This window comes from Acrocarpospora corrugata, assembly GCF_009687845.1.
GTDB lineage: Bacteria > Actinomycetota > Actinomycetes > Streptosporangiales > Streptosporangiaceae > Acrocarpospora > Acrocarpospora corrugata.
In genome coordinates this window covers 1-53,641 of the sequence record NZ_BLAD01000083.1, presented here as the reverse complement: position 1 = coordinate 53,641, position 53,641 = coordinate 1, and the positions used below count along the sequence as shown (strand labels likewise).

The following is a 53,641-nucleotide window of genomic DNA, read 5'->3' as shown; positions in this document are numbered from 1 at the left end:
GGCCATCGCCGGTCGGTACGAGGAGGTGACCATCGAGATGGGCGACATCACCCAGGAAGGCATCTCCCTGTCCAGCGTGAACGCGACCCTGTACGGCGTGCGGGCCCCCCTCATGGACCTCATCCAGCAGCCGGAAACCGTCGACCTGCGCGCGGAGCGCGTCGTCGGCACGGTCGTCGTCTCGTACAAGACCCTGGACGCCCGAGCCCCGCGCGGCATCAGGGTCAAGGGCGGCGGCAACAACACCATCCAGGTCACCGGCGAGCTCACCGTGCTCGGCCAGAAGGTCCCCGTCACCGCCGACATGAAGGTCGAACTCGACAAGGGCACCCTCCGGATCACCCCGGCCAGCGTCAAGATCGCGGGTGGCGTGCCCGTCCCCAACCCGGAGCGCCTGATCTCCTTCACCGTGCCGATCAAGGAGCTCCCGCTCAACCTCAAGCTGACCAAGGTCACCCCCACCGAGGAGGGCCTGCTGGTCCAGGGCACGGCGAGCGATGTTCCCCTCCGGAGTTGAACCAGGCGACCGGCCGGTACGTCTTGATGATGTGAGTCCAGCCGGCACCGCAGACGAGGAGCTCGTGCGGGCTCTGTTCGACGACCACGCCGGGCCACTCTACGGCTACGTGGTGCGACTGACGGGCGATCCAGGCAGGGCGGAGGACATCGTGCAGGAGACGATCCTCCGCGCGTGGCGCAGGCCGGTGGCCGACCGCCCGATCCGGGCCTGGCTGTTCACGGTCGCCAGGAACCTGGTGGTGGACCAGCACCGGGCCCGCAAGTCCCGCCCGCCGGAGACGGGCGATGACGCGCTGGCCGTGCTCCCCGCCGACGATGAACTAGATAAAGCCGTCGAATCATGGGCGATTGCTGAGGCGCTCGCGTCGCTCCGTACCGAACATCGAGAGGTGTTGCTGGCCGTGTACTACGGAGGCCAGTCCGTGAAGGAGGCGTCGGAGTCCCTGGGCATCCCGCCCGGAACGGTGAAATCGCGCACGTACTACGCGCTGCGCGCGCTCAAGCTGGCGCTGGAGGAGCGGGGGCTGGCGCCATGACGGCCCCGATGAGCTGCGAGGAAGCCCGGTTGTCACTCGGTGTGTACGTGCTCGGCGCGCTCGACTCGGAGGAGACGGCGGCCGTGGAGGCGCACCTGGACACCTGTCCGGAGTGCGCCGAGGAGCTGGCCGAACTGTCCGGTCTGCCGACCATGCTGGGCCGGGTCAGCGTGGGTGACATCTCGCTGGCCGCGACCCCGCCCCGGGTGGTGCTGGACCGGCTGCTGACCGCGACGGTCAAGCGTCACAAGCGCTCCCGGCTGCTGCTGTCGCTGGCCGCCTCGATCGTGGTGGTCGCGGTGGGCGGCGCGGTGCTGTCGGCGACGCTGAACTCCAGCCCGGAGATGACCGCCGCCGGCGCGGCCCCCGCCAGTTCGCAGGGGCAGGAAGCGGCCGGCACGATGGCCGACGACAGCACCCAGAGAAAGGTGGTCCCGGACAGGCCCAGCGCGCCTGCGATGGCTTCGGTCGCGCCCGAGGTGCTGAGCCTGCCGGCCGGTGAACCGGTCCGCTACGCCGGCGCCGCCGGCAAGGTCAAGTTGTCACTCGGCCTGTTCGCTGAGCCCGGCGGCACTCGGGTGGACATCGAACTGTCCGGCATCCCGGTCGGCACGGCCTGCCGCCTGGTGGCCGTCAACCGCCGGGGGACCGTCTCCCCGGTCTCCAGCTGGACCGTCGAGGCGTCCGACTACAAAGCAGGGAAGGCCCATCTCCCGCCGGGTTCCTCGGAGTACACGATCGAGCAGATCGACCGGTTCGAGTTGATCACCCCGAGCGGGCGGAAGATCGTCGCCGTGCCCATCAGGGACGGTGTGCCGACTCCAGCGTCGTGAGAGCCGTGTCTCACGGCTGAGGAACCCCCGGGGAATTCTTCCCGGGGGTTCCTGGTTTCCGCGATGGATGACTGGTTTTGTGGTGCTCGCGGTGACGCTCGTCGGCGGCACGCTCTTAGGCGTGGTTCTGAGGCGGCGCGACGGCGTGCTGCGTTCGGCCAAGGCGAAAGAGAGTGCCGTGGACTTCGGTGAATCGCTGGGGGAGCGGGCGACGCTGGTGCAGTTCTCGACGGCGTTCTGCCAGCCGTGCCGGGCCACCCGGCGGGTGCTCGGCGAGGTGGCCGAACTGGTCCCAGGGGTCCGGCACATCGAGATCGACGCCGAGTCCCGGCTGGATCTTGTCCGCACCTTCGACATCCTCCGCACCCCGACCGTCCTCATCCTGAACAGTTCCGGAAATATCGTGAAACGTGCTTCCGGGCAGCCCAGGAAAGCCGACGTCATCGCCGCGCTGGGTCTGGCCGTTCCGCCGAACGTGGACGGAATGTCTCAACACCCGGACGGGAAGTGACAGATGGCGAGACGAAAGGTACTGTCGTGCACATGACTCCCACGACAGAGCTGCTCACGAAGCGGCGCGCGGTGGACTTCTGCCGCGTCGCCACCGCACTCTGTCGCTAGGCCTGAGGGTGATTCCCGCGGCGTCCCACACCACGCCGCAGAAGCGAAATCCCGTCAGGAGCATCCAACGATGCAAGTTGATCCCCGAGGCCTTCGCTTCGGCGCGGCCGTCACGACTCTGGTTCTCGCACTCGTCCTGATCACGGGCAGCCCCTGGTTGCTCGCGGCCCAGGCCGTGGTCTTCGTCCTCGGCGCATTCGTCGCCGCGCCGTACGTGCTGTTCTTCAAGCACGTGCTGCGGCCCAGGCTGGGACCGCCGAGTGAGCTGGAAGACGCGGCGCCGCCCCGATTCGCGCAGGGCCTGGGCATGGCCTTCGCCTTCGTCGGCCTGATCGGATTCGCGACCGGAGTCACCCCCTTGGCCTTGGGTGCGACAGCAGCGGCACTGCTGGCCGCCTTCCTCAACGCAGCTTTCGGTTTCTGCCTGGGCTGCGAAGTCTTTCTGATCATCCGCCGTCTACAACCTGGGAGAATCTCATGAGCCGCTCCGCCACCCTGGTGGACGCTGACTGGGTCGAAGCCAACCTGGACGCTCCGAACATCGTGCTCGTCGAGGTCGACGAAGACGCCAGCGCCTACGACAAGGGTCACATCCGTGGCGCGGTGAAGGTCGACTGGCGTAAGGACCTGCAGGACCCGGTCCGCCGTGACTTCGTCGACAAGGCGGGCTTCGAGGCCCTGCTGTCGTCCCGCGGCATCGGCAACGACGACACCGTGGTGCTCTACGGTGGCAACAACAACTGGTTCGCCGCGTACGCGTACTGGTACTTCAAGCTCTACGGCCACCAGGACGTCAAGCTCCTGGACGGCGGCCGCAAGAAGTGGGAGCTGGACTCCCGCGAGCTGACCAAGGACGTGCCCGAGCGGGCGGCGACCAGCTACACCGCCACCGAGCAGGACCTGAGCATCCGCGCCTTCCGCGACGAGGCCGTCGCCGCGATCGGCAAGCTCAACCTGGTCGACGTGCGCTCGCCCGACGAGTTCACCGGCAAGCTGCTGGCTCCCGCGCACCTTCCGCAGGAGCAGGCGCAGCGCGCCGGCCACATCCCGACCGCCCGCAACATCCCGTGGTCCAAGGCGGCCAACGACGACGGCACCTTCCGCTCCGACGACGAGCTCAAGGCGCTGTACAGCGGGCAGGGCGTCGATTTCGGCAAGGACACCATCGCCTACTGCCGCATCGGCGAGCGCTCCGCGCACAGCTGGTTCGTGCTGCACGAGCTGCTCGACCAGCCCAACGTCAAGAACTACGACGGCTCGTGGACCGAATACGGTTCGCTGGTCGGCGTCCCCGTCGAACTGGGAGAGGCTCTCTGATGACTGTTCAGGGTTGCGCCGCGCCGGAGCAGACCGTGGCTCTGCCGGCCGGCATCGATCTGGCCTCGCAGGCCGTGATCCAGGGCGTCGTCACCGGCGCCGGCACCGCGTACGCGCGGCTGCTTGACCACTCCGGTGAGTTCACCGGCGAAGTGGTCGTCTCCGACGAGGGCATCTTCCGCTTCTTCGCGGCCCCGGGTTCGTGGACCGTCCGCATCATCGCGGGCGGCGGGGTCAGCAAGGACATCGCGGTCGAGGCGAAGCTGGGCGAGGTCGCCCAGCTGGCCGTGGCCGTCTGATTTCTTCCGGGAAGCCCGGTCTCCGTCAGGAGGCCGGGCTTTTCGCGAGCTCGTTCAGGACGTCGATCAGCGCGTTCTCCGGCCCCGCCAGGTGGAACACCTGCCGGTCGACCGAATCCACGATCTCGGCCGCGCGTTCGGCCAGCCGGCGGCCCTCGTCGGTGATCGCGAGCACCCGCCGCCGCTCCTCGGTGGGGTCGATCTCCCTGGTCAGCAGGCCCTTGACCTCCAGGACGCGGATCACCTGGCTGGTCATCATGTCGTCCACGGTGGCGTGCTCGGCCAGTTCGCGCGGGGTCGGCATCCGCCCCCGGTGGTCGAACCACCACAGGTCCACCAGCAGCGCGAACTGCACATGCGACATCCCCACCACCTGGAGGGCCGCGTTGATCTCCCGCTGCCACCGCTGGGTGGCCCGCCACAGCAGAAAGCCGGGACTTCTCCCGGCTTCGCCCTCGATGCCCATGCCGCGCATCATCGCATCGGCGACAGCGCAGACGAGTGCACCCCGATGGCTGGTTGTCGAAATTTGACCAACCCGGTGGGGCTCTTCGCTACCATAACGCGGATGTCCGAAACGTCCGCACTTGCCGTCCGACCGCTGCCTTGGTACGCGGCTCCGTGGCACGCCCTTCGGATAGCCGCCGCCTGCGCCGTCCCGCTGATGCTCTGGTTCACCGTCGGCCGCCTGGTCCGGTGGGCCCTCCTGCTGCTGGCCGCCACCCTCTCGCATGGCTCCTGGTACCAGGTCCGGCTGGTCGGGGTGCTGTTCCTGTTCACTCTGGTCGTGATGGTCTCGCTGGCCACCACTGTGGGCATGCTGTACGCGGTGCGCGGCGCCCTGCTGGAGACCAGGGCCAGGCGCGCCGAGGGATCGGCCGACGAGAACACGCTGACCGCGCTCAACCGGACCGCGCTGGCGTTCGCCGGTCTCTACATCACCTGGGGTTTCGTCGCCCAGGACGCCCGGGACTTCGTGGACATCGACATGATGCGGAACCCCGATGACATCATGACCGCCGCCCTGGCGGGCCGGGAGAGCACCTCGATGCGGGGGCTCCTGGACCTGAACATCTGGGTCTCCGTCGGCACGATGGCCGTCGCGTTCCTGCTCAAGACCTACTTCGGCCGCCGCCACGAGGCCGGCGGCGGGCGCTTCTCCGGGGTCGCGACCACGTTCTCGGAACTCGCTTTCGCCTTCTACGGGCTGAACGCGCTCGCCTGGCTGGCCGACAGCCGGGGTGATTGGCTCGACGGCCGGACGGTCGTCGCCGGGTGGCGTGAGCTGAGCGAGGAGATCGCGAAGGTCGTGCCGGGGTGGGCGCGCCTGGGGGATGTCTGGCCGTTCGTCATCGACGGTCTGGCGATCCCGCTGACCTGGCTGACCGTCGGCATCCTGGTGTACGGCGCGTACGCGGAGGACACCCGCACCACGATCCGCGGCACCAGGCTGGAGTCCGCGGCCGACCGGCTGGACCAGGCGCACAGCCTGACCAGGACGACGCTGGCCAAACTCACCGGCGGATGGACCTCGCGCTGGATTCCGCTGCTCAACTCGCTCCGGCTGACCATCCGGGGCGGCGCGCCGTTGTTCGGGCTGTTCGCGCTCTGCTACGTCGGCCTGGAGATCGGCGGGGACTACCTGGAACGCGCGGGCTTCTACCTGGCCGGGGACGAGAAGCCGTTCTTCTGGATGGTCACCGAGGTGCCCATCACCTTCGTGGCCGATCTCGTGGTCACCGTGCTGTCGATGTGCCTGGTCGCGGCGACGTACGACATCGCGGCCACCAGGGCAAGATCATCGCAGGAATCGTAGAACGTTCTCCAGCGTCTCGGGGTTATCCACCGAACTCTTCACCAGGTCCTTGACCTCCTGGCCGGGAATGTCCCGATAGGTGCTGGGCCGCAGGTGCACCTCGACCTGGCCGGCCACCTGCGCCGGAACGATCCCGAGCATCTCGATCTGGTACGGCTGCCCGACCACGTTCTCGGCCACCGTCGCCGGCGTCTTGTTGCTGAGTTCCTCGGTGCGCCAGCTCCGCCCGTTCCGGTCCCGCAGGGTCACGTCGAGCGGACTGCCGTGCCGGGTCGCGCCCTCCGCGTCGACCGCGGTCCGGGTGAGCACGACCTTCAGCCACTGCCGGTCGGGGGCGGGCGTCGCGCCGGCCGGACCGTCGGTCGGCTCGACCGCCGCCGTCCAGGACACGTGCTGCCAGGTGCCGGGCTGCCCGGCCGGAACCACGTGCACACGATCGTCCGGCCGCCCCGACTTGTACGTCGAGTAGGTGAACCACCCGGGCCCGGCCAGCGCCGCGGCCACGGCGAACACCAGGACGAAGCCCCACAGGACCCGCCGCCGGGGCTTGGCGACGGCTTCAGCGGTCGGCGTCGGCGCAGGGGGCGTCGGCGGCTGCGGACGCGCGGACGGCGGGAGCGGCGCGGCGATGACCGGGAACGGCTGGGTCGAGTACCCCTCGTCGTCGGGGGACGGCGGCGGCGGTGGCGGCGGCCAGACCCTGCGGTCCGGGTAGACCGGCCTGGGCACGCGCAGCGGCGGCAGGTGCCCCGCCAGGGTGATGTCCGTCGGCTGATCCGGCGGCGGCACGAACCAGCCCCGGGCGTCGGCGTTCTGGTCCCGATCGTCGATGGGCGCGCCGCTCATGCCGCCACCAGCGGGTGGTATTCCTCGGCGCCCGAGACGACCGAACCGGTGAGCCGGAGATCGATCTCGACCTCCGGCGCGAACGAGTCCACCAGGAACCCCCCGCTGGGCGACGCCACGATGACGCTCGCTCCCGGCACGGCCCCCACTGGCACTTCGAAGATCAGATTTCCGGTCGACCAGAACCCGGGCTGCACCCATTTCTCGAACAGGGTGAGCGTTCGGTCCACCTTGTCGGTCGCGCGGTAGCGTTTTCCGTCCGCGGTGACCAGGACGGTGGTGGACGCGTCGAACCTGAGCGGTTCCTTGGGGGCGGTCGCGGTGACGGCGACGATCAGGAACACGTGGCTGGTCTGAACTTTGCTCACCTTGCCGCTGTAGTCGCGGGTGTCCACCGCCTTGGCGGCGACCACCGAGGTGGCCCTGACGCTGAACCGCCCGGTCGCGGTCGTCTCGCCGAGGGTCGCGTGGCTGGTCAGGTTGGAGCCGAGCTGCTCGTACGGCATCGCCAGCGCCTGCGCGTACACGGCGCAGGCGCACAGGGCCACCCCCAGGACGGCGGCCCCGGCGCGGCGGGCGAAACCACGGCGCGGCGGGGTGGGGGCGGGGGCGACCCGGGGCCGGGTCCGGGTGGCGGTGGCCATCAGGCGTCCTCCTTGCGCACCGGCAGGGAGACGCGGGCGGCCACTTCCGGCACGAACTTGCCGGCCGCGGAGCCGGGGCCTGGCACCAACTGCCAGTACCGGGTCCGTTCGCCGGAGCCGAGCGCCTCGAAGACGAACTTGCCGACCTCCACGGTCAGCGACGCGGGGACGACGGTGTCGGGCTCGATCTCGTACCGGACGACCACGGTGGCGGTGATGCCCGGATGGAGCTGGCCGCTCTCGATGCCGTAGCTGAGGACGAAGGCCTTCGGGCCGTACTCGGTCTTGATCTCCGGGCTGATCTTGAGCAGCGAACCGGCGAAAGACGTCAGCGGCGAGGGCGGTTTGCCGGGTTCCGGGAGTAATCCGACCGGCGAGGTCTCTTCACCGGTGTTCCTGACCTTGAGCACCAGATCCACGCTGCGTTTCGGCGGGCCGAAAGACTGCTCAGTCGTGGTTTCGATGGCTTTGATGAACTGGGTGCGATAGCGGCCCTGATCGACCACCGCGCCCTGGGCGGCCGTCGGCGGCGGGGGCTCCTTGGCCTCGGCTAAACCGCCCAGGCCGGCCGTCGCCCCCAGGCCGGACACCGAGATCAGCGCGGCGATCGGCACGAGTACCGGGCGCCGGCGACGGGTGCCGCCACGGGGGGAGGACGTCATGAGAAAGGATGGTAGTACGCCCACATCAGAACCATCCGCCGCATTCGTCCCTATCTTTGGTCGGAAAGCCGTCCGAATAGCGAGAACCCTGCCCTGATAGGCGATCCAGCTCCTACGCTGTGACGCAGGGCGGACATGGAGGGCTCGTGGGCGACGCGCACCCGGAGCATGCCCAGCTTCAGGCTGATCGCATCTACCTGGGCTGGCAGTACGCTCTGCTGCACCCAGATCCCGGTCCGCCGCCCAAACGACCGGCCCGCGAGGACCTGGAGCCGCCCGCGATCGACCCCGAGTGGGCGCGCAAGGAGAAGCTCCAGGAGGATCTGCTCAACCGCCCGGTCAAGCTGTTCCGCACCTTCATGACCGTGCTCGCCGTGGTGATCGCGCTGCTCGGGCTGGCCGGCCTGCTCGACTGGTCGTTCGTCGCCATCGGCCTGGTCGCCGCCGGGGGCGTGGCCGGGATCTGCTCGTACGCGATCAGGCAGGGCCGCCGCGCGGTCCAGACCCGGGTCAACGAACGCCGCTCGCGCGCCGAAAGGGAACGTGCCCGCAAGGACCGCGAGATCGCCGCCGCCCAGCAGGAGCACGCCGAGAAGTACCGCGAGTGGTCCGAGCGCAAGGCCCTGTTCGACCGGCAGCTCAGCTGGTACGCGGTGGCCGTCCCCGACGAGATCGACCGGGTCGACGTGGCCGGCGGCACCCTCCCCGGCTGGTCCGCCCTGATCACCCTGATCGGCGCCACCCGGCTGTACAGCGGCGGCCACCTGACCGTGCTGGACCTGTCCGAGGGCGCCATCGCCAAGGACCTGATCGAGCTGGCCAGACGCGGCGGCGACGACCCGCTGGTCTGGGTGCTCCCGACGGACCTGCCCAAGCTGGACCTCGGCGCGACGCTCAAGCCGGAGGCGTTCGCGGACGTGCTCGCGCACGTGGTCAGCGTCAGCGAGGAGACCAGCAGGGACATCGGCTTCGACAACGCCATCCTGGAACGCGTCCTGGAGGTGCTCGGCGAGACCGCCACGATCAGCCAGGTGACCGCCGCGCTGCGGGCCCTGGCCCAGGTCGGCGACCCCCGCGACGACCTGCGGTTCGGGCTGCTCACCGCGACCCAGCTCGAACGCATCGGCACCCTGTTCGGGCGCGGCGTGGCCGACCGGGTGGTGATCGAGCGCGCCTGGGCGCTGGAATCCCAGCTGCGCAAGCTGGAGACCCTCGGCACCGAGGCGGTCCGGCTGCCGCCGGCCCGGCTCCGGGTGGTCAGCATGGACCGGCAGGCGGGCGTGTTCGGCAACCGGGTGCTCGGCACGTACGTGGCGACCGCGCTCACCCACATCCTGCGGCAGTCGCCCGCCTCGGAGCGGCCCTGGTATCACACGATCATCGTGGCCGGGGCGGACAAGTTACGCGGCGACGTGCTGGACCGGCTGATGGACGCCTGCGAGACCTCGCAGACCGGGCTGGTGCTGACCTACCGCAGCCTCACCGCGACCGTCCGGGAGCGGCTCGGGCGCGGGCACGCGGCGGTGGCGTTCATGCGGCTGGGCAACGCCGAGGACGCCCGGGTGGCGAGCGAGCACGTCGGCACCGAGCACCGGCTGGAGCTGGCCCAGCTGACCGAGTCGGTCAGTTCGGCGGTCAACGGGGGCGGCGGGTTCTACACCTCGACCGTGGGCGCGAGCCGTACCGAGACGGAACACCGCGACAAGCCGGACCTGCGGGCCGGGATCACCGAATCCACTGAGTGGGGGCGTAACGCGGGAACGGTCACGGAAGGGGTCATGCACCGCTCCAGGGAGTTCCTGGTCGAACCGCACCAGCTGCAGCAGCTGCCGACCACCTCGGTGATCGTCACCCACGCCACCGCGGACGGGCGGGAGGTCCGGCTGGCCGACGCGAACCCGGCGATCCTCACCTTCCCCAAGACCACGCTCCAGGAGGTACGGGCGATCCGCCCGGCCGCCCCGCCCCCGGTGGTGGAGGCGCTCGACGAGGAGGCGCCGCCGCCCAACCTGGGACCACCGCCGCCCCGGCTGGACTGGCGCAAGCCGGGTCGCTGAGGCCGATCCTTCTGGCTCGTGAATAGACACGGTAAGAGGTTCGCCAACATGGATATGTGACCATGATCGGCAAAGGACCTTGAGAGCCTGTGAGAGAGGGGCCTCATGCAACCGTTCCCCCTGAGCGGGCCGTGGTATCGGATCCAGGCGATCACCGCGCCGTCGCGTACGTCGTCCGCCGAGTGGGACTTCGTCAACGTCCTGCCCGCGGTGCTCTCCGCCGCGCAGCGGGACCGCCCGTTCGTGATCGGCTGGCTGTCCCGGGGCTCCGGGGCGCCGCTGGAGCTGATCACCAACGCCGGGCCGCTGACGCCGCCCCGGCCGCCGCGCCGGGCCGCCGCCGCCGTCGAGGTCGTCGCCACCGGGCCGCAGCCACTGCTGTTCCCCGGCGGCGCGCGCGGCGTGGAGATCGGCGACGACTGGCTGGCCGACCTGGCCGACCTGGTCTGGACGCCGTGCCCCGGCCGCCAGGCGCCGCCGCTGGCCGGCCGCCGCGAGCCGGCGCCCGACGACATCAAGCAGCCGACCCTGTTCGAGTCCACCCTGACCACGCTGATGTCCCGCCCGTTCGCCTGGGTCGTCATCGCCGAGCCCACCGACCTGCTCGACGCCGAGGTCGCCCACCTGCGCACCCAGCTGAACGTGCTCCGCCAGTACGGCGACGCCTCCGAGCGCTCCCGCTACGACGCGGAACGGGCCGAACGCCGGATGCAGGAGCTGGACGCGTTCCGGGAGGCCGGGCTGTGGAACGTCCGGGTCCTGGCGGGCGCGGCCGGGCCGGAGGAGCTCCGGCAGATCGCGCCGGTGCTGGTGGGGTCGGTGGAGATGAGCCACCATCCGTACCGGCTGCGCAGCGCCATGGCCGGCCCGGCCCGGCCGAACGCCGCCGAACTCGTCTACGGCTTCGGCGAGGCCCTGGGCGTCAACTTCCAGGACCCCACCGACAGCGCCGCCGCCCCCTTCGCCGCCACGGCGGGCGCGCTGGCCGCGCTGGCCGGGCTGCCCCGCCGCGAGGTCCCCGGCGTCCGGGTGCTGGACACCGGCTTCTTCGACGTCACCAGCGAGGCCGACAGCACCACCGGCGAGATGATCGACCTGGGCGCGATCATGGACGGCCAGGAACGCGCCGTCGGCCGCTTCCGCGTCCCACTGGCCACCCTCAACCGCCACGCCTTCGTCACCGGCGCGACCGGCTCGGGCAAATCCCAGACGGTCCGGCACCTGCTCGAACAGCTCACCAAGGCCGGCATCCCGTGGCTGGCCATCGAACCGGCCAAATCCGAGTACTCCGCCATGGCCGGCCGGGTCGAGCAGTACGCCCCGCTGACCGTGATCAACCCCTCCGCGCCCGACAACGTGCCGTTCAGCGTCAACCCGCTGGCCCCCGAGCCCGGCTACCCCGTGCAGGCCCACATCGACATGGTCCGCGCCCTGTTCATGGCCGCCTTCGACGCCGAGGAGCCGTTCCCGCAGATCATGTCGCTGGCCCTGCAGCGCGTCTACGAGGCCAACGGCTGGGACGTCGTCACCGGCGGCGGCATCCCCGGCGCGGCCGTGCAGCCCGCCATCCCCACCCTCGAACAGCTCCAGCAGCACGCCCTGGAGGTGATCCAGGAGATCGGGTACGGCAACGAGGTCCAGGCCGACGTGGAGGGCTTCATCACCCTCCGGCTGCGCTCGCTCCGGGTCGGCTCCGCCGGGAGGTTCTTCGAGGGCGGCCACCCGGCCGACATCGGCGACCTGCTCCAGCGCAACGTGGTGCTGGCCATCGAGGACGTGGCCAACGACGAGGACAAGGCGTTCCTGATGGGCACGCTGATCATCCGGATCGTGGAGCACCTGCGGATGCGGGCCAGACAGGAGAAGACCAGCGGCCTCCAGCACGTCATCGTGATCGAGGAGGCCCACCGGCTGCTCCGCGACCGCGGCGCGCAGCGCGCCTCCACCCACGCCGTCGAACTGCTGGCCGGCATGCTCGCCGAGATCCGGGCGTACGGCGAGGGCATCATCGTGGCCGAGCAGATCCCCACCAAACTCGTCTCCGACGTGGTCAAGAACACCGCGCTGAAGGTCATGCACCGGCTGCCCGCCGAGGACGACCGGCAGCTGGTGGGCGCGGCCATGAACCTGAGCGAGGAGCAGTCCCGGCAGGTCGTGTCGCTCCAGCCCGGCTTCGCCGCCGTGTTCGCGGACGGCATGGACCGGCCGCTGCGGATCCAGGTGCCGCTGGGGGAGGACCGGGAGCACGTGCTGCTCGGGCCGACCCCGCCGATCTGCGGACGGCGGTCGGCGGCGTGCGGGCGCGAATGCCGGACCGGGAAGGCGTGCACCCTGTTCGAGGTGCGGGAGGCCGACCTGCTGGCCGAGGCGCCCGAGTGGGCGTGGCTGCGGATATGGACCGACACGGTGGTGCTGGCGTTCGTGACCAACCGGTCGCTGCCTGGGGTGCCGAGGATCCTCAACGACATCTGGTCGGAGCTGCCGCCGCGCCGCCGGGAGTGCCTGCTGGCGACCCTGGTGGAGCAGCGCGTGGCGCGGCGGGCGTGGTCGCTGCGTACCTGGTTCGACCCGACGCTGCTGACCGAGAAGGCCGCCGAGGTGGCCGCAGGGTTGCTGGGGGCGGGCGCCGAGACGCCGCCGATGGCTGCCGGGGAGCGGCCGGGGCCGGCCTGGGTGATCCCGCAGATCCGGTGGCTGCACGAGGTCGACCGGCTGTTCCCTTTCGGCCATCCGGCGCCCAATCTGCGCAGTCCCGCCCCGGCCATGGAGTACGCGCTGTTCGGGACGGACGCGTCCGGCCGGCCGTACGCGCACCAGGGCCTGAACGGCGGCCAGGAGACCGCCGGGCGGCCCGAACTGCTCGGCCACCGGGCCAAGGCGCTGCGGCACCACCCGCTCTCCATGGAGGTGGACCGCAACCGCGCGCTGGCCTGGCGGGTCGTGCTCGGCGACGACGAGCACGAGGGCATCCAGAAGGACGTCACCACGGTCGCCATCGGCGTCGAGCCGAGGGAGCGGATCAGGCACGTCGCGCAGACCATGGGGGCCGGCTGGCTGGAGACCGTGCTGTCCTGGCCGCGCCGATTCGTGCTCCCGTTCGACGGGGACACCCCCGCCGAGCTTTCCTTCATCGAGGCGCCCGTTTCCTGACCGCTCGGCGCGGCTAGGATCTCGTCATGAGCCAGCACGATGAGGAGAGGGCCCCGTGAGCCAGTTGCCGTTGCGGGCGCAGCTCGCGAGTGCCCTCGGGCGGACGGCCGCGACCCTGTCCCGGGCCACCGGGCGCGGCGACGGATCAGTGATCGGCGGCCGGGTCGGGCTGCTGCTGGAACCGGATTTGCTCAGGAAGCTGGCCGCCGACCGGCGGCTGGCCCTGGTCAGCGCCACCAACGGGAAGACGACCACGACCCGGCTGATCACGGCGGCGCTGCGCGAGCTGGGCGACGTGGCCAGCAACGCCTTCGGCGCGAACATGCCGGCCGGGCACGTGTCGGCGCTGTCGACCAACAAGGCCGCGCCGTACGCGGTGCTGGAGGTGGACGAGAAGTACCTGCCGGAGGTGCTCGACACCACCGAGGCCGGGGTCGTCGTGCTGATGAACCTGAGCCGGGACCAGATGGACCGGGCGGCCGAGATCTGGCTGCTGGCGCAGAAGTGGCGGCGGGCGCTGGACGGGAAACCGGCCCACGTGATCGCCAACTGCGATGATCCGCTGGTGACCTGGGGGGCGTCCACCGCCGCCCGGGTGACCTGGGTGGCGGGCGGGCAGCGCTGGCGGGAGGACTCCTGGTGCTGCCCCGAGTGCGGCGGGCCGCTGGACCGCAAGGCCGCCGACTGGGCCTGCCGGGAGTGCACCTTCCACCGGCCGGAACCCAACTGGGTGCTCGACGACGAGGACGTGATCGACCCGCGCGGGGACCGCTGGCGGCTCAACCTGAAGCTGCCAGGCCTGGCCAACCGGTCCAACGCGGCCATCGCGCTGGCCACCGCAGAGGCGTTCGGGCTGGCCCCGCACCTGGCGCTGCCGCGGCTGCGCGAGGTCACCTCGGTGGCCGGGCGGTACACGACGGTGGAGCGGGACGGGCGGTCGCTGCGGCTGCTGCTGGCCAAGAACCCGGCCGGGTGGCTGGAGGCGTTCGACGTGTCCAGCGCGGAGCGGCCGATCATCCTGTCGGTCAACGCGCAGGGGCCCGACGGACGGGACACCTCGTGGCTGTGGGACGTGGACTACCGCATCCTGAACGGGCGGCCGGTCCAGGTGACCGGCGAGCGGCGGCTGGACCTGGCGCTCCGGCTCGACGTGGCCGGGGTGCCGTTCACGCTCCGGGACTCCTTCGGGCAGGCGGTGGCTTCGCTGCCGCCGGGGGACATCGACGTCATCGCCAACTACACCGCCTTCCAGGCGATCCGGACGGAGTTCGGCCGTGCAGAGTAGCTTGCGAATTGTCTGGATTTATCCGGATTTGTTGAGCACTTATGGGGATCAGGGCAATGTGCTGGTGCTGGAGCAGCGGGCTCACAAGCGCGGCATTCCCGTGGAGACCGTGCACGTGCGCTCCTCCGATCCGGTGCCAGAGCAGGGCGACATCTACCTGATCGGCGGTGGTGAGGACCGGCCGCAGATCCTCGGGGCCGAACGCCTGCGCCGGGACGGCGGCCTGCAGCGCGCCATCGCGCGCGGCGCGGCCCTGCTGGCGGTCTGCGCCGGATACCAGATCATGGGCTCGGTCTTCGGCGGCGAGGAGGGCCAGCCGGTGCCCGGCATCGGCCTGCTCGACATCAGCTCCAGCCGGGGCGAACGCCGCTCGGTCGGCGAACTCGCCGCCGACGTCGACCCCGAACTGGGCGTGCCCACCCTGACCGGGTTCGAGAACCACATGGGCGTCACTCACCTCGGCCCCGGCGTGCGGCCGCTCTCCAAGACCATCGTCGGCACCGGCAACGGCGACGGCACCGAGGGCTGCCACACCGGCAAGATCGTCGGCACCTACCTGCACGGCCCCGCCCTGGCCCGCAACCCCGGCCTCGCCGACCTGCTGCTGCGCTGGGCCGTCGGCCCGCTCCCCGCCATCGAGGACGGCTGGTACGAGCGCCTCCGCCAGGAACGGCTCGCGGCCGTCCTGCCCTAGTAGACGAGCGCCTGCACGCCTTCGTGGAGGATCTCTTCCACGAAGGTGGGCGCGCCCGCGATCCGGACGCCCGGCAGCACGTCGTCCACGGTGATCCCGCGCCGGGCGGCGCACTGGGTGCACAGCGTCACCTGGCCGCCCGCCAGGACCGCCGTCAGCAGATCCTCCAGCGGGGCCGCCTCGTCCAGCTCGAACTCCTTGGCCCGCCCCGGCAGCGCGAACCACGCCGACTCCCCGGTCAGCCAGAGCGACACCGGAACCCCGCTGACCAGGGCCGCCGTCGCGACCGTGAACGCCTGGTTGCACCGCTCGGGCGCGTCGGCGCCCGCTGTTACCTTGATCACCAGTTGGCGTGCCATGGGAAGAGCCTACGCCGGGTACTACGCTTGACCGCCATGGACGTACATCCCGATCTCGAACCGATAGCCTTCCTGCTGGGCCGCTGGGAGGGCGCGGGCGTCATCGGCTATCCGACGATCGAGAGCGCCAACTTCGGCCAGGAAATCCTCTTCGGCCACAACGGCAAGCCGTTCCTGACGTACGCGAGCCGGAGCTGGCTGCTCGACGCCGACGGCAACAAGGTCCGGCCGCTCTCCCGGGAGACCGGTTTCTGGCGCATCCAGCCCGAACGGCAGCTTGAAGTCTGCCTGGCCCACCCGACCGGCATCGTCGAGATCTACGTCGGCGAGGTCGTCTTCCACAAGATCGAACTCCAGACGGACGTGGTCGCCAGGACCGCCACCGCCAAGGAGTACTCGGCGGGCCGCCGCCTGTACGGCCTGGTCAACGGCAGCCTCATGTACGCCTACGACATGGCCGCCGTCGGCCAGCCCCTCCAGTCCCACGCCTCCGCCGAACTCAAGAAGGCAGCCGAATTCACCGGCGAACCGTGAACCTAGGATTGTCCACATGAGCAACCCCTTCACGGACGAGGCCGTCGCGGCCATCAAACGCCACATGAACGACGACCACGCCGCCGACGCCCTCCTGATCGTCCGCGCCCTCGGCGGCCGCCCCGACGCGACCGCGGCCCACACCACGAACGTGGACGGCGAAGCGATCTACTTCGAGGTGGCCGGCGACGAGATCCGCGTTCCGTGGAGCACCACCCTGACCGAACGCGCCCAGGTCCGCACCGAGGTGGTCAAACTGTACGAACAGGCGTGCGCGGCACTCGGAGTACCCGCCCGGGGAGCGCACTGACCTGGGTCAGCTCAGGATGGGGTCGTTGCCGCGTTCCGTTCGGGCCAGCTCCTCGACGGGCGCCGCGCCGCTGGCCTTCAGACCGGTTGGCCCCGGCGTGGCCGAGACCCGCACCGCCATCGGCGTGACCATGTCCGTAACGGGTGCCAGTCCGAAGGTAATTCCGGGCAGCCCACGGTTCATCCGAGGGTGGGGACGTCGCCGCCTTCTGCTCGGGTGACGGTGACGCCGGGCAGGGTTTCGGTCCAGCGGGTCGCGATCTCGGTGATGGTCGCGGTGTCCGGGGGTGTGCGGCCGAGGCCGATCGCGTAGCGGGTTGAGCGTGGGCCGGTGTGGAACGGTCGGGGCCAGGCGTGTGCGTCCGGTGCTCCCGCGCGTTCCAGGAAGGCCAGGAGGGCGCGCATTCGGCCTCGGGCCTTGCCGACGTCGCCGTGGATTGTGACGATCGCCCAGGCCGCGTGGCGGCGGTGGAGGGGTGGCGGTTCGTCGATGTCGGTGGTTTCCCAGGCGCGGTAGAGCTCCTGGGTGAGTAGATCGCGTCCGCCGATGCTGACCTGGTCGCTGCAGGGGCGTACCGGGGCGGTTGCGGTCATGATCTGGATGGGCGCGTCGGAGCGGGCGACCTGGCCGAGGGCGATCGGTTCGTGCCAGTCCCAGGCGGCCCAGGTCGCGAAGAACTGCTGGAGCAACTCCCCTGGCGGGAGCTCGTCCGACTCGATCACCGTCCGGGCCGCGAGTATGGTCCACGCCAGCCCCGAGAGCCCGCCGAACGGAGCCGAGTCCAGTCCGCGCGTCCGTGCCCATCCCTTCACCTGCCGCGCAAGCGTGATAAATCCGGATTTGTTCTTGGCGACCGCCGCAAGAATTGCATCCGCATCGCTGACCGCGCTCAGAGCTGTCGCGGACGGTTCATCCAGCTCGGTACGACGAGCTACCGCGTCACCGGGCGGAATGGAACCGGTTCCCACAACCACCAGATCGATATCCAGACCCCCGGCCCGCATCCGCAGCCCCGGCACCCGCGCACCGATCACCCGCCGCGTCCCCGTCGCTTCCGGAAGCACTTCCGCCACACGCATTTCGACCTGCGAGAGATCAACCACCCCGGGCAACGCCACCACCAGATCAAGATCCGCTCCGGGCAACGCACAGCCAAGCCGCCGCGACCCGACCACATGAACCGCACCTTCACTCAGGCAGCCTTCTAGCCGCGTCACCACATCCTCGACCCGCCCGTTCAGGGAGTGACTACGCCCGGTCTGGGATGCGGACATGCTGCTGGAACGGCTCAGGTTGGCCTGCGAGGTGTCGCTGATATTCGGGGCGGCTCGCTCGGTGATCCAGTGGAGTTCGCCGGTGCCCAGGGTGATGGTCGCGCGGGGGCGCATTGGTTCGTTGGCGCGGCGGGAGAGTAGGACCAGTTCGCCGACGTGGGCGGACATCGGCGGGAGGCGGGTGTGGCATTCGGCGAGTAGGCGGTCGGGGTTGCGGGTTTTGCCCAGGGTTAGGTGGGGGGTGTAGGTCTCGTCGCGGGTTCGGCAGGCGGGGAAGGCGGCTTCGAGGGCGTGGCGGAGGGTTGTCCAGGGGTCGGGGGTGCCGGGGGCGAGCCAGACGGTGCTGTCGTTGCGGTGGTGGAAGGCGTGGACGCCGTGTAGTTGGGCGGTGAAGGGGGCGGTGGTGGAGGCTGCGGCGGTGAGGAGGGGAGCGGCTTCCTCGAAGGCGGATTCGGGGATGAAGCCTGACATCAGGGTGATGTGGGGTGGCCAGCGGTCGATTTGCGGGTCGTGTTTGGCGCGGATCTCCTGGATGGTGGGCCAGAGTTCGCTGGGTGGGATCCAGGCGATGGCCGTTCGGGCGGTTGAAGGGACTTCCAAGGCGTCCGTGCCGGGGAGGGTGTTGATGTCCACGGCGAGGCCGTAGTGGTCGGAGAGGAACAGGCCGTCGGGGGCTGCTGGGGAGTCGCCCAGGAGGATCGCGGTGGTCGGGCGTAGGGCGGGGCCGCGAAGCAGTACCCGATCGATTCGCGCTGGACGGCCGCCGAGGGACTGGATGGCGGCGAGCGGGTTTCTGGTGGGGTCGTAGGTCGGGGTGGCGTCCGCGGAGCCGTGGATCTCGCTCCACGCGTCGCGCATGCCGAGGGCCTTCTCGGGGTGGCCGTCGTCGTTGAAGTCACCGATCAGGATCACGTCGGCGTCCACGCTGAGCAGGCCTTCGACGATGGTGGCCAGCTCCGATTCGCGTTTGGCCGGGCCGTTCTGGGCGTGGTCGCTGGTCAGGTGGGTGGTCGCCAGCACGATGGGGTGGGTGGCCGAGTGCAGGGTGATCGCGGAAAGCGCTTTGTAGGGGCCATAGGCGTGCAGGCCCGCCTCGCGGATCGGTACCCGGCTGAGCACGAGCAGTTTGTTCCTGCCGATGTCGTCGGCGCAGAGCGTGTAGCCGTCGCGGACCCACGGGGTGCTCTGAATGAGGTCGAGCAGGTCGGCTTCCACCTCCTGAAGCGAGAGGACGTCGGCGTTGGCTCGCTCCAGCGCGTCCACCAGCAGCGGCCTGCGACGGGCGGTGTCGATCCGCTCGCTGAAATACCGATCCCAGAGGGCGTTCCACGTCAGAACCCGCAACGTGCCCGGCTGCCAGGCTGGCCCTCGTTCGGCCGGACTCCATCCCAGCAGCGGATCCCAGGCAAGCGGTGTCCCCGCCGTGAAGAACGGCGCATTCAACTTCCGCGGATCCTCAGCGCGACCGGCCTGCGAGATGTTGACCACATCCAGCCCGGTCGCCCGATCCCACACCGTCTCGCCGTCCGCCTCGACGAACATGATCCGATGCCACGGGATGTCGCCGCCGGGCACGAAAGCGGGCAGCGGCACGCGCTTCGGCTCGGCCCCGCGCACATTGACCCCGAGAACGAACTTGGCCGGATCGAAACGGGGATCCCAGCGGATCTGGTGATAGATCTCCTCGCTGGTGCGCATGGTCAGTCCTCCCCGTCGAGGGTTCCCGCTGTGTCGAGTACGGTTCCCTCTGATCCGATGTACCACGTGCGGTGTGCCTCGCCGGGGAAAGGTGGGTTGAAGCGGCGGAGCTGGCTGGTGAGGATCTCTGCCGGGACCGGGTGGGGGCGGTTGGTGTTCCGCTGGGTGACGATGTCGTCGGGGACGAGCATGAGCGCGTAGGTCGTTAGGGTGTTGCGGCGTTTGGCTACCTTCAGGAGCATTGAGCGTTGGCGTCGGTTGAGGGCGGTTGCGTCCCAGATGGTTGTTCCGCCGCCGGCGAGGGACGTGTCGAGTTTTTGTAGGGCGGCGCGGTAGATGTCGGGATTCGCGCCTTGGTCTGAGCGGGATCCTCGGGCTTCGCGTAGCTCGTCGAGCGAGATGATCGGTTGCCCGAGGGTCTGGGCGAAGGTGCTCTTTCCGCTGCCTGACGGGCCGACGGTGATGATCAATCGGGGGAAGTCGCCGGTTCGCCAGCGCCAGCCTCGTGCGATGCCCTCGTCGGCTGTGCTGATTCGCCCGAGTGCGTATGCCTCCCGCGTCTCGGCCCAGCATCGGTCCGCGACGTCGCCATGTCCGAGCTTCGCGCGCATTTCGGTGCGCATGGTCGCCCAAGGGTCCTCGGTGAGGAGTCCGGCTTCTTCGGTGTGCAGTTCTGACCAGGCGACCTGGTCACGGGCCTCCGGGGTGTTCGCCACGGTGGCGGCGACGGCGTGGAGGACGCCCAGGTCGGCTGCGATGGCCAGTCGGATCAGGCCGGATCGGCGGGATTCATCTGGGAATGGCTGATGCAGGTGGGGGTGCAGGCCGACCAGGTCGGCGACGCGTCGTGCCAGGGGCATGCCGAGCGGCGCCACCAGTCGGGGAGCCAGCCAGGCTCGGCGGGTGGCATGAAAGAGCGCCGCGAGCACTCCCGCCAGCCGGGCGTCCCCGGAACGGCCGAGTAGATCTAGGCGGGCGGATATGTCGGACAGGTCGATGGGTTCGGCCAGGCCGGTGGGTTCGGTGGGTTCGGTCAGGCCGGCGGGTTCGGTGGGGTCGTGCCGGTTGGTGGGTTCGGTGTGGTCGAGCCTGGTCGCGGCGAGTAGGGCCGGCGTGTTCGGAGGCGATCCCGCGCGGACGTCCCAGAGTGCGGCGGCCGGGCTCAGCCCGTTCTCGACGACGGGAGCCGTCATCCAATGCGTGGCTGTTTGCACGTGGTTGGGACGCACCCATTTGGCGACACGATCGGCGAACTCGTCCCGCGTGAAACCTTCAACCGTCCGTACGACATAACCTTCTTGCCGGGTCCGGTCCAGGCGGAGGGCTTGGATCGTGCGCTCGTCGAAGAGGCCGCGCCAGAGAACGCGCGGAACGGGAATGCCCAGCTTTCTGGTGAAATTTGCGGTCCGGTCCCAGTCCAGGCATTGGTCGCCGTTCCAGACTGAGAAGGCGTAGAACCAGCTGTCCAGATCTTGATAGGCGATCGAGTGGCGGGCGAACAGATTCTCTCCGCAGATGCGCCACCCTGGCGGGATTGATCGGGCTATCCGGCCGTGCAGGCCTTTGACCCACGTCCGGGACGGGTGATGCGCCGAATCCAGCGAGCGGGCGTGCAGGCCGTCCGGGTAGAGCGTGGTGTTCTCGCCGTCGAGTTTCTCGGTGACGACCACCTCCCGGCCGGCGAGACCGGTCAGGCCGCGGGCTCGGATGTCGTCCGAGTGGACTCCCGGAGACCAGGGCAGATGGGGAGTCCGGGGGTAGTGGATTCGCATGAACATTCCTGCGCGTACCGTAATTGCCTGGTTGCTTGGCGGAATGGGTGCGAGGCAGAGAAGAACCCCGGGCACACTCCGCGTCGCGGCTGGTTGCAACCTGTCGACGCGGGTCGGCTGGACCAATGGCGGAGGATCCTGTCCTCAGCCGCCGACTGCCCGGGGTCCCGGTGTCTGTCTGGATTTACGCTGGATGGCGTAATCCGGAGCTGGTCCGGTTCGCCAGTCCTAGCGGACAGCCACCTCGCTAGCCCAACTATGATCAACCATTGTTCGGACCACCTCCTCTCGGCGTGATTCGTACGCTATGCGAGCTCTCGCGAGTCGGGCAAGCGAATAAACTCGCCTCCATGACCGAGACGTGGCATGAAGAACTGCGGGCCAAGGGGTACCGGGTCACACCGCAGCGCCAGCTCGTTCTGGAGGCGGTGACCGCGCTCGGCCATGCCACCCCTGAGGACATCTGCAGCAAGGTCCAGCAGACCGCCCGCGGTGTGAACATCTCCACCGTGTACCGGACGCTGGAGCTGCTCGAAGAGCTCGGCCTGGTCACGCACACCCATCTGAGCCACGGCGCGCCGACCTACCATCTGGCGGCGGACGCCAACCATGTGCATCTGGTCTGCCGGGGCTGCGGCGAGATCGTCGAAGCCCCGCCGGGCCTGGTCCAGGGCATGGTGGACGGGCTGCGAGACGGCCTCGGCTTCGACACCGACGTCCATCACCTGACCATCTTCGGACGCTGCCGCAACTGCCGCTGACGCATCGGCTGCCCCGGGCCGCGCGGGTGGTCGGCCAGGCATAGCCTTGGGGTATGCGTAGTCCGTTGCTGAACACTCCCGGTGCCGTCCCCGCCCAGGCTCCCGACGATTCGGTGGCCGCCCACTACGGGGATCCGTACGCGGAACAACGCGCCCTCCTCCAGGGCACGGCACTGGTCGACCGCGGCAACCGTGACGTCCTGCGGGTCTCGGGTGTGGATCGGCTGAGCTGGCTGAACGACCTGAGCTCCCAGAAGGTCGACAAGCTCGCTCCCGGGGCCGCCACTCAGACGCTGGTGCTCGACCCGCAGGGCCGGGTGGAACACCACCTGACGCTGGTCGACGACGGCGACGCGACCTGGATCCACGTCGAGCCGGGCACGGGCGCTCAGCTGGCGATCTATCTGGACAAGATGCGCTTCATGCTGCGGGTCGACGTCGCCGACCTGAGCGCCGAATACGCGGTCGTCTCCACCGCGCCGGTGCCCGCTGAAGCGTCGCAGGCTCCCGCCGAGATCCTCCAGGCTCTCGCCAAAGCCACCCCCGGCGCGGTCGTGGTCGGCACCGACCTGCTCGTCCCGCGCCCCGCCCTCACCGTCGTGATCACCCACCCCGCCGGGCTCTGGGCCTACGACGCACTCCGCATCGAAGCCCACCGCCCCCGCCTGGGCTTCGACACCGACCACAAGACGATCCCGCACGAGGTCGGCTGGATCGAAGCCGCCGTACACCTCTCCAAGGGCTGCTACCGGGGCCAGGAAACCGTCGCCCGCGTCCACAACCTCGGCCACCCCCCGCGCCGCCTCGTCTTCCTCCACCTGGACGGCAGCGTCGACACGCTCCCCCCGCACGGCGCCCCGGTCACCCTCGGCGTGAGCACCCCCGCAGAAGGCGACCCCACGGCCTCGATCGAAGGCGCCACCGAAGGCGCGGCCACCCCCGGCCAGATCGGCTTCATCGGCTCCTCCGCCCGCCACCACGAACTGGGCCCGATCGCCCTCGCCGTGATCAAACGAACCGTCCCGATAGACATCCCCCTACTCGCCGGAAACGTCGCCGCCACCCAGGAAGTGATCGTCCCCCCGGACGCGGGCCGCAACGTGACCATCGACCCCGCACTCCGCCGCCGCCTCCGTTAGATCAGACGTCGATGACGAGGGTGATGGGGCCGTCGTTGACGAGGGAGACCTTCATATCGGCGCCGAATCTGCCGGTCTGTACGTGGGCGCCGAGGGTGCGAAGGGTGCTGATGACCGCCTCGACCAGGGGTTCGGCGACAGGGCCGGGGGCGGCGGCCTGCCAGGTGGGGCGGCGGCCCTTGGTGGTCTCGGCGTAGAGGGTGAACTGGCTGATGACCAGGAGGGGGGCGGCGGTGTCGGAGCAGGACTTCTCACCGTCGAGGATGCGGAGGTGCCAGAGTTTGGTGGCGAGTCTGGCGGCCTCTGCGGGGGTGTCGGTGTGGGTGACGCCGACCAGGACGAGGAGGCCGGGGGAGTCGATGGCGCCGATCGTGGTGCCGTCTACCGTCACCGAGGCTGAACTGACTCGTTGGACCACCGCGCGCATGGGGTGGATTCTGTCATGAGGGGGCAGGGTTCGTAGACTCGCCCTCATGTCCGAATTGATCGTCGAGGTGGTCCGATCCGGGTTCGTCGAATCGGCGCACCGGGCCCGGATGATCGCCGTGAACGGCGATGGCAAGCCGGTCCGGGTGCACGGCGAAGTGCAGACCCCGGCCTCCCCCCGTTCCTCTATGAAACCCCTGCAGGCGCTCGGCATGCTCACCGCCGGGCTGAACCTGGATCACGAACTTCTGGCGCTGGCCTGCGGCAGCCACGCCGGTGAGCCGTTCCACGTCGACGGCGCCCGCGCGATCCTGGCCGGCGCGGGCCTGGACGAGAGCGAGTTGCGCTGCCCTGCGGACTTCCCGGACGACCGGGCGGTCCAGGAGCGCGCCCGCGTCTACATGAACTGCTCCGGCAAGCACGCCGCCATGCTCGCCACCTGCGCGGCCAACGACTGGCCGCTGGACGACTACCGCGACCCGTCCCACCCACTCCAGAAGACGATCAGGGCCACCGTGGAGGAGTTCACCTCCGAGCGGGTGCCCGCGACCGGCGTGGACGGCTGCGGCGCGCCGCTGTTCTTCTGCTCGATGACCGGCCTGGTACGGGCGTTCCGCCGCCTCGTCCAAGCCACCCCCGGCAGCCTGGAACGCCGGATCGCGGACGCGATGCGCGCCCACCCCGAGTTCACCAGCGGCACCCACCGCCCCGAGGCCAAACTGATGCGCGTGATCCCGGGCCTGATGCTCAAGGCCGGCGCCGAGGCGTTCGACGCGTTCGCGCACGACGACGGCCGCGCCGCCGTCATCAAGATCGTCGACGGTAGCCAGCGCGCCCGCGTCCCGGTCACGATCGCCGCGCTGCGCGCGCTCGGCTTCGACGCCCCCGAACTGGACGAACTGGCCGTCCCGGTACTCGGCGGCGGGCAGCCGGTTGGCGAGATCCGGGTCAGAACGTCTTGAACTGACGGGACGCGGAGATCGCCCCGGAGGTGGTCATGGTAAAGGTGCGCATCGAGTCGGCGAACTTGGACAGGTCCCATTCGGCGGGGCCGTGGTACCAGTACAGGTTGTCGCCCTCGCCCTTGATCGAGGCCACCACCCGGGCCCACCGGTCCACACTGTCGAAGATCACCGCGTAGGGCAGGTAGCGGGAGAACAGTTCGGCCCGCTGCCCGGCCGGCACGTCGCCGATGTCGCCGGTGGCCAGGTACTCCCGGAAGCCCAGCGTGTGCGCCAGGGCCGCGGCCCCGCTCGCGGTCTTGGCCGGCATGTACTGCCCGCCCACGGTCAACGCCGCCCCCGCGATGATCACCGCAAGCCCCACCAGCCCGTACGTGCTGAACATCGCCAGCGCCACCGTCCCGGCCAGCCCGAGCACGGTCACCGCGACCCCGAGCACCGTCCAGCGGGACCGGACCGAATCGGGCCGCCGGATGAACCAGCCCTGCTTGACGACGTCACGGTAGAGGGCGTCCCGTACCCGCCCGAGGCCGGTGGTGAAGCCGCCGTGCAGCTGGGAGAGGAGGATCTCGTCGCGCAGGTCGAAGACCGAGTCGTACAGCGCCCGCTCGTACGGCAGCAGGCTCGCCACCGGCGCCTTCGGCAACTTAACCAGCAGCCAGTCCGGCGCGTCGTAGGTCTCCCGGGGCTGCTCGTCGATCCGCATGTACCCGCGCACCGCCAGATCCACGATCGTCGCGGTCACGTCGATCACGTCGGCCTGCTCGTCGATGAGCGTGCCGATCTGGCCGGGCCGCACCCCGTCCGGCGGCGCGAACCGCCCGTCCTGGAACGCCCCGCGCGCGCCGGACTCGGCCCCGATCACTCGCGCGTCCCGCCCCCGGGTCCAGTAGACCAGCCAGAGCCCGCCGAGCAGCAGCACCAGCAGCAGCGCCAGCGACCCGCCGGTGATCGCGTTCACCGTGAACGCCGCGCTCAGACTGAACCGGTGCTCCAGCGTGGGCGAGGCCCCGGTGGTCCCGGCCGGGTACCCGACCACGATGGTCAGCACCTGCCCGGCCGCGAGCCCCTGCTGCTCGAATTCGGCGTTCTGCCCGGTCTCGTCCATGGCGGCCGCCGTGCACCCGAGCGAGGCGCCCGGCTCCCCGGCGAAGCACGCAAGGTTCTGGATCTGCCCGGGACCGGTCACTTTGACGGTGACCAGGTCCTGCGGCCCTTCGGCGACGAACCACCGCAGTTCCTCGCCGCCGGCCAGGGGAGCCACCGCGCCGATCACGTCGTACTCCACCGAGCCGCTCGCGGCGACGGTCAGTTCCGCGCCGTCGAACGTGGCGCCCTTGACGTTGGCGATCCGGTACACGCGGTCGCTGGCGTCGTCGTGCCGGGTCCTGAGCAGGGGAGTCCTGGTCACCGGCCCGCCCTTGAGGACCACGTCCTCCTTGACGTGCAGCACGCCGTCCTTGCGCAGCTCCAGTGTGAGCGTGCCCTGGTCGGCGCGCGCGGGGGAGGCCACCACGAGGAGGGTTGCGACCGCGGCGACCATCGGCCCGAGCTGGCGTACGAGACTCACCATGAGCCGCCACGATAGCGGTCCGACTTGTCCTGTGCGCCCCGGAGTACGCTGGTGCGATGGCCCAGACCGCTCCGGCGAACACCCGTCTTTACCGGAACGGAAAACTCATCTCCGAGGGCTTTCCGATCGCCGACGTCTCCGATCACCTGGACGAGGAGGGGGCGGTCATCTGGTTCGACCTCTGCTCCCCGACCGAGGAGGAGCTGGCCACCATCAGCGAGGAGCTCGGCCTGCACGAACTCGCGGTCCGGAGCGTGCTCACCCCCAACCAGCGCCCCAAATTGGACATGTTCGATTCGCACATGTTCCTGAACGTCTACACGGCGCACTTCGACGGCGGCACCGGCGTGCTCGACCTGACCGAGGCGTCCGCCTTCATCACCGCCAACGCCCTGGTCACCGTCCGCACCTCGGATCGTTTCGACGTCCAGGAGCTGATCAACCGCTGGGACTCCTCGGAGGGCCTGGCCGAGCACGGCGTCGCCTTCCTGCTGCACGGCGTGCTCGACTACGTGGTGGACACCCACTTCGAGGTCGTCCAGGCGATGGACGAGCAGATCGAGGGCCTGGAGGACCGCCTGTTCGGCGAGCAGATCCCGGACCGCGTCGAGGAGCGCCGCACCTTCGAACTCCGCCAGAGCCTGGTCACCTTCCGCCGCGTGGTCACCCCGATGCGGGACATCGTCAACACCCTGTTCCGCCGCAACGACGTGATCAGGGACAGTTCCATCACCCCGTACTTCCAGGACGTGTACGACCACGTGCTGCGCGCGGCCGAATGGACGGACTCGCTGCGCGACCTGGTCGGCAACATCCGCGAAGCGCACATGACCATGCAGAGCAACCGGATGAACCTGATCATGAAGCGGGTGACCAGCTGGGCGGCCATCATCGCCGTCCCGACCGCGATCACCGGCTTCTACGGCCAGAACGTGCCCTACCCCGGATCCGAGCAGATGTGGGGTTTCTGGGCCTCCACCGGGGTCTGGTCGATCGCCGCCGTCGTCCTCTACTGGCAGTTCCGCAAACGTGACTGGCTGTAATCGATAGACTTCCGGCCTGCGCTTGGAGACCGGAGGTGGCATGCGCGCGCCGTTGCTGGTGTCGTGGTTGTCGATCTGCGGGCTGGTCACCGGATGCGCGAGCGCCGTCGGTGAGACCGCCATCCCGGCGCCGCCGCTCGTCCCGTTCCGGACCCCCGTGGTGATGTTCGTCGGCGACAGCTTCGTGGTCGGCTCAGGGCCGGTGGACACCTGGGACGCCTACCCGGCGGAGACGGCCCGCGCGCTCGGCTGGCAGCTGATCACCGCCGGTGGCCGGGGCGCAGGGTTCGTGGCGAAGGGCAAGGTCGACCGCACGTTCGGCCAGTCGTTCACGCGGGAGCTGTCCTGGCGCCCTGAACCCGACCTGGTCGTGCTGGCCGGCGGCCACAACGACCGCAAGCAGGCGTCTAAGGTGCGGGCCGCCGCGATCCGGCTGGTCCACCGGGTGAAGGCGCGCTGGCCCAAGGCCCGGGTGGTGCTGGTCGGCCCGATCTGGCTGAAGAAGCCGCCGAAGGCCGCCGTCAAGGTCAGGAACGCGGTCGCCAAGGCCGCCTGGCTGACCGGGGTGCCGTTCGCCGACCCGCTCACCCAGAAGTGGACCAAGGGCGACCTGCTGCCGGACGGAACGCACCCGACCCTGACCGGCCATCGCCGGTTGGCGCAGTGGCTGGTGGCCATCCTCCGGTCGCGCGGCATGGCGCCGGAGGGTCTGGGGCCGAGGCCGCTGCAGGGTCCTTACCAGGGGCCGTAGGGGCCCTGGTTGCTGCCGCCGCCGCGGTATTCGTTGACGGCCGGCTTCACGTCGGCCAGGTAGACGCCGGCCGCGATGACCGAGGCGATGGTGAAGATGTTGAGCATGGCGAAGCCGACGCCCAGGTAGCCGCTGGCCGAGGCCAGCGTGAAGATGGTGGCCAGGCCGGTGAAGACGAGCCAGAGGTTCTTGGACAGCTTGCCCGCCGCCTGGAACGCCTTGGCCGGCGTCTTGATCGCGTGGACCAGGGCCCACACGGACATGCCGAAGGCCGCGATGGCGAGGCCCCAGAAGATGTAGTCCAGCAGGCCGTAGAGCATCGTCACTCCAGCGTGGTCTAAGGATGGACGACCACCAGCCTAATGCGTGCGCGGGAGCCGTACAGAAGCAGAAAGCGGCCCGCGTCGAACGCGGGCCGCTTTCCGGTGGCTCAGGCCTTGGCCTTGGTGCGCGGGGTGACCGGCTTCCGGGCCGGGGCCCGGCGGGCGCCCGCGGACTCGGCGACCTCTTCCAGCTCGATCGCGGCGCCGCCGCTGACCTTGCGGACGACCTTCCGGCCGCGCTTGGCCAGGTCGTCGTAGACCTCGGTCAGCCGGGAGGTGACGGTCTCCGCATACTCCCTGGTCTTGCCGGGGAGCTCGCGGGCGTAGTTCTCGGCCCGGTCCTGGACGCGCTCCGCGTACTTCTTCGCGTCGCCCTGGCGGTCCTGCAGCTTGGCCAGCTGGTCCGGCAGTTCGCGCAGTTTCTCCATGGCGAAGTCGCCGGCGCCGGTGAGGGCGTAGAACGGCTTCGACTCGGTGATCTTCTTTACCTCGGTGGCGAGGGTCATGATGGGCGTTACCCTTCTGATGTGGCGTGACCGTTTTGCGAGTTGACCGCCCCCAGAGGCTCAGCCGGTGTCGTCGGCTGGGCCTCGTCGGTTGTTGCCGCTCGGTTCTCGCGCCGGAACGATTCGTAGATGTCGATCAGCACTTGACGCTGCCGTCCGCTGATGGTGACATCCGCCCGGATCGCGGTCAGGACATCGCTGTCCGGCTCGCGCTCCTCGATCAGACCGGCCTGTACGTAGAGCGCCTGAGCGGAGATCTGCAGACCTTTGGCGATCTGGTTGAGGATCTCCGCGCTGGGCTTGCGGACCCCGCGCTCCACCTGACTCAGGTAGGGAAACGAGACCCCCGCCTGAGCGGCGAGCTGGCGCAGCGAGATCTTCGCCTGCTGCCGTTGCTCGCGAATGTACGAACCGATCTTGGGCAGTTCCATGCCTCCAGTCTGCCAAAGCGTGTATGCAATTGCAAACGGGCTGGATAACAGCAGCTAACTCAGCCCGGCAGGAGCCAGAGCAGCGGGGCGGACGCGGTAAGGATCACCGACCCGGCCACGATAGCGAAACGCACATGCGCCGGAAGCTCGGCACGCGGCTTGACCAGGCGATTCACCCTCGCCATTACATTCTCCCCCGTGCTCGCGCCGAGGGCGCCGTGGGGGGTGGCGAAGGCGGCGGCCGTGCCGAACCGGAGCAGGGCGGTGGCCAGCCGCTTCGGCGAGCACTGGCGGCGGGCCCGGTCGTCGGCCGCCATCTCGATCAGCAGCGCCACCGAGGCGTGCGCGTCGTGCACGGTTCTGGTCCAGGGCAGCACCCAGCGCAGCGCCGCGAACGGCAGCAGCACCAGATCGTGCCGCTCCCGGACGTGCGCGGCCTCGTGCGCGAGCACGGCCGTCAGCTCGTCGGCGCTGAGCAGGCTCAGCGTGCCCGCGCTGATCACCACCTGGGAGCGAAGCCCCGGCACGCAGTACGCCGCCGCCCCCGGGTGGTCGACGACCCGGACTCCGGGTACCCCGGGCTCGTCCCGCGCGATCAGCGCCAGCAGCAGCCGATGCCGCCGCCGGGCCTGCAACGTCTGCGCGCCGGCGGCCACCAGCACGGCCGACAGCACGGCGAACAGGGCGAGCCCGCCCAGCAGCGCCGCGATCCGCAGGAAGTCGTGCGGCTCCCGCCAGTGGTGTCCCATGTACGCCAGGCCATGGACGATCCCACGCCCGAACGGTTCCAGCGCGAACGCCAGCAGCGCGCCCGTGCTGGCCAGCCCCCAGGTCACGCCGAGGGACTGCCACAGCAGGATGGCCGCGCGCGGGGCCCGCCAGGTCCACCGGGCCGCCGTCAGCCGCCAGGCGCCGAGGGCACAGACCGTGGCAAGCGCCGCGAGGGTCGCCGCCGCGATCATTACTCCTCCAGCTCGGTGAGCGCGCGGCGGAGGATCTCGGCCTCGGAGCCGGACACCGCCTGGGCGAAGCGTTGCAGGGCGGCGCTGCGGTCGCCGGTCATCTCCAGGGCTTCCAGCATGAGCTCGGCCACGTACGCGTCGCGGCTGGCGGCGGGTTCGTAGCGCCAGGCGCGGCCGTCGCGGGTGCGGGTGAGGAAGCCCTTGCGGGTGAGCCGGTCCAGGACGGTCATCACCGTGGTGGGGGCGAGGTCGCGGTCCGCGATCAACCGGCCCACTTCGCGCGCGGTCAACGGACCGTTCTCCGCCCAGAGGATGTCCATGATGCTGCGTTCAAGCTCGCCAAGACCCTTCACGACATCAGCCTACCTGGCGTAGTACTACGTCTTGTAGAGAGGTAGTACTTAGGACCAGCGTCGAGCTTAGGACACGGCTGACCAAGGGAGGGTAAGTTCGCCCAACCGCCATCGGGTTCGTCCGCCGAACGGGGGATGGGTGTGGACCGGCCAGGTTTGGGCGAGGAGTTCGGCGGTGCGGATCCAGCGCTGGCGGGCGCCGTAGGCGGTGAAGGGGGCGCAGGTGGCCCAGGCCCGGTCCCAGTCGGTGAGGAACCGATTTATCGGGTGGCCGGGGATATTTCGGTGGATGAGGGTTTTTGGGAGGCGTTCGGCGAGGTCGGAGGGGCGGTCGATGCCGCCGAACCGCGCCGCGAACGTAATGATTTTTGGGCTTTTATCGTCCAATGTTGCCCAGACGGCGCGGTGGCCGACCTCGGAGCAGGTGCCCTCGACCAGGATTCCCCGCGGATGCAGCCGTTGTCGCAACATTTCCCAGTATTGCCACGCCTCGGGCTCGCCGTACTGCCGGAGCACATTGAAGGCCCGGACCAGCACCGGCGGCCGGCCCACCGGCAGTTCGAACCCACCCCGCACGAAGCTCAGCCCCGGCCGCTCGTACGGCTTCGCCGCCGCCACCCGGGCCGGATCGATCTCGACGCCGACCACCTGGACGTCCCGGGCCACCCGCCGCAACCGAGTGAAAAGCTCATATGTCGTGATGTGGGAGGCGCCGTAGCCGAGGTCCACCACCAGCGGTTCCGGGACCGAGCGCAGCAACCCGCCGTACCCGGCCGCGATCCAGCGGTCCGCCCGGCGGAGCCGGTTGCGGCCGGTGGTGCCGCGGGTGATCTCCCCGACCGGCCGCCTCACACCCGATGGACCTTGTGCTGCGCCGCCTGCGCGCGCGGCCGGATGACCAGCCGGTCGATGTTCACGTGCGCGGGACGGGTCACCGCGAACGCGATCACATCCGCCACGTCCTCCGCGGTCAGCGGATCCGGCACGCCGTCGTACACTTTGGCCGCCGCGCTCTGGTCCCCCCGGAACCGGGCCAGCGAGAACTCCTCGGTCCGCACCATGCCGGGCGCGATCTCGACGATCCGCACCGGCTCGCCGCACAGTTCCAGCCGCAGCGTCTCGGTCATCGACGTCTGGGCGTGCTTGGCGGCGCAGTAGCCGCCGCCCCCCTCGTAGGAGACGAGCCCCGCCACCGACGTCAGCATCAGCAGCACCCCGTCCCCCGACTCGATGAGTTTGGGGAGCAACGCCCGGGTCATCCGCAGCGAGCCGAGCACGTTGACCTCGTACATCCGCTGCCAGTCCTCGACCCGCCCGGCCGAAACCGGCTCCAGACCGATCGCCCCGCCGGCGTTGTTGATCAGCACGTCACAGCGGTCCAGCGTGGCCACGAGCGCGTCCACCGACTCCGCCGACGTCACGTCGAGGGTGGCCGGCCGGATCGACGGAACCTCGGCCGCGAGCCGGTCCAGCCGGTCCCGCCGCCGGGCGGCCGCGACCACGTCGTATCCTTCGGCGGCGAGCCGCCGCGCGGTCGCCTCGCCGATCCCGCTGCTCGCCCCTGTCACCACTGCTGTCCGTGCCATGGGGGCCATCTTATGGGTGGGAATCTGACGGAGTTATTCGGAGTTATTACCCGCTTGGAGGTGGTTTGGGGTGACGCTCGGACGGCGACGACTGAACCGGGTTGCGACGATCAGCATGCACACGTCCCCGTTGGACCAGCCGGGCACCGGCGACGCGGGCGGCATGAACGTCTACATCGTGGAGGTGGCCAAGCGCTTGGCCGCGCTCGGGGTCGAGGTGGAGATCTTCACCCGGCAGACCGCGCGCGACCTGCCTCCGGTGGCGGAGATCGTTCCGGGCGTGTCGGTGCGGCATGTGACCGCGGGGCCGTACGAGGAACTGGACCGGGGTGATCTCCCCGGCCAGATGTGCGCGTTCCTGTCGGGCGTGCTGCGCACCGAGGCCATGTACGACCCCGGCCGGTACGACGTGATCCACTCCCACTACTGGCTCTCCGGCCAGGTCGGCTGGCTGGCCAAGGAGCGCTGGGGGCTGCCGCTGGTGCACACCATGCACACCATGGCCAAGGTCAAGAACCTGCTGCTGGCCGAGGGCGACCGGCCGGAACCCCAGGTCCGGGTGATGGGCGAGGAACAGGTCGTCGACATCGCCGACCGGTTAGTCGCCAACACCGCGGCCGAGGCGGAAGAGCTCATCTCCCTCTATTCCGCGCCGCCGGAGAAGGTCTCGGTGGTCAACCCCGGCGTCAACCTGACCGTCTTCCAGCCGGCCTCCAAGGGCGCGGCCCGGCACCGCCTCGGCCTGCCGCAGCACGCCGTCATCCTGCTCTTCGTCGGCCGCATCCAGCCGCTGAAGGCCCCCGACGTCCTGCTCAAAGCCGCGGCCAGGATGCTCGCCGACGACCCGTCGCTCCGCGACCGCCTGGTCATCGCCTGCGTCGGCGGCCCCAGCGGCAACGGCCTGGCCCGCCCCGCGCTGCTCGCCGACCTGGCCGCCGAACTCGGCATCTCCGACGTGGTACGGCTCGCGCCGCCCGCCCCCCAGCACGAGCTGGCCGACTGGTACCGCGCCGCCGACCTCACCGTCGTGCCCTCCCACAACGAATCCTTCGGCCTGGTCGCCCTGGAGTCCCAGGCGTGCGGCACGCCCGTCGTCGCCGCCTCGGTCGGCGGCCTCAGAACCGCCGTCAAGGACGGCGTCTCCGGCGTGCTCGTGAACGGCCACGACCCGCAGACCTGGGCGACCACCCTGGCAGAACTGATCAGGCAGCCCACCTGGCGGGACTACCTGGCCGTCAACGCGCCACGCCACGCGACCGGTTTCGGGTGGTCCGCCACCGCCGCGCGGCTGGTCGAGGTGTATACCGGAACCATGGCCAAGCTGCATCGCGTCCCCGTGGCGGTCAACCTTTGATCGCCGCCGTCGAGGAGGCGCTGAAGGCCGCGGACCTGTCCTACGAACAGCCGCGGCCCGGCGCCTTCCTCGTGAAACTGCCCGGCCAGCACAAGCTCGCCACCATGACCTGGCTGATCGTCGCCGACCAGGCCCTGCACGTGGAGGCGTTCTTCTGCCGCCGCCCCGACGAGAACCACGCCGACTTCTACCGCTGGCTGCTGTCCAAGAACGGCTCCATGTACGGCGTGCACTTCGCCCTCGACCCGATCGGCGACGTCTACCTGGTGGGCCGGATCCCGCTGTCGGCCATCTCGGACGAGGAGATCGACCGCATCCTCGGCTGCGTGCTCACCTACGCCGACGAGTGGTTCGACCGCGCGCTGGAACTGGGTTTCGCGTCCTCGATCCGGCGCGAGTGGGAGTGGCGTCTCAAGCGTGGCGAATCCACCGCGAACCTCGCCGCTTTCGCGCGTTTCGCCGACCCCGGCCGGGAGTCGGCGTAGGCGGATCCCGTTAGGATTGCGCCCATGGCGACTTTGGTGCTGCTGCGGCACGGCGAGAGCGAATGGAACATCAAGGGCCTGTTCACCGGGTGGGTGGACGTCACCCTCTCGGCGACCGGTGAGGCCGAGGCCAGCCGTGGCGGCCACCTGCTGATCGAGGCGGGCGTGCGCCCGGATGTGGTGCACACGTCCCTGCTGACCCGGGCGATCAGGACCGCCAATCTGGCCCTGGAATCGGCCGATCTGCTCTGGCTTCCCACGCGGCGTTCGTGGCGGCTGAACGAGCGGCACTACGGCGCGCTGCAGGGCAAGGACAAGGCGCAGACGCGGGCCGAGTTCGGCGACGAGCAGTTCATGCTGTGGCGCCGGTCCTATGACACGCCGCCGCCGCCGATCGCCGACGACGACGAGTTCTCCCAGGCGGGCGACGCCCGTTACGCGGAGCTTCCGCCGGAGTTGCTGCCCCGGACCGAGTGCCTGGAGGACGTCGTCGACCGGATGCTGCCGTACTGGTATGACCAGATCGTCCCCGACCTGGCCGCCGGCAAGACCGTGCTCGTGGTCGCCCACGGCAACTCGCTGCGCGCGCTGGTGAAGCACCTGGACGGGATCAGCGACCAGGACATCGCCGGCCTGAACATTCCCACCGGCATCCCGCTCCGGTATGAGCTGGACGCCGAGTACAAGCCGGTCAGCTCCGGCTACCTGGACCCGGATGCGGCCAAGGCCGCCATCGAAGCTGTGGCGAACCAGGGCAAATAGAACCAGGGCAAATAACCGACCTGCGCGCGGCCCCCCGGCCCCCCGAGGACCGGGGGGTCACGCGTGCTCGGGTCAGCTCTCCTGGCGGGAGCCGGTCACCAGGTAGACCACGTCGTGGGCGACCCGGACGGCGTGGTCGGCGTAGCGCTCGTAGTAGCGGCCGGCCAGGGTGATGTCGATGGCCGCCTCGACCCCGTACTTCCAGTCGGGGGAGAGCAGGATGCGGAACAGCCGGCGGTGCAGCTTGTCCATCGCGTCGTCGTCGGCCTCCAGCTCCTTGGAGAGCTCGACGTCGCGGGTGGCGATGCAGGTGCCGGTCTTGGTGATCAGGCGCTCCGCGATCTGGCCCATCTCCAGGATGATGTCGCGCAGCGAGGCCGGGATCGCCGACGTCGGGTGGCGGAGCCGGGCGATCTTGGCGATGTGCTCGGCCAGGTCGCCCATCCGCTCCAGGTCGGCCGCCATCCGGAGCGCGCTGATCACGGTGCGCAGGTCGATGGCGACGGGCTGCTGGGTGGCCATGACCTCGTAGATGGAGGTCTCCACCTCCGCGTACAGCCGGTTGACCTCTTCGTCCTGGGAGATGACACTCTCAGCCAGGTGCAGGTCCGAGTCGAGCAGCGCGGTGGTCGCCCGCGACATGGCCGACCGGACCAGGCGGGTCATCTCCACCAGCCGATCGGTGAGCGTGTTCAGTTCATCGTGATAGGCGTCGCGCATGCCGTCACCGTACGCGTGGCACGATGAACGAACCTAGACCGGCAGGTGAACTCTTCCGGAAAGGCAAAGGTCATGCCCTATCAGGCAGTCTGGCACACCGGGATTCCCACCTAGCATCTAAGTCGTGAACGAGTTGCTGGCGAGTTTCGCGGCGATGGGCGGCTTCCTGGTGGGCACCCTCGTCATGATGGCGATCCGGCGGCAGTCGGAGCCGGTGCGAGATCCGGTGCCCATCGACGACAGCCTGTCCCCCGGGGTGGCGTCGGTGCTGGCCGTGCTGCCGTCCTCGGCGGTGGTGCTCGACCGGGAGGACCGCGTGCTGCGGGCCAGTTCGGCCGCGAGGGCGTACGGGCTGGTGAAAGGCGACGCCATGATGGCCGCCGAACTGCTCGCCCTGGCCCGCAAGGTGCGGCGCGACGGTGAGATCAGGGAAGGCGAGCTCGAAGTGCCCGGCCGCAAGTTCGGCCAGGAGTCCACCACGTTCGCGGTCAGGGTCGCGCCGCTCGGCTCCAACGGCCAGGTGCTCGTCCTCGCCGAGGACCAGACAGAACGCTTCAGAGTCGAAGCCGTACGGCGAGATTTCGTGGCCAACGTCAGCCACGAGCTCAAGACGCCGGTCGGCGCGCTGAGCCTGCTGGCCGAGACGATCCAGGACGCGGCCGACGACCCCGAGGCGGTCACCAGGTTCGCCGGGCGCATGCAGCACGAGGCGGCCCGGCTCACCTACCTGGTGCAGGACCTGATCACGCTGTCCCGGATCCAGGGCGCGGAGGCCATCCCGACCCCCGGCCCGGTGCCGGTGGACGAGACCGTGCACGAGGCCATCGACCGGTGCAACACCAAGGCGGCCTCCAAGGACATCACCCTGGTGGCCGGCGGCACCGAGGGTTTAAACGTGTGGGGCGACGACGAGCTCCTGGTCACCGCACTGCGTAACCTGATCGACAACGCGGTGGCCTACAGCCCCGAGCACACCAGGGTCGTGGTGAGCGCCCGCCCCGCCGGTGAATCGGTCGAGGTCAGCGTCAGCGACCAGGGCATCGGGATCCCCGAAGGCGCGCAGGAGCGCATCTTCGAACGGTTCTTCCGGGTCGACGCGGCCCGGTCGAGAGCGACGGGCGGCACCGGTCTCGGGCTCGCCATCGTCAAACACGTCGCCGTCGCGCACGGCGGCGAAGTCACGGTGTGGAGCAAAGAGGGCTCCGGATCGACCTTCACCCTCCGTCTCCCCGCCTTCGGCGGCGTGGCGGTGGCGGTACCACGCACCACAACCCCCATGGAGGCGGCCACATGACCCGGGTACTCGTCGTGGAGGACGAGGAATCGTTCTCCGACGCCCTGTCCTACATGCTTCGCAAAGAGGGCTTCGAGGTGGCCGTGGCGGCCACCGGGCCTGAGGCGCTGGAGACCTTCGACCGAAACGGCGCCGACCTGGTGCTGCTCGACCTGATGCTGCCCGGCCTGCCGGGCACCGAAGTCTGCCGCTCCCTCCGGCAACGCTCCAAAGTCCCAGTGATCATGCTGACCGCCAAGGACAGCGAGATCGACAAGGTGGTCGGCCTGGAACTCGGCGCCGACGACTACGTCACCAAGCCGTTCTCCTCCCGCGAGCTGGTGGCCCGGATCCGGGCCGTCCTGCGCCGTCAGGGTGACGTCGAGGAGCTGGAGTCCGCCATCCTGGCCGCCGGCCCGGTCCGGATGGACGTGGACCGGCACATCGTCGCGGTCCGCGGCCAGCAGGTCCAGCTTCCCCTCAAGGAGTTCGAACTCCTGGAGGTCCTGCTCCGCAACGCCGGCCGCGTCCTCACCCGCGGCCAGCTCATCGACCGCGTCTGGGGCGCCGACTACGTGGGCGACACCAAGACCCTCGACGTCCACGTCAAACGCCTCCGCGCCAAGGTCGAATCCGACCCCGCCAACCCCCGCTGCATCCTCACGGTCCGCGGCCTCGGCTACAAATTCGACCCCGTCATCGAGGACTAGCCCAAAACCCAAGAAACCCCCTGGCCCGTTCACCGGCCAGGGGGTTTCTCGCTGACTGCACTTGGGCGGCCCCGACACTCTTGGCGCCGGGACGGTGAGAAGGGGAACGGTCGTAAACGGCGCCGGATAGCGGCGAGCAACCCGATTTGTTCAGTGACTTGTCGCCGCGGTCGGAGAAGCGGAGGCGACCGGGCTGGGGGCCGGGAGCGCGCCCTGGACCGGGGGCAGGGTCGCGTACTCGCGGCTGCGGGTGATCACCGGAACGTCCAGGGTGATGTCGCCCGCGGTCTGGAACTTCAGCGTCAGCTTGAGGCTCTCGCCGCCGCGCAGGGCGGTCTTGAGGCCCTCGACGGTGAGCTGCGGCGCCGGCTGACCGGTGTTCACCAGGGTGTGCGGGGGAACCGCGACGGGTGCGGCGACCTTCACCGAGGTGGCCTGGTCGGGCAGCGGGGTCACGCTGACCAGGCTGTCGGGCGCCGCGTTCTGGTTGGTGAGGATCAAGTACAGCGGAGCGGCCCCGCCGGCCGGGATCTGGCCACCGGAGTCGGGCCCGAGCACGAACGCCTGGCTGATCCGCATGCCCCGCTCGCCGTACGCGTTGTCGCTGATCAGGACCTGCGCTTCGGTCGGCGAGTACGGCAGGTTGGTGTTGGCCTGGTCGCCCGCGCCGCACGCGGCCAGCGCAGGGGCGGCGGCGAGGAGCGCGGCAACGACGATCACCCTGCGGCGGCTGGTGCTGGTCACGGCTTGAGGTCTCCTTGTTACCCGGTCAGATAGAGCTGGGGATCACCCTATCGATGGGAGGCGCCCCTCCCCGCACCGGGCCGGTTTCCCCTGATTTGGCAGGTCACCCGGTATGCCAGAGTTGCCCATTCACAGAGTCGACTGGTTGTCAAGTCCCAAAATGAGGCTTTGACCTGCAGTTATGGTGATTTCACTGTTCCGGGAGGCTGTTGACGCGTGGTACCCTGGAGTACAGCGGAAGGGGTACTTGTCACATGACTTTCCAGGTCGGCGACACGGTCGTCTACCCCCATCACGGGGCTGCTCGGATCGAAGCCATCACCACTCGGACCATAAAGGGTGAGGAAAAGACCTACCTGGTGCTCAAGGTCGACAAGGGCGACCTTACCGTCCAGGTGCCAGCGGAGAACGCCGAACTTGTCGGTGTGCGTGACGTCGTAGGCCAGGAAGGCCTTGAGCGCGTCTTCGACGTGCTTCGCATGCCGCACACCGAGGAGCCAACCAACTGGTCCCGCCGCTACAAGGCCAACCTTGAGAAGCTGGCGTCCGGCGACGTCAACAAGGTGGCCGAGGTCGTTCGCGACCTGTGGCGTCGTGACCGGGAACGCGGTCTCTCGGCGGGCGAGAAGCGGATGCTCGCCAAGGCTCGGCAGATTCTGGTCAGTGAGCTCGCTCTGGCGGAGAAGACCAACGAGGACAAGGCAGAAGCACTTCTCGACGAGGTGCTGAACTCCTGAACACGTTTTTTCCAAGGGTGGGCGTCGGAATCGACGTCCACCCTTTTGCTTCCGGCCGCGAGCTCCACTTGGCGGGCCTCTATTGGCCAGACCAAACCGGTCTGGCCGGCCACTCCGACGGTGACGCCGCCGCGCACGCCTGCTGCGACGCGTTACTGTCGGCCGCCGGCCTGGGCGACCTGGGCGGCCTGTTCGGCACCGCCGACCCGCGCTGGGCGGGCGCGTCCGGCGCGACCCTGCTGACCGAGACCGCCAGACGGGTCCGGGCCGCGGGCTTCGAAATCGGCAACGTGGCTGTTCAGGTCATCGGCAACCGGCCGAAGCTGGCGCCCCGCCGTACCGAGGCGGAGTTGGCGTTGAGCGCGGCCGTCGGCGCGCCGGTGAGCGTGAGCGCGACCACCACCGACGGCCTGGGCCTCACCGGGCGCGGCGAAGGCGTCGCGGCGATGGCCACCGCGCTGGTTCTTGACCCGTTCCAACCGCCTTCGAACATCTCGCCAACCTGATCGCCCGCCCGCGCGTCTCACATGCAGGCGGCGGCAACCTGTGACCAGGCGCGGTAACGGGTTGCCGCCTTCCGTATTTTGGCGACTGTCCGTATGTTCCGATTGCGGGTTGTGACGGCAAGTATGGGGTATTTCTCCCTCTAAGGGGGAATTGTTATGATCGGATCCATCATCAGTGCTTTGATCATCGGGGCGATCATCGGGGCGCTGGCCCGGTTGATCCTGCCGGGTCGGCAGCACATCAGCTGGGCTCTCACGATCATCGTCGGTATCGTCGCCGCGCTGATCGGGACACTGATCGCGCACTGGCTGGGGTTCGCCAACACGCGCGGAATCGACTGGTGGGAGCACATCCTGCAGCTGGTGCTCGCCATCATCGGCGTGGGCGCCGTCGCGGCCAGACGGCCAACCAGCGGATAGGACGAAATTTCTGGCGCTGAGGACTAATTCTCTGGGACCGGGTATTTGCCATCCCTTGAGGGTGCAAGTGACACCTTCAAGCGGAGGTCGATATGTCCATCGAGACCATTCTCGGCGCCATCGTCATCGGTGCGGTCATCGGCGCGCTCGGACGGCTGCTGCTGCCCGGACGTCAGCCGATCGGCTGGATCCTGACCGTCGTCGTCGGCATCATCGCGGCCCTCATCGGTACCGCGATCGCCCAGTCGCTCGGCGTCGCCACCACCAACGGCATTGACTGGATCGAGATCGTCATGCAGGTCGTGCTCGCGATCGTCGGGGTCGGGGCCGTCGCCGCGCTGCGTGGCCGAACGCGCGTATAGCCGGATCACGGCGAGTGCACGGTTCCCGTGACCTCGCCTAGCCCGACCCCGAGGGCGGATCTCGCGGAGATCATGACCGTGTCCCCGTCCTCCAGGAAGACCCGCTCAGCCCCTTTGGGGAGCTGCAGCGGGTTCTTCCCGTTCCAGGTCATTTCCAGGAGCGTGCCCGGATCGTCTGGCCCGGAGATCGGGCCGGAGGTCAGCAGGTCACCCGTGCGTAGCTGAGCGCCGCTCACCGTCGTGTGGGTGAGCAGCTGCGGGCCGGTCCAGTAGTGCAGGCCGTACGGCGGGCGGGAGACCACCTCGTCGTTCAGGGTCACTTCGAGGGACAGGTCCAGGCCCCAGGGCTCGGTGACGTGGAGGTAGCCGGGGGGTGCGGGGTGCTGCGGGGGCTGGGCCGTACGGGCATGGTCGAGGGCCTCCAGCGGCACCACCCACGGGGAGATCGTGGTCGCGAACGCGCGCCCCGTGAACGGGCCCAGCTGCTGGAACTCCCAGTTCAGCAGGTCCTGCGCCCGCCAGGTGTTCACCAGGACCACGCCGAAGACGTGCTCCCGGAACGCCCGAGTTCCGACCGGATGGTTGGCGGGCATTCCGACGACGTAACCGATCTCCGGCCCGATGTCCAACTTCCTGGACGGTCCCACGTCCGCCTCGCCGCGCTGGCCGCCCGGCCGCAGAATCGGCGTCCCCGAGACCACGACACTTCCCGCCCGGCCGTGATGCGCGACCGGCATCTGCCGCCAGTTCGACCTGATCGGGTCCATCGCCGGCGGCCGGAACATCCGCCCCATATTCGTGGTGTGGTCCAGTGAGCCCTGGAAACAGGCCAGGTCGGCCACTGCGAACGGCAGATGCAGTAGTACTTCGCTCATCGGCACCAGCGCGGGCAGCACGGCCGGCCGATGTCCCTCGTCGGTCAGCAACTCGATCAGCCGCTCCCGCGTCGACCGCCACACCTCCGGCCCCGCCGCCAGAAACCAGTTCAACGTCCCCGCGGCGAACCAGCGCGCCTCAGGCAGCGCGCCCGTCGCCCGCAACAGATCCAGATCGACCACGTGCTCGCCGATGGCGACTCCTACCCGAGGCAGCTCTCCGCGCCTCGAAAACACCCCATAGGGCAAATTCCACCCGGGAAACCCACTTCCCTCAGGAACCCAAACCCACGACGCGATCGGCATGCCTCCCCTGTTCCCCCGTTCGAGTCAGGAGGCGGCACACCCAAGGTCATTTTCTGGCAGAACTGCTGGACAGGGGTTCTTCAGCTGGGTGGGAGAGGGGTGCTTCGCATTCTGCCGGAGGGAGGGGCCGGGGGTTCCGCGCCGGAGGGGAGGCGGCGGGTGGTGGAGTTGAGTTCTTCGGGGTCGGCGGCGTCGATGCCGTGTTCCGGGTCGGGGGAGTCGCGGACTTGGCGGATCGGCTGGGTGTCGACGCCTGCTTCTTCGTTCTCGTCGGGTTCGGCCGGAGGGGAGAAGCGTGCGGCGATTTGGGCGGCGGCTTCGTCGTAGCGGCGGGAGAGGGCTTCGGCGGCCGCGTCGTCGGAGGCGACCAGGTCGGGTGCCGTCTGGGCGTTGACTTCCCGTGCTTCCAGGTACTCGGAAGCGGTGGTTTCTTCCGGGGTTGTGGGGGTGATCTCGTCGGCTGTTCCCGCCCAATAGGAGACGTCGGGGTCGTCCTGGGCTTGGGTCGATGTCTCGACGCTTTGGGTGGGCTGCGTTTGGCCCGGCTCTTCGGCGCTCGGAGTTTCTGGGGTCTCGGCTTCTTGGGGCTGGGTCGGCGCTTCGGAACCGTGGCTGGACGGCTGCCTGCTGGGGGTGGCGGCCGGGTTTGTCGGGCAGGTGTCGCTCTGGTCGGAGTAGTCGGCGAAGGCCGGGTCGTCCGGGGTGGCTTCGGGGTCGTCGTCGAGGTCGGGGGTGGCCGTCGCGGCGGGGGAGCCTGGGCGGGGGTGGACGAGGACGTCGCCGACGTTCGGGCGGATCAGGTCGCCCCAGCGGGTGGGGCGTTTGGGGCGAGTCGGTTGTTCTGGGGCGGGGTCTTTGGGTTGGGGATCTGCGGCGGAGTCGTCGGCCTGGGGAAGCGGGGCGGGGTCTTCGACCTGGGGAGAGGGGGTTTTGGTTCGGGGGAGTGGGGGTGCCAGCTCGGGTGGGGCGACGGTTTCCGTTACCGGGCTGACCGGGACCGGAGGTGTGTAGTCGGGTGGGGCCGCGGCTTCGGCGGATATATGGGGATCCGGGAGCGCATGCCGTACCGACGGAAGAATGACCGGGTAGGGGTTCGTGGAGACCCCGGCCGCGTCGATGGTCCGGCCCGAAACGGGGGCGGAATGGTCCTCGTCGAAGGGGACGAGTTCGTCGATGTCGTTGTCGCCGTTGAGGTCGGCGCGCCGGGCTTGGGTGTGTTTGACCAGGGCAAGCAGGAGCCACAGCCCGATCACCAGCATGATCCACGGCAGCAGCGCGACCGTGATCGCCGCCTGCCGGGGATCGAAACTGGCGCCGGTCGCGGTGGCCACGGTGGCCGCGCCCGCGCCCGCCAGGAGTAGAAGGAGGATGGCGCCGACCTGGATGCGTACCAGTAATCGGCCGGAGCGGAGCAGTGGCACGCTGATCAACGCGACGATCAGAAGCGCGTCGAAACCGGCCGGGTAGAGGTAGGCGAGACGCGGTTCTGCCCGGCCCTGGAGGGCGAGTTCGCGCAGGTCGTCGAAGGAGAGTGCGCAGGCGGCCCCGGCGAGGATGGCGAGCGCGAGACCGGCCAGGCCAATGGCCAGCCGGCGCAGCACCAGCGGAATTCCGGCCGGGCGGGAAGCCGGGGCCGTACGGATGGCTGATGGGCGGGAGGTCGAGCCTGCCGCCGCGGGGGGAGTCGCGTCCATGGCTTTTCGAGCCTACCGACTCACCCGCCGCCCATTGATTTATGACACGGGCGAAATGGCATGATCGACACATGGGGAATACATCATTGCCGGAACGGGTCCGCGACCTGTTCGACGGCGTCAACTTCGCCACCGTCTCCAGCGTGAACCAGGACGGGAGCCCGCAGACCTCGGTCGTGTGGGTACGCACCGACGGTGACGACATCCTGTTCTCAACTGTCAAAGGCCGCCGCAAGCACCGCAACCTGGAGCGTGACCCGCGCACCTCGATCTTGATCGTCGACCCGTCCGACCCTTATGTGTACGCCGAGATCCGCGGCCGGGTGGCGCTCGTCGACGACCCGAAGGGCGACCTGATCCAGGAGCTTTCCCAGAAGTACTACAAAAGGCCGTTTGTAGAGGCGAACCCGGACAATGAACGAGTGATAGCCCGCATCACCCCAGAGAAGGTGTATCTCCGGGGTTAGTCTGGGGTGTACGGCGGCCGAAATGGCGGGGTTCACGCTGCGGTAAGTCGGCCTGTGCTGGCGTGAGAGGCGTTAGCCTTGCCTTTGTGAGCCTGAACCTCTATGACACCAGCACGCGTACGGTCCGTGAATTCGTGCCGATCGAGCCCGGCCGGGTCTCGATCTACCTGTGTGGTGCGACCGTTCAAGCTCCGCCGCATATCGGGCATATCCGCTCGGGCGTCAACTTCGACGTGCTCCGCCGCTGGCTCACCCGCCAAGGCTACGACGTCACCTTCTGCCGCAACGTCACCGACCTGGACGACAAGATCATCCGAGTCTCCGCCGATGAGGGCGTGCCCTGGTTCGTCGTCGCCGAGCGTAACCAGCGCGCCTTCACCTGGGCCTACGATCAGCTCGGCTGCCTCCCGCCCACGGTCGAACCGCGCGCGATGGGCCACGTCCCCGAGATGATCGAACTGATGCACCGCCTGATCGACAAAGGTCATGCGTACGCGTCGGGTGGTGACGTCTATTTCGACGTGCGCTCCTACGCCGACCGCTACGGCAAGCTCTCCAACCAGAAACTGGAGAACATGCTCGCCGCGGGCGACACCGACATCGACTCCGCCAAACGCGACCCCCGCGACTTCGCCCTCTGGAAGGGCGAGAAGCCCGGCGAGCCGACCTGGCCGACCCCCTGGGGCCGCGGCCGCCCCGGCTGGCACCTCGAATGCTCCGCGATGGCCACCAAATACCTCGGCGGCACCTTCGACATCCACGGCGGCGGCGTCGACCTGATCTTCCCGCACCACGAGAACGAGATCGCCCAGTCCCAGGCGGCAGGCGACGGCTTCGCCCGCTACTGGATGCACAACGGCATGCTCCAACTCAGCGGCACCAAGATGAGCAAATCCCTCGGCAACTCGCTGCTCATCCCCGAAATGCTGCGCAAAGTCCGCCCCGTCGAACTGCGCTACTACCTGATCGCCGCCCACTACCGCTCCGCGATCGACTATTCAGAAGAAGCTCTCCAGGAATCGGCCGCCGGCTACCGCCGCCTCGAAGGCTTCGTCTCCCGCGCCGCCGAGGTCATCCACGACGTCGACGCCACCGCCCCCCTGCCGCAGGCCTTCGTCGACGCACTCAACGACGACCTGAACGTGTCCCAGGCCCTCGCGGTCATCCACGAGGTCGTCCGCGAAGGCAACGTCGCCCTCGCCCAGGGGAACAAGGAGCAGGTCGCCCGCCATCTGGCCGAAACCCAGACCATGCTGGACGTTCTCGGGTTGGACCCGCGCTCCACGCAGTGGCGCAACACCGGCGACTCCGGCCTGCGCGAGGTCGTCGACGCACTCATCGCCGTCGCCCTCGAACAACGCCAGGCCGCCCGCGCCCGCAAGGACTACGCCGCCGCGGACGCCATCCGCGAGCAGCTGGCCGCCGCAGGCGTCGTCGTCGAGGACACACCGCAGGGTCCTCGCTGGGAGCTCGCCCGCTGACTTTTGGGGAGAGGGCCTCGTACAGACGGATAGGCTTGGTGTCATGGGTGCAGGGGGACGGGCTTCGGGTAAGCCCGCGAAGAAGCAGGGTGCGACCAGAGGCACCGGCGGCAAGGTCCGGCGATCTCTCGAAGGCAGGGGTGCCACCCCGCCCGCCGAGGCACGCCACTGGTACAAGGACAAGGCGCGCGCCGAACGGCTCGCCCGCGAGGAGCGCGGCGGGGCGACCACACGCCGTCCTGCGGTGCGCCCTCGCAAGAGCGAGGACGCCCCCGAGTACATCGGTGGCCGCAACCCCGTCGTCGAGGCCCTCCGCGCCGGCGTCCCCGCCTCAGCTCTGTACGTCGGACAGCGCCTGGACAACGACGATCGCGTCAAAGAGGCCATCAAAATCGCGGCCGACAAGGGCATCGCCCTCCTCGAAGCCTCCCGCGAGAAACTCGACCGCCTCTGCGACGGCGCGATCCACCAGGGCTTGGCGCTCCAGGTCCCGGCGTACGAGTATCACCACCCGAACGACCTGATCGGCTACGCCCAGGACGCCGCCGAGACCCCCCTCATCGTCGCCCTGGACAGCGTCACCGACCCCCGCAACCTCGGCGCCATCGCCCGCTCCGCCACCGCCTTCGGCGCCCACGGCCTCCTCATCCCGTCCCGCCGCTCCGCAGGCGTCAGCGCAGGCGCCTGGAAGACCTCCGCGGGCACCCTCGCCACCCTCCCCGTGGCCCGCGCCAGCAACCTCACCCAAACCCTCCAGGGCTACCGCGAATCCGGCCTGTTCATCATCGGCCTGGACGGCACCTCCACCCAGGACATCTCCACCACCTCCCTCGCCACCGACCCCCTCGTCATCGTGGTCGGCTCCGAAGGCAAGGGCCTCTCCCGCCTGGTCCGCGAATCCTGCGACCAAACCGTCCGCATCCCCATGAGCACCGCCACCGAATCCCTCAACGCCGGCGTCGCCGCAGGCATCGCCCTTTACGAGATCTCCCGCCTCCGCCGGCAGTGACGCCCCATGTCGCGGCCCGGTAGACTTGCTGGGCTTGACACGCCGCCTTAGCTCAATCGGCAGAGCATCTGTCTTGTAAACAGAAGGTCTGGGGTTCGATTCCCCAAGGCGGCTCCCAGCTCAAAGGCCCCTTACCATGATCAGAAGGGGCCTTTCGCCGTTCGTACAGCAGCGAAATACAGCAACGTCCTCAGTCGTCACCGTCGATGCACTGACTCAGCCGGTCGAGGGCCTCGGCTCGAAGGCAGGCCGCCAGGCGCCGTACCGCCCGATGGTGCTCTGGAGGGATCAGCCGTTCTCAGAAGGCGCCAGGGCGATCCTGTCGGGAGTTGCGTTCTTCCGCCCTCAGGTACCGCGCCTCGTCCTCTATCAGTAGTTTGATCAATCCACTCATAGTGCGCGGATTGATCCCGGCCTCCATTCCGGCACTTTCCATCGCACGTATGTCGCGCTGTTCCAGCCAGCATTCGAGGGTCGGCGCATCGACGTGAAGCAGGCGCGCCGCCTCGTGGAGGGCGGGTCGTATCTCATGTTCCGCCATGTCCCACCTTCGTTGTGAATACCGCGTTAGGGGGTCGCGCTCACGACGCTACTCGCTGGCAGTCTGGATTGGGCTCGGCGAGCAGATGGGCGGACAGCGGCATCCGGTGTGGCCAGACCGCGGGACTGAGCAGGAGTAAGGGGAGGATGCTCGGTGCCGGCGGCCGCCTCCTGCCCCGAATCGACGGCGACGCCCTCTCTTCGTCCTATTTGTCCGGGCAATGTCCCGATCTTGCTAACACCCTTGTACCAGGCGCTCACGCCGCTTTGATCGCAACCTTTGTGTGCGTTGCGGTGATGGCTGGCGTAGGTGAGGATCGCAACCAGGACGGAGCCGTAGGAGAGTGAGTAGCCGACCGGCCACAGCGTTGCCGATTGCGGCATGCCCTGATCTCCACCGGTGTTCGTATCGGTTCCCTCTGTGCCAAGCTCAACTGGGACATATGGTGATGGAGTTCCCAGTGCGGCATGAGTAGGGCGAGACTTGGTGTATCAGACTGTGACGATGACGAAGCCGGCGACAATCTCCGCGACGACCCGGTCGAACCGCACCGGCTCGACCTCGTCCAGGCCGTGCTCGCTATGCGCCAGCACCAGTAGCCCGTCGATCAACCGCTCGGTCCGCCGGTTGGCCTCCAGCAATTCCGCTCGGAAACGGTCGATCCGCTCAGGGGTGAGGTCGGCCAGGCCGATCTGGATGGCCGCCCGCTGAATGGCGAGCGGCGTCCGTAGCTCATGCGAGACGTTCGCGACGAACCTGCTCTGTGCGGTCACCGCGCGTTCAAGCCGGTCCAGCATGGCGTCGAAGGTGTCGGCCAGCTCTTTCAACTCGTCCTTCGGGCCCTTGAGCGCGATCCGTTCGTCCAGGTTCGTCACTGACAATCGCCGGGCGGCCGACGTGATCCGCCCCAACGGCCGCAGCGTACGCCCGGCCAGCCACCACCCGGCCCAGATCGAAACCGCCACCAGCACCACCCCCACGACCAGCGTGATGATCGAAAGGTCGGGGCGCTGATGGACGTCTGCCGCACGATGACGGGCGTGCCGTCAGGGACCCCACGGACGATGGTCGTTTCGATCTTCGTTTGCCCCACAACGGCGTACGTGATGAAGACGCTGACGGCGACCAGCACGGCGATGGTCGTGGCGATGAACAGGACGCTGTAGAGCGCGGCGAGCCGGAACCTGAGCGTCATGGCAGGCGGTATCCGCTGCCTGCGACTGTCTCGATGACCGGAGGGTCACCGAGTTTGGCGCACAGCTTGCTCATGGTGACCCGGACGACCCCACTGAACGGGTCGGTGTGCTCGTCCCAGGCCCGTTCCAGCAGTTCCTCCGCGCTCACGATCGCGCCGTCCGCCCGCATCAGGACCTCCAGTACGGCGAACTCCTTGCGCGACAGCGCCAGATAGCGGCCGTCCCGGAACGCCTGCATGCGCGGTGTGTCGAGGACGATGTCCCCTCGGGTCAGCAGTGGCGGGACGGGCGCCTGGCTGCGGCGTCCGAGGGCCTGGACACGTGCCACGAGTTCCGCGTAGTCGAATGGCTTGGGCAAGTAGTCGTCGGCACCGAGGCCGAGCCCGGCGACCCGATCGCGAACGACGCCGCCGCCGTCAGCATCAGGATCCTCGTACGGGCGCCCGCCTGCGCGAGGTCACGGCAGATGGCATCGCCAGGCCTTCCCGGTAGATCGCGGTCGAGCACGAGCACGTCGTAGTCGTTGACGCTGAGCCGTTCGGTCGCGGTTGTGCCGTCGTACGCGATGTCGACCGCCATCGCGTACCTGCGCAGTCCGTCGGCGACCAGGTCCGCGAGAGCCTTCTCGTCTTCCGCCACCAGCACCCGCATGACCCAAGTCATACCCGGTCTGGAGTTTCCCTGGCGTTAACGGACGCGGAGACGGCCGCGAAACGTCTCCGCCGCGATCGTGTCCCACATGAAGAAGCTCTTGTTCCCCCTGGCGTTCCTGGTCGCGGGATGCGGCGTCATTCCGGGCCTCGGCGCCGAAGACAACAATCACGACCAGCTGGTCAAGTACGCCCAGTGCTTGCGCCAGCAAGGAATCAATGCCGCCGACCCGCCCCCGGGCGAGGACTCCTTCAACCTCAACGCCCGTGGCGTGCCCAAGGACAAGCTCGAAGCCGCACTGCAGACCTGTAAGCAATACCGCCCACAGGAGCGCCCGCCCAGCGCGGAGGACCTCGAAAGGATGCGCAAGACGGCCGCCTGCCTGCGCAGGAACGGCATTGACGCGTCCGATCCGACAGCCGCCGATCCGGGGATCAGGGTCGGCTCACCCCCGCCCGGCAAGGACCTCGACGCGATCACGGCCGCCTGCCAGAAAGAGGTGGACCAGTGAGATGGCTGGTCGCAACGGCCCTCGTGGTGACCGCCTGCAGTCCGCCGCAGGCGGCCGCTCCGTCGTTTCCCACGGCACCCGTCGTCCGTACGGACCTGGTCAGCAGGACCAATGTGGACGGCACGCTCGGCTACGCCGCCGGCAGAACCCTGGTCGGCGGTTTGGGGACTGTGACGTGGCTGCCCGCGGATGGCCGGATCATCAGGCCCGGCCAGCGGGTCTACGCGGCCGACGGCCACCCCGTTCCACTCATTTACGGACGGATCCCGCTGTGGCGAACGCTGTCGGTTGGAGTGCGGGGTCCGGATGTGCGGGTGGTCGAGCGGAATCTTGCCACCTTGGGCTATTCGCTGGTCGTGGATGACCGGTTCACCTGGGCGACGGCGAAGGCCGTCAAGGCTTGGCAGCGCCACCTCGGCCGGCCCCAGACCGGCATGCTCGCCCCGTCCGAGGCTGTCGTAGAGCCCGGCCCGATCAGGGTCGCCTCCCGTACCGGACGGCTCGGCGGACCCGCATCGGGGCCGCTGCTCACCGTCACCGGCACGACCCGCCAAGTCTTCGTCGACATTCCCGTCGACCAGCAGCAACTCGCGGTCAAAGGCGGAAAGGTCACCATCACGCTCCCCGGCGGAAAGACCACGACCGGGCACGTCACCACCATCGGCACCGTCGCGAAGGCGGCCTCCACCGGCCAGACCGGGCAGGGCACCGAGACGGCCACCATCGCCGTCACGATCACCCTCGACCACCCGAAGGCCCCGGGACGTCTTGTCGCGGCACCTGTCACCGTCGGGTTCGCCAGCACCGTTCACAAGGGCGTGCTCGCCGTACCCATCGAGGCCCTGCTCGGGCAGGCGGACGGCACGTTCGCGGTCCAGGTGGCGGGAAAGGCTGTCCCGGTCGAGCTCGGACTGTTCGCGGGAGGGCTGGTCGAGGTCACCGGGGCGGCCGAGGGCACGCGGGTTGAGGTGCCCAAACCGTGAGCGTGATCGAGCTGGAGCGGGTGTCCAAGTCGTACCCGGGCGGGTTGCAGGCCCTGCGCGACGTCACGCTGACGATCGGCCCAGGGGAGCTGGTGGCCGTCTGCGGGCCGTCCGGGTCGGGCAAGTCGACCATGCTGCACCTCATGGGGACGCTCGACCGGCCGAGCGAGGGCCGCGTCAGGCTGCTGGGCCATGACATGGCCACGCTGTCCGACCGGCGGCTTTCGGCGGTACGAGCGCACTGGATCGGGTTCGTCTTCCAGCAGTTCTTCCTCACCCCCCACCTCACGGCTGTGGACAACGTGGCCACCCGCCTGCTCTACCTGGGCGTCCCCGCCCGTCGCCGGGCCATGGCCGCGCGTGAGGCGCTCGAACGCGTCGGGCTCGGCAATCGGCTCACCCATGCCCCGCACGAGTTGTCGGGCGGCGAACGCCAGCGGGTGGCCATCGCCCGAGCCCTGGTCGCACGACCGGCGGTGTTGCTCGCCGACGAGCCCACCGGCAACCTCGACACGGCCTCCGGCGCGGGCATCTTCGACATCCTGTGGAAACTGCACGAGGAGGGCACCACCGTCGTGGTCATCACCCACAACACCGACCTCGCCGAGGCCGTCCCACGCCGCGTGGACCTCTTGGACGGGAGGCTCCAGTGATTCCCGTACCGGCCCGGCTGAGCGCATGGGACCTGGCCGGCGTCGGGCTGGCCGGGCTGCGGGCACGCCGGGGCAGGGCCGTGCTGTCGGCCCTCGGGGTGGCCCTGGGGATCGCGTCGATGATCGCCATACTGGGAATCAGCACGGTCAGCAGCGCCGGACTGCAGGAGCAACTCGCCCGTGTCGGGACGAACGTGCTGACCGTGGCACCAGGCCATTCAATCCTCGGCGGTAAGGCCTCGCTGCCGCTCGAATCGGTCGCCCGCGTCTCCCACGTGCCCGGTGTCGTCGGCGCCACCGCCATCGCGTACGTGAACGGGGCGACCGCCCGCCGTACCAACTTGATCGACTCGGCGGTCACCAACGGTGTCGGAGTCGCCGCCGCGAGGCTCGACCTCCTCGCGACGCTGAAGGGCACCGTCAGGTCGGGCACGTTCCTCAACGCCGCCACCGCCCGCTACCCGGCCGTCGTCCTCGGTACGTATGCCGCCGACCGGTTCGGCATCGACCGGCCCGGACGGCAGATCTTCGTCGCGGGCCGGTGGATGACGGTCATCGGCATACTCAACCCGCTTCCGCTCGCCCCCGACATCGACGCCGCCGCGCTCGTCGGCTGGCCGTACGCGGAAAAGGAACTCGGTTTCGACGGCCACCCCACCATCGTGTACGAACGGTCGACCGACGACCGCGTCACCACGATCGCGAAGGTACTCGCCGCGACCGTCAACCCCGAACATCCCGACCAAGTTCAGGTCAGCCGCCCGTCCGACGCTCTCACCGCGGAACTGGCCGCGCGCGCCGCGTTCAACGGCCTCTTCCTCGGGCTCGGCGCGGTCGCCCTCCTCGTCGGCGGCATCGGCATAGCCAACGTCATGGTCATCTCGGTACTGGAACGCCGCCAGGAGATCGGCCTGCGCCGCTCCCTCGGGGCGACGCGAGGGCAGATCCGTCTGCAGTTCGTGGTCGAAGCGGTGGTCCTGTCCCTGTGCGGGGGCGTCGCGGGGACCATCGTCGGCCTGGCCGCGAGTCTGCTCTTCGCTTTCGCCCAAGGCTGGCCTCTCGCGCTCCCCGCCCAGGTCATCACGCTCGGTGTCACTGCGGCCGTACTGGTCGGAATCGTCTCCGGCCTCTACCCGGCCCGCCGCGCCGCCGCCCTCACTCCGACCGAAGCTTTGGCGACGGGATGAGCGAACCTATTTCATCCTGGGTAGCGGTTGGCTTCGATGGCCCGATCGCGGTGGCGCGGCGCGGGCAATGGCGCAGCTTCGCCAGGACCTTCCATGTTTCAGGGCCGAGACGGCGCGATCAGGCGATAAGCAGACGCACGCCAAGCTCTGCCGCGTCGAGATCGACGAAGTCGCGGTTGCTTTCGGCCCACCGGCCGGATGCGAGGTCATCACGGAGGCTGCGCACTGCCCGCTGCTCGGCGACCGGCCCGACTCTGGCCCAGATCGACATTCCGCTGCGGATATCCTCATCCAGGTACGCCTCGGGCCGGCGCCAGTAGGCCTCGTAGAAACCGTCCGCGCAGTCCCACGGAATGAGCACCGGTTCCACCCGGGCTCCGATCGAGCGGGCCAGCTCAGTCAGCGACGGCCGGCCGACGAGAAGGCCAGCGCGCTCGGGCAGATAGTCGCGATCCAGCCAGAACAGATCGAGGGCACTGAAGTCCTTCGTGAACACCACCACGCGGCGAGCGACCCGCCGCATCTCGCGCAGACCCGCGATCGGGTCCTGCCAGTGATCGATGGTGGCGAAAGCCATCGCGGCGTCGAAGGACTGGTCCTCGAACGGAAGGTTCTCCGCGAAGGCGGCCACGCACGGCGCCGCGCCTGCGGGGCGCTGCGCCCGCATGACCGCCGACGGTTCCACCGCGGTGACGTCGCGGTCGGAGGGCTCGTAAGAGCCGGTGCCCGCCCCGACATTGAGCACGGTCCGCGCATCGCCGAGCGCGGCCCAGACCTGGGTCGCGATCCGCGGCTCGGTGCGCCGCGTGACGGTGTAGGTGGCTCCGATGGCGTCGTACAGCTGTGCGCGGGACATCAGGCTGCCTCCATCTCCGGGTGGCAGATCATCGTCGCGACCTACCGGGTCGATGTATCGGATCGATATATCGCCAAGATATGGCGATGGGCGCGCGCTGTGCAAGGCCAGGCGGAAGCAGCTTGCCGGAGCACTGCGGCGAGTGCGGGCGCGTACAACAGAGACGACAGGGCCTGCGCGTGCAGGCCCTGCCCTCATGCATGAATCACCCCCAAAGCGTGGCTGGCCCGACTGACGCCATGTTCGGCAGCGACTCCTACCGCCTTGCCCAGACCAAAGCCCGCGCCGAACACCAAACCGGTTGACCGCCCTGTCACGCGCAACGCGGCGCCACCATACTGTTGTCAGTTGCTCGCACGGACGGAGGCACCATGCTGAGGAAGCTGAGGAAGGCGGCCCTGCATCAACCCCTGGAGCGTCTCCTGACCGCTCGTGCTCGGCAGGCGCTGGACCTGGCTGAGCGGGAAGCACGGGCTCAGAGGCATGACCGCGTTACCGCCGATCACCTGTTGACGGGTCTGGCCCGCCTGGAGGAGAGCGTGGCCGTCAGAACACTCGACAGCCTCGGCGTCGACCTCGGCGGCACCCGCACCCGAGCGATGAGCGCAGACCTCGTCCGCCTCACGGAGGTGGCCCGCCGTGAGGCCGCCGGGCTCGGGCACCGGTATATCGGCACCGAGCATCTCCTGCTCGGCCTCCTCCATGAGGATGGAACAGAGGCCCTGGGCGTCGGCCTGCAACAAGCCCGCGATCAGATCATCAAGGTCCTCCACGGCGACGTCCTCTGAACTCGCTCCCCCCGGCAGGTCAAGGTGGCTCCCGAAGCCACCAACATTTGAGCCCCTTGATCAACGTCTGGCTCTCAATCCAACGAACACCCGGCTCTCGTTTACACCTTCGTAGCCACTGCTTCAATGAACGCGTGGTTCAGCAAGGAGCGCGTCATCGACGGCGAGAAGTTCTGGTTCCGCCTCTTCGACGAGTGACTCCGGGCCCCGGGTCCCGATTTTCGCCCGGGCCTTTTTCCATGAAAAGGGACGAAATGGCCATCGACTATTACCGTTCACTTCTGGAAGAGGAGAAATGGCCCGCCTCGGCCATGTGCTGGACGATCAT

At 69.2% G+C, this 53,641-nt stretch carries 61 protein-coding genes, 1 tRNA gene and 1 pseudogene; 38 read left to right on the top strand and 25 right to left on the bottom strand.

Annotated features, from left to right (window positions below):
- The 8 genes from Acor_RS32800 to Acor_RS32770 form a co-directional block, all read left to right on the top strand.
- Window positions 1–517 (top strand): LmeA family phospholipid-binding protein (locus Acor_RS32800; protein ID WP_170317186.1); only part of this gene is annotated, 517 nt, incomplete at its 5' end.
- The gene (locus Acor_RS32795) at window positions 498–1,055 is read left to right on the top strand and encodes a sigma-70 family RNA polymerase sigma factor (RefSeq protein WP_155340658.1); all 558 of its coding nucleotides are present in this window, start codon (window positions 498–500) and stop codon (window positions 1,053–1,055) included. The genes Acor_RS32800 and Acor_RS32795, both read left to right, overlap by 20 nt.
- Window positions 1,052–1,888: an anti-sigma factor gene (locus tag Acor_RS32790; RefSeq protein WP_155340657.1), complete on the top strand. Its 837-nt coding sequence runs from the start codon at window positions 1,052–1,054 to the stop codon at window positions 1,886–1,888. Before Acor_RS32795 ends, Acor_RS32790 begins: the two co-directional genes overlap by 4 nt.
- A 67-nt stretch (window positions 1,889–1,955) precedes the next feature.
- Window positions 1,956–2,399 carry a TlpA family protein disulfide reductase gene (locus Acor_RS32785; protein WP_155340656.1) on the top strand — a complete coding sequence of 148 codons (444 nt, stop codon included), beginning with the start codon at window positions 1,956–1,958 and terminating at the stop codon, window positions 2,397–2,399.
- 32 nt (window positions 2,400–2,431) lie between these two features.
- On the top strand, window positions 2,432–2,509 hold the full coding sequence (locus Acor_RS46455; protein ID WP_373869571.1) for a putative leader peptide: 78 nt from the start codon (window positions 2,432–2,434) through the stop codon (window positions 2,507–2,509).
- Window positions 2,510–2,579: 70 nt separating this feature from the next.
- Window positions 2,580–2,990 (top strand): DUF4395 domain-containing protein, encoded by a 411-nt coding sequence (locus Acor_RS32780; protein WP_155340655.1) that lies wholly within the window; start codon window positions 2,580–2,582, stop codon window positions 2,988–2,990.
- Window positions 2,987–3,826 (top strand): sulfurtransferase, encoded by an 840-nt coding sequence (locus tag Acor_RS32775; RefSeq protein WP_155340654.1) that lies wholly within the window; start codon window positions 2,987–2,989, stop codon window positions 3,824–3,826. Before Acor_RS32780 ends, Acor_RS32775 begins: the two co-directional genes overlap by 4 nt.
- Window positions 3,826–4,125, top strand: a complete 300-nt coding sequence (locus tag Acor_RS32770) for a DUF1416 domain-containing protein (protein WP_155340653.1) — start codon at window positions 3,826–3,828, stop codon at window positions 4,123–4,125. The genes Acor_RS32775 and Acor_RS32770 overlap by 1 nt, the downstream gene beginning before the upstream one ends.
- Before the next feature lie 25 nt (window positions 4,126–4,150).
- Here Acor_RS32770 and Acor_RS32765 read toward each other — a convergent pair whose 3' ends face one another.
- Window positions 4,151–4,591, bottom strand: a complete 441-nt coding sequence (locus Acor_RS32765) for a MarR family winged helix-turn-helix transcriptional regulator (protein ID WP_155340652.1) — start codon at window positions 4,589–4,591, stop codon at window positions 4,151–4,153.
- A 102-nt stretch (window positions 4,592–4,693) separates the two neighbouring features.
- On the opposite strand from Acor_RS32765, the gene Acor_RS32760 reads away from it, so the two are divergent.
- Window positions 4,694–5,941, top strand: coding sequence for a hypothetical protein (locus tag Acor_RS32760; RefSeq protein WP_155340651.1), 1,248 nt, complete (start codon window positions 4,694–4,696; stop codon window positions 5,939–5,941).
- Here the strand turns inward: Acor_RS32760 and Acor_RS45660 are convergent.
- Genes Acor_RS45660 through Acor_RS32745 form a run of 3 tightly spaced genes read right to left on the bottom strand, consistent with a single transcriptional unit; the run spans window position 5,924 to window position 8,093 of the window.
- Window positions 5,924–6,787, bottom strand: a complete 864-nt coding sequence (locus Acor_RS45660; RefSeq protein ID WP_155340650.1) for a hypothetical protein — start codon at window positions 6,785–6,787, stop codon at window positions 5,924–5,926. The two genes, Acor_RS32760 and Acor_RS45660, sit on opposite strands and share 18 nt — an antisense overlap.
- Complete coding sequence (locus Acor_RS32750; protein ID WP_155340649.1) at window positions 6,784–7,431, bottom strand: DUF4352 domain-containing protein; 648 nt, start codon at window positions 7,429–7,431, stop codon at window positions 6,784–6,786. The genes Acor_RS45660 and Acor_RS32750 overlap by 4 nt, the downstream gene beginning before the upstream one ends.
- Window positions 7,431–8,093: a hypothetical protein gene (locus Acor_RS32745; RefSeq protein ID WP_155340648.1), complete on the bottom strand. Its 663-nt coding sequence runs from the start codon at window positions 8,091–8,093 to the stop codon at window positions 7,431–7,433. Before Acor_RS32745 ends, Acor_RS32750 begins: the two co-directional genes overlap by 1 nt.
- Window positions 8,094–8,239: 146 nt before the next feature.
- On the opposite strand from Acor_RS32745, the gene Acor_RS32740 reads away from it, so the two are divergent.
- The 4 genes from Acor_RS32740 to Acor_RS32725 all read left to right on the top strand — a co-directional run bounded on the left by Acor_RS32740 (window position 8,240) and on the right by Acor_RS32725 (window position 15,279).
- Window positions 8,240–10,150 (top strand): hypothetical protein, encoded by a 1,911-nt coding sequence (locus Acor_RS32740; protein WP_155340647.1) that lies wholly within the window; start codon window positions 8,240–8,242, stop codon window positions 10,148–10,150.
- Window positions 10,151–10,255: 105 nt separating this feature from the next.
- Window positions 10,256–13,300 carry an ATP-binding protein gene (locus Acor_RS32735; protein ID WP_155340646.1) on the top strand — a complete coding sequence of 1,015 codons (3,045 nt, stop codon included), beginning with the start codon at window positions 10,256–10,258 and terminating at the stop codon, window positions 13,298–13,300.
- A 55-nt stretch (window positions 13,301–13,355) separates the two neighbouring features.
- Window positions 13,356–14,585 (top strand): MurT ligase domain-containing protein, encoded by a 1,230-nt coding sequence (locus Acor_RS32730; RefSeq protein WP_155340645.1) that lies wholly within the window; start codon window positions 13,356–13,358, stop codon window positions 14,583–14,585.
- On the top strand, window positions 14,575–15,279 hold the full coding sequence (locus Acor_RS32725) for a type 1 glutamine amidotransferase (RefSeq protein WP_155340644.1): 705 nt from the start codon (window positions 14,575–14,577) through the stop codon (window positions 15,277–15,279). Before Acor_RS32730 ends, Acor_RS32725 begins: the two co-directional genes overlap by 11 nt.
- On the opposite strand, the gene Acor_RS32720 is transcribed toward Acor_RS32725, so the two are convergent.
- Window positions 15,276–15,638 carry a DsrE family protein gene (locus Acor_RS32720; RefSeq protein ID WP_155340643.1) on the bottom strand — a complete coding sequence of 121 codons (363 nt, stop codon included), beginning with the start codon at window positions 15,636–15,638 and terminating at the stop codon, window positions 15,276–15,278. The two genes, Acor_RS32725 and Acor_RS32720, sit on opposite strands and share 4 nt — an antisense overlap.
- A 36-nt stretch (window positions 15,639–15,674) precedes the next feature.
- On the opposite strand from Acor_RS32720, the gene Acor_RS32715 reads away from it, so the two are divergent.
- On the top strand, window positions 15,675–16,172 hold the full coding sequence (locus Acor_RS32715) for a heme-binding beta-barrel domain-containing protein (protein WP_155340642.1): 498 nt from the start codon (window positions 15,675–15,677) through the stop codon (window positions 16,170–16,172).
- Window positions 16,173–16,188: 16 nt separating this feature from the next.
- Window positions 16,189–16,482 carry a DUF2470 domain-containing protein gene (locus Acor_RS32710; RefSeq protein WP_155340641.1) on the top strand — a complete coding sequence of 98 codons (294 nt, stop codon included), beginning with the start codon at window positions 16,189–16,191 and terminating at the stop codon, window positions 16,480–16,482.
- Between the two features lie 6 nt (window positions 16,483–16,488).
- Here Acor_RS32710 and Acor_RS32705 read toward each other — a convergent pair whose 3' ends face one another.
- From Acor_RS32705 to Acor_RS32695, 3 genes are read right to left on the bottom strand one after another with little or no spacing between them, the layout of a single operon-like run.
- The gene (locus tag Acor_RS32705) at window positions 16,489–16,665 is read right to left on the bottom strand and encodes a hypothetical protein (protein WP_155340640.1); all 177 of its coding nucleotides are present in this window, start codon (window positions 16,663–16,665) and stop codon (window positions 16,489–16,491) included.
- Window positions 16,662–19,454 (bottom strand): poly(A) polymerase, encoded by a 2,793-nt coding sequence (locus Acor_RS32700; protein ID WP_155340639.1) that lies wholly within the window; start codon window positions 19,452–19,454, stop codon window positions 16,662–16,664. Before Acor_RS32700 ends, Acor_RS32705 begins: the two co-directional genes overlap by 4 nt.
- Before the next feature lie 2 nt (window positions 19,455–19,456).
- Complete coding sequence (locus tag Acor_RS32695; protein WP_155340638.1) at window positions 19,457–21,226, bottom strand: RNA ligase family protein; 1,770 nt, start codon at window positions 21,224–21,226, stop codon at window positions 19,457–19,459.
- Window positions 21,227–21,576: 350 nt separating this feature from the next.
- Between Acor_RS32695 and Acor_RS32690 the strand changes: the two genes are divergently transcribed.
- Both Acor_RS32690 and ygfZ read left to right on the top strand, forming a co-directional pair.
- Window positions 21,577–21,987 (top strand): Fur family transcriptional regulator, encoded by a 411-nt coding sequence (locus tag Acor_RS32690; RefSeq protein WP_155340637.1) that lies wholly within the window; start codon window positions 21,577–21,579, stop codon window positions 21,985–21,987.
- 53 nt (window positions 21,988–22,040) lie between these two features.
- Window positions 22,041–23,126 (top strand): CAF17-like 4Fe-4S cluster assembly/insertion protein YgfZ, encoded by a 1,086-nt coding sequence (gene ygfZ, locus Acor_RS32685; protein WP_155340636.1) that lies wholly within the window; start codon window positions 22,041–22,043, stop codon window positions 23,124–23,126.
- A gap of 1 nt (window position 23,127) precedes the next feature.
- On the opposite strand, the gene dtd is transcribed toward ygfZ, so the two are convergent.
- Window positions 23,128–23,553, bottom strand: a complete 426-nt coding sequence (gene dtd, locus Acor_RS32680) for a D-aminoacyl-tRNA deacylase (protein WP_155340635.1) — start codon at window positions 23,551–23,553, stop codon at window positions 23,128–23,130.
- Between the two features lie 46 nt (window positions 23,554–23,599).
- On the opposite strand from dtd, the gene Acor_RS32675 reads away from it, so the two are divergent.
- A complete protein-coding gene (locus Acor_RS32675; RefSeq protein ID WP_155340634.1) occupies window positions 23,600–24,514 on the top strand; it encodes an asparaginase in 915 nt (304 codons plus the stop codon).
- On the opposite strand, the gene Acor_RS32670 is transcribed toward Acor_RS32675, so the two are convergent.
- On the bottom strand, window positions 24,501–26,087 hold the full coding sequence (locus Acor_RS32670; protein ID WP_246239458.1) for a DUF2207 domain-containing protein: 1,587 nt from the start codon (window positions 26,085–26,087) through the stop codon (window positions 24,501–24,503). The genes Acor_RS32675 and Acor_RS32670 overlap by 14 nt on opposite strands.
- 56 nt (window positions 26,088–26,143) lie before the next feature.
- Here Acor_RS32670 and Acor_RS32665 point away from each other — a divergent pair, with 56 nt between their 5' ends.
- Together Acor_RS32665 and Acor_RS32660 are read left to right on the top strand one after the other, a co-directional pair.
- Complete coding sequence (locus tag Acor_RS32665; RefSeq protein WP_155340633.1) at window positions 26,144–27,130, top strand: magnesium transporter CorA family protein; 987 nt, start codon at window positions 26,144–26,146, stop codon at window positions 27,128–27,130.
- A 40-nt stretch (window positions 27,131–27,170) separates the two neighbouring features.
- Window positions 27,171–27,881, top strand: coding sequence for an SGNH/GDSL hydrolase family protein (locus Acor_RS32660; RefSeq protein WP_155340632.1), 711 nt, complete (start codon window positions 27,171–27,173; stop codon window positions 27,879–27,881).
- Here Acor_RS32660 and Acor_RS32655 read toward each other — a convergent pair.
- The 7 genes from Acor_RS32655 to Acor_RS32625 all read right to left on the bottom strand — a co-directional run bounded on the left by Acor_RS32655 (window position 27,866) and on the right by Acor_RS32625 (window position 32,042).
- Window positions 27,866–28,201: a DUF2516 family protein gene (locus tag Acor_RS32655; RefSeq protein WP_155340674.1), complete on the bottom strand. Its 336-nt coding sequence runs from the start codon at window positions 28,199–28,201 to the stop codon at window positions 27,866–27,868. The two genes, Acor_RS32660 and Acor_RS32655, sit on opposite strands and share 16 nt — an antisense overlap.
- A 110-nt stretch (window positions 28,202–28,311) precedes the next feature.
- On the bottom strand, window positions 28,312–28,710 hold the full coding sequence (locus tag Acor_RS32650) for a hypothetical protein (RefSeq protein WP_155340631.1): 399 nt from the start codon (window positions 28,708–28,710) through the stop codon (window positions 28,312–28,314).
- Window positions 28,711–28,718: 8 nt separating this feature from the next.
- Window positions 28,719–29,141, bottom strand: coding sequence for a helix-turn-helix domain-containing protein (locus Acor_RS32645; RefSeq protein ID WP_155340630.1), 423 nt, complete (start codon window positions 29,139–29,141; stop codon window positions 28,719–28,721).
- 59 nt (window positions 29,142–29,200) lie between these two features.
- Entirely contained in the window at window positions 29,201–30,103 is a 903-nt protein-coding gene (locus Acor_RS32640) for a M56 family metallopeptidase (protein ID WP_155340629.1), read from the bottom strand.
- Entirely contained in the window at window positions 30,103–30,456 is a 354-nt protein-coding gene (locus tag Acor_RS32635; RefSeq protein ID WP_155340628.1) for a BlaI/MecI/CopY family transcriptional regulator, read from the bottom strand. The genes Acor_RS32640 and Acor_RS32635 overlap by 1 nt, the downstream gene beginning before the upstream one ends.
- Before the next feature lie 66 nt (window positions 30,457–30,522).
- On the bottom strand, window positions 30,523–31,308 hold the full coding sequence (locus tag Acor_RS32630) for a class I SAM-dependent methyltransferase (protein ID WP_155340627.1): 786 nt from the start codon (window positions 31,306–31,308) through the stop codon (window positions 30,523–30,525).
- Entirely contained in the window at window positions 31,305–32,042 is a 738-nt protein-coding gene (locus Acor_RS32625) for an SDR family NAD(P)-dependent oxidoreductase (RefSeq protein ID WP_155340626.1), read from the bottom strand. The genes Acor_RS32630 and Acor_RS32625 overlap by 4 nt, the downstream gene beginning before the upstream one ends.
- A 70-nt stretch (window positions 32,043–32,112) precedes the next feature.
- Here Acor_RS32625 and mshA point away from each other — a divergent pair, with 70 nt between their 5' ends.
- From mshA to Acor_RS32610, 3 genes are read left to right on the top strand one after another with little or no spacing between them, the layout of a single operon-like run.
- Window positions 32,113–33,396, top strand: a complete 1,284-nt coding sequence (gene mshA, locus Acor_RS32620) for a D-inositol-3-phosphate glycosyltransferase (protein WP_155340625.1) — start codon at window positions 32,113–32,115, stop codon at window positions 33,394–33,396.
- A complete protein-coding gene (locus tag Acor_RS32615) occupies window positions 33,393–33,881 on the top strand; it encodes a type III secretion system chaperone family protein (protein WP_155340624.1) in 489 nt (162 codons plus the stop codon). Before mshA ends, Acor_RS32615 begins: the two co-directional genes overlap by 4 nt.
- A 24-nt stretch (window positions 33,882–33,905) precedes the next feature.
- The gene (locus Acor_RS32610) at window positions 33,906–34,643 is read left to right on the top strand and encodes a phosphoglyceromutase (protein WP_155340623.1); all 738 of its coding nucleotides are present in this window, start codon (window positions 33,906–33,908) and stop codon (window positions 34,641–34,643) included.
- 72 nt (window positions 34,644–34,715) lie between these two features.
- Here the strand turns inward: Acor_RS32610 and phoU are convergent, their stop codons facing one another.
- Window positions 34,716–35,363, bottom strand: coding sequence for a phosphate signaling complex protein PhoU (gene phoU, locus Acor_RS32605; RefSeq protein WP_155340622.1), 648 nt, complete (start codon window positions 35,361–35,363; stop codon window positions 34,716–34,718).
- A gap of 154 nt (window positions 35,364–35,517) precedes the next feature.
- On the opposite strand from phoU, the gene Acor_RS32600 reads away from it, so the two are divergent.
- Both Acor_RS32600 and Acor_RS32595 read left to right on the top strand, forming a co-directional pair.
- On the top strand, window positions 35,518–36,657 hold the full coding sequence (locus tag Acor_RS32600) for a sensor histidine kinase (protein WP_155340673.1): 1,140 nt from the start codon (window positions 35,518–35,520) through the stop codon (window positions 36,655–36,657).
- On the top strand, window positions 36,654–37,346 hold the full coding sequence (locus Acor_RS32595) for a response regulator transcription factor (RefSeq protein ID WP_155340621.1): 693 nt from the start codon (window positions 36,654–36,656) through the stop codon (window positions 37,344–37,346). Before Acor_RS32600 ends, Acor_RS32595 begins: the two co-directional genes overlap by 4 nt.
- Before the next feature lie 150 nt (window positions 37,347–37,496).
- On the opposite strand, the gene Acor_RS32590 is transcribed toward Acor_RS32595, so the two are convergent.
- Entirely contained in the window at window positions 37,497–38,090 is a 594-nt protein-coding gene (locus Acor_RS32590) for a copper chaperone PCu(A)C domain-containing protein (protein WP_246239454.1), read from the bottom strand.
- 254 nt (window positions 38,091–38,344) lie between these two features.
- Between Acor_RS32590 and Acor_RS32585 the strand changes: the two genes are divergently transcribed.
- The 4 genes from Acor_RS32585 (at window position 38,345) to Acor_RS32570 (ending at window position 40,115) form a co-directional block, all read left to right on the top strand.
- A complete protein-coding gene (locus Acor_RS32585; RefSeq protein WP_030451583.1) occupies window positions 38,345–38,827 on the top strand; it encodes a CarD family transcriptional regulator in 483 nt (160 codons plus the stop codon).
- 17 nt (window positions 38,828–38,844) lie between these two features.
- Window positions 38,845–39,333, top strand: a complete 489-nt coding sequence (gene ispF, locus Acor_RS32580) for a 2-C-methyl-D-erythritol 2,4-cyclodiphosphate synthase (RefSeq protein WP_155340620.1) — start codon at window positions 38,845–38,847, stop codon at window positions 39,331–39,333.
- A gap of 156 nt (window positions 39,334–39,489) precedes the next feature.
- Entirely contained in the window at window positions 39,490–39,753 is a 264-nt protein-coding gene (locus Acor_RS32575; RefSeq protein ID WP_155340619.1) for a GlsB/YeaQ/YmgE family stress response membrane protein, read from the top strand.
- Window positions 39,754–39,845: 92 nt separating this feature from the next.
- Window positions 39,846–40,115 carry a GlsB/YeaQ/YmgE family stress response membrane protein gene (locus Acor_RS32570; protein ID WP_155340618.1) on the top strand — a complete coding sequence of 90 codons (270 nt, stop codon included), beginning with the start codon at window positions 39,846–39,848 and terminating at the stop codon, window positions 40,113–40,115.
- 5 nt (window positions 40,116–40,120) lie between these two features.
- Here Acor_RS32570 and Acor_RS32565 read toward each other — a convergent pair whose 3' ends face one another.
- Both Acor_RS32565 and Acor_RS32560 read right to left on the bottom strand, forming a co-directional pair.
- A complete protein-coding gene (locus tag Acor_RS32565) occupies window positions 40,121–41,296 on the bottom strand; it encodes a fumarylacetoacetate hydrolase family protein (RefSeq protein WP_155340617.1) in 1,176 nt (391 codons plus the stop codon).
- An 80-nt stretch (window positions 41,297–41,376) separates the two neighbouring features.
- The gene (locus Acor_RS32560; protein ID WP_155340616.1) at window positions 41,377–42,990 is read right to left on the bottom strand and encodes a DUF2637 domain-containing protein; all 1,614 of its coding nucleotides are present in this window, start codon (window positions 42,988–42,990) and stop codon (window positions 41,377–41,379) included.
- Between the two features lie 71 nt (window positions 42,991–43,061).
- On the opposite strand from Acor_RS32560, the gene Acor_RS32555 reads away from it, so the two are divergent.
- From Acor_RS32555 to Acor_RS32540, 4 genes are all read left to right on the top strand, one after another.
- Window positions 43,062–43,457, top strand: a complete 396-nt coding sequence (locus Acor_RS32555) for a PPOX class F420-dependent oxidoreductase (RefSeq protein WP_155340615.1) — start codon at window positions 43,062–43,064, stop codon at window positions 43,455–43,457.
- 86 nt (window positions 43,458–43,543) lie between these two features.
- Window positions 43,544–44,938, top strand: coding sequence for a cysteine--tRNA ligase (cysS, locus tag Acor_RS32550; protein ID WP_155340614.1), 1,395 nt, complete (start codon window positions 43,544–43,546; stop codon window positions 44,936–44,938).
- A gap of 43 nt (window positions 44,939–44,981) precedes the next feature.
- The gene (gene rlmB, locus Acor_RS32545) at window positions 44,982–45,947 is read left to right on the top strand and encodes a 23S rRNA (guanosine(2251)-2'-O)-methyltransferase RlmB (RefSeq protein WP_155340613.1); all 966 of its coding nucleotides are present in this window, start codon (window positions 44,982–44,984) and stop codon (window positions 45,945–45,947) included.
- 41 nt (window positions 45,948–45,988) lie between these two features.
- Window positions 45,989–46,061 (top strand) — tRNA-Thr (locus Acor_RS32540).
- Between the two features lie 184 nt (window positions 46,062–46,245).
- Here Acor_RS32540 and Acor_RS32535 read toward each other — a convergent pair.
- The 3 genes and pseudogenes from Acor_RS32535 to Acor_RS32525 form a co-directional block, all read right to left on the bottom strand.
- On the bottom strand, window positions 46,246–46,488 hold the full coding sequence (locus Acor_RS32535) for a hypothetical protein (protein WP_155340612.1): 243 nt from the start codon (window positions 46,486–46,488) through the stop codon (window positions 46,246–46,248).
- Window positions 46,489–46,979: 491 nt separating this feature from the next.
- Window positions 46,980–47,468, bottom strand: a complete 489-nt coding sequence (locus tag Acor_RS32530) for a HAMP domain-containing protein (RefSeq protein WP_246239452.1) — start codon at window positions 47,466–47,468, stop codon at window positions 46,980–46,982.
- Window positions 47,469–47,679: 211 nt separating this feature from the next.
- A pseudogene (locus Acor_RS32525) lies at window positions 47,680–48,335 on the bottom strand (response regulator transcription factor).
- A gap of 88 nt (window positions 48,336–48,423) precedes the next feature.
- Between Acor_RS32525 and Acor_RS32520 the strand changes: the two are divergent.
- From Acor_RS32520 to Acor_RS32505, 4 genes are read left to right on the top strand one after another with little or no spacing between them, the layout of a single operon-like run.
- Window positions 48,424–48,846, top strand: coding sequence for a hypothetical protein (locus tag Acor_RS32520; protein ID WP_155340610.1), 423 nt, complete (start codon window positions 48,424–48,426; stop codon window positions 48,844–48,846).
- Window positions 48,843–49,829: a peptidoglycan-binding protein gene (locus Acor_RS32515; protein WP_170317185.1), complete on the top strand. Its 987-nt coding sequence runs from the start codon at window positions 48,843–48,845 to the stop codon at window positions 49,827–49,829. Before Acor_RS32520 ends, Acor_RS32515 begins: the two co-directional genes overlap by 4 nt.
- Window positions 49,826–50,482: an ABC transporter ATP-binding protein gene (locus Acor_RS32510; RefSeq protein ID WP_155340608.1), complete on the top strand. Its 657-nt coding sequence runs from the start codon at window positions 49,826–49,828 to the stop codon at window positions 50,480–50,482. Before Acor_RS32515 ends, Acor_RS32510 begins: the two co-directional genes overlap by 4 nt.
- A complete protein-coding gene (locus tag Acor_RS32505) occupies window positions 50,479–51,669 on the top strand; it encodes an ABC transporter permease (RefSeq protein ID WP_155340607.1) in 1,191 nt (396 codons plus the stop codon). The genes Acor_RS32510 and Acor_RS32505 overlap by 4 nt, the downstream gene beginning before the upstream one ends.
- Window positions 51,670–51,787: 118 nt before the next feature.
- Here the strand turns inward: Acor_RS32505 and Acor_RS32500 are convergent, their stop codons facing one another.
- Window positions 51,788–52,525 (bottom strand): class I SAM-dependent methyltransferase, encoded by a 738-nt coding sequence (locus Acor_RS32500; RefSeq protein WP_218034620.1) that lies wholly within the window; start codon window positions 52,523–52,525, stop codon window positions 51,788–51,790.
- A gap of 371 nt (window positions 52,526–52,896) precedes the next feature.
- Here Acor_RS32500 and Acor_RS32495 point away from each other — a divergent pair, with 371 nt between their 5' ends.
- Window positions 52,897–53,313, top strand: a complete 417-nt coding sequence (locus Acor_RS32495; RefSeq protein ID WP_155340605.1) for a Clp protease N-terminal domain-containing protein — start codon at window positions 52,897–52,899, stop codon at window positions 53,311–53,313.
- The last annotated feature ends 328 nt before the right edge of the window (window positions 53,314–53,641 follow it).

Bases quoted from the DNA above. Each gene is read 5' to 3' on its own strand.
- Acor_RS32795 (WP_155340658.1), top strand. From the start codon at position 498: ATGTTCCCCTCCGGAGTTGAACCAGGCGACCGGCCGGTACGTCTTGAT.
- Acor_RS32790 (WP_155340657.1), top strand. From the start codon at position 1,052: ATGACGGCCCCGATGAGCTGCGAGGAAGCCCGGTTGTCACTCGGTGTG.
- Acor_RS32785 (WP_155340656.1), top strand. From the start codon at position 1,956: ATGACTGGTTTTGTGGTGCTCGCGGTGACGCTCGTCGGCGGCACGCTC.
- Acor_RS46455 (WP_373869571.1), top strand. From the start codon at position 2,432: ATGACTCCCACGACAGAGCTGCTCACGAAGCGGCGCGCGGTGGACTTC.
- Acor_RS32780 (WP_155340655.1), top strand. From the start codon at position 2,580: ATGCAAGTTGATCCCCGAGGCCTTCGCTTCGGCGCGGCCGTCACGACT.
- Acor_RS32775 (WP_155340654.1), top strand. From the start codon at position 2,987: ATGAGCCGCTCCGCCACCCTGGTGGACGCTGACTGGGTCGAAGCCAAC.
- Acor_RS32770 (WP_155340653.1), top strand. From the start codon at position 3,826: ATGACTGTTCAGGGTTGCGCCGCGCCGGAGCAGACCGTGGCTCTGCCG.
- Acor_RS32765 (WP_155340652.1), bottom strand. From the start codon at position 4,591: ATGGGCATCGAGGGCGAAGCCGGGAGAAGTCCCGGCTTTCTGCTGTGG.
- Acor_RS32760 (WP_155340651.1), top strand. From the start codon at position 4,694: ATGTCCGAAACGTCCGCACTTGCCGTCCGACCGCTGCCTTGGTACGCG.
- Acor_RS45660 (WP_155340650.1), bottom strand. From the start codon at position 6,787: ATGAGCGGCGCGCCCATCGACGATCGGGACCAGAACGCCGACGCCCGG.
- Acor_RS32750 (WP_155340649.1), bottom strand. From the start codon at position 7,431: ATGGCCACCGCCACCCGGACCCGGCCCCGGGTCGCCCCCGCCCCCACC.
- Acor_RS32745 (WP_155340648.1), bottom strand. From the start codon at position 8,093: ATGACGTCCTCCCCCCGTGGCGGCACCCGTCGCCGGCGCCCGGTACTC.
- Acor_RS32735 (WP_155340646.1), top strand. From the start codon at position 10,256: ATGCAACCGTTCCCCCTGAGCGGGCCGTGGTATCGGATCCAGGCGATC.
- Acor_RS32720 (WP_155340643.1), bottom strand. From the start codon at position 15,638: ATGGCACGCCAACTGGTGATCAAGGTAACAGCGGGCGCCGACGCGCCC.
- Acor_RS32715 (WP_155340642.1), top strand. From the start codon at position 15,675: ATGGACGTACATCCCGATCTCGAACCGATAGCCTTCCTGCTGGGCCGC.
- Acor_RS32710 (WP_155340641.1), top strand. From the start codon at position 16,189: ATGAGCAACCCCTTCACGGACGAGGCCGTCGCGGCCATCAAACGCCAC.
- Acor_RS32705 (WP_155340640.1), bottom strand. From the start codon at position 16,665: ATGAACCGTGGGCTGCCCGGAATTACCTTCGGACTGGCACCCGTTACG.
- Acor_RS32700 (WP_155340639.1), bottom strand. From the start codon at position 19,454: ATGCGCACCAGCGAGGAGATCTATCACCAGATCCGCTGGGATCCCCGT.
- Acor_RS32695 (WP_155340638.1), bottom strand. From the start codon at position 21,226: ATGCGAATCCACTACCCCCGGACTCCCCATCTGCCCTGGTCTCCGGGA.
- Acor_RS32690 (WP_155340637.1), top strand. From the start codon at position 21,577: ATGACCGAGACGTGGCATGAAGAACTGCGGGCCAAGGGGTACCGGGTC.
- ygfZ (WP_155340636.1), top strand. From the start codon at position 22,041: ATGCGTAGTCCGTTGCTGAACACTCCCGGTGCCGTCCCCGCCCAGGCT.
- dtd (WP_155340635.1), bottom strand. From the start codon at position 23,553: ATGCGCGCGGTGGTCCAACGAGTCAGTTCAGCCTCGGTGACGGTAGAC.
- Acor_RS32675 (WP_155340634.1), top strand. From the start codon at position 23,600: ATGTCCGAATTGATCGTCGAGGTGGTCCGATCCGGGTTCGTCGAATCG.
- Acor_RS32670 (WP_246239458.1), bottom strand. From the start codon at position 26,087: ATGGTGAGTCTCGTACGCCAGCTCGGGCCGATGGTCGCCGCGGTCGCA.
- Acor_RS32665 (WP_155340633.1), top strand. From the start codon at position 26,144: ATGGCCCAGACCGCTCCGGCGAACACCCGTCTTTACCGGAACGGAAAA.
- Acor_RS32660 (WP_155340632.1), top strand. From the start codon at position 27,171: ATGCGCGCGCCGTTGCTGGTGTCGTGGTTGTCGATCTGCGGGCTGGTC.
- Acor_RS32655 (WP_155340674.1), bottom strand. From the start codon at position 28,201: ATGCTCTACGGCCTGCTGGACTACATCTTCTGGGGCCTCGCCATCGCG.
- Acor_RS32650 (WP_155340631.1), bottom strand. From the start codon at position 28,710: ATGACCCTCGCCACCGAGGTAAAGAAGATCACCGAGTCGAAGCCGTTC.
- Acor_RS32645 (WP_155340630.1), bottom strand. From the start codon at position 29,141: ATGGAACTGCCCAAGATCGGTTCGTACATTCGCGAGCAACGGCAGCAG.
- Acor_RS32640 (WP_155340629.1), bottom strand. From the start codon at position 30,103: ATGATCGCGGCGGCGACCCTCGCGGCGCTTGCCACGGTCTGTGCCCTC.
- Acor_RS32625 (WP_155340626.1), bottom strand. From the start codon at position 32,042: ATGGCACGGACAGCAGTGGTGACAGGGGCGAGCAGCGGGATCGGCGAG.
- Acor_RS32610 (WP_155340623.1), top strand. From the start codon at position 33,906: ATGGCGACTTTGGTGCTGCTGCGGCACGGCGAGAGCGAATGGAACATC.
- phoU (WP_155340622.1), bottom strand. From the start codon at position 35,363: ATGCGCGACGCCTATCACGATGAACTGAACACGCTCACCGATCGGCTG.
- Acor_RS32600 (WP_155340673.1), top strand. From the start codon at position 35,518: ATGGGCGGCTTCCTGGTGGGCACCCTCGTCATGATGGCGATCCGGCGG.
- Acor_RS32595 (WP_155340621.1), top strand. From the start codon at position 36,654: ATGACCCGGGTACTCGTCGTGGAGGACGAGGAATCGTTCTCCGACGCC.
- Acor_RS32585 (WP_030451583.1), top strand. From the start codon at position 38,345: ATGACTTTCCAGGTCGGCGACACGGTCGTCTACCCCCATCACGGGGCT.
- Acor_RS32575 (WP_155340619.1), top strand. From the start codon at position 39,490: ATGATCGGATCCATCATCAGTGCTTTGATCATCGGGGCGATCATCGGG.
- Acor_RS32570 (WP_155340618.1), top strand. From the start codon at position 39,846: ATGTCCATCGAGACCATTCTCGGCGCCATCGTCATCGGTGCGGTCATC.
- Acor_RS32565 (WP_155340617.1), bottom strand. From the start codon at position 41,296: ATGCCGATCGCGTCGTGGGTTTGGGTTCCTGAGGGAAGTGGGTTTCCC.
- Acor_RS32560 (WP_155340616.1), bottom strand. From the start codon at position 42,990: ATGGACGCGACTCCCCCCGCGGCGGCAGGCTCGACCTCCCGCCCATCA.
- Acor_RS32555 (WP_155340615.1), top strand. From the start codon at position 43,062: ATGGGGAATACATCATTGCCGGAACGGGTCCGCGACCTGTTCGACGGC.
- rlmB (WP_155340613.1), top strand. From the start codon at position 44,982: ATGGGTGCAGGGGGACGGGCTTCGGGTAAGCCCGCGAAGAAGCAGGGT.
- Acor_RS32535 (WP_155340612.1), bottom strand. From the start codon at position 46,488: ATGGCGGAACATGAGATACGACCCGCCCTCCACGAGGCGGCGCGCCTG.
- Acor_RS32520 (WP_155340610.1), top strand. From the start codon at position 48,424: ATGAAGAAGCTCTTGTTCCCCCTGGCGTTCCTGGTCGCGGGATGCGGC.
- Acor_RS32500 (WP_218034620.1), bottom strand. From the start codon at position 52,525: ATGTCCCGCGCACAGCTGTACGACGCCATCGGAGCCACCTACACCGTC.
- Acor_RS32495 (WP_155340605.1), top strand. From the start codon at position 52,897: ATGCTGAGGAAGCTGAGGAAGGCGGCCCTGCATCAACCCCTGGAGCGT.